49 protein-coding genes and 1 pseudogene (1 of these 50 only partly in view) are annotated in these 57,671 nt (G+C 69.6%); 22 read left to right on the forward strand and 28 right to left on the reverse strand.

From position 1 onward, the window contains the following. Window positions 1-77 precede the first annotated feature (77 nt). Window positions 78-1,511: a C4-dicarboxylate transporter DctA gene (dctA, locus tag ACRX5W_RS24485; protein WP_436790441.1), complete on the reverse strand. Its 1,434-nt coding sequence runs from the start codon at window positions 1,509-1,511 to the stop codon at window positions 78-80. A gap of 389 nt (window positions 1,512-1,900) precedes the next feature. Between dctA and ACRX5W_RS24490 the strand changes: the two genes are divergently transcribed. The 4 genes from ACRX5W_RS24490 to ACRX5W_RS24505 all read left to right on the forward strand — a co-directional run bounded on the left by ACRX5W_RS24490 (window position 1,901) and on the right by ACRX5W_RS24505 (window position 5,854). Next, complete coding sequence (locus tag ACRX5W_RS24490; RefSeq protein ID WP_436790442.1) at window positions 1,901-3,559, forward strand: sensor histidine kinase; 1,659 nt, start codon at window positions 1,901-1,903, stop codon at window positions 3,557-3,559. Next, window positions 3,556-4,287: a response regulator gene (locus tag ACRX5W_RS24495; protein ID WP_436790443.1), complete on the forward strand. Its 732-nt coding sequence runs from the start codon at window positions 3,556-3,558 to the stop codon at window positions 4,285-4,287. The genes ACRX5W_RS24490 and ACRX5W_RS24495 overlap by 4 nt, the downstream gene beginning before the upstream one ends. A 200-nt stretch (window positions 4,288-4,487) precedes the next feature. Then, on the forward strand, window positions 4,488-4,940 hold the full coding sequence (locus ACRX5W_RS24500; protein WP_436790444.1) for a spore-associated protein: 453 nt from the start codon (window positions 4,488-4,490) through the stop codon (window positions 4,938-4,940). A 185-nt stretch (window positions 4,941-5,125) separates the two neighbouring features. Beyond that, on the forward strand, window positions 5,126-5,854 hold the full coding sequence (locus ACRX5W_RS24505) for a hypothetical protein (protein ID WP_436790445.1): 729 nt from the start codon (window positions 5,126-5,128) through the stop codon (window positions 5,852-5,854). A 126-nt stretch (window positions 5,855-5,980) separates the two neighbouring features. Here ACRX5W_RS24505 and ACRX5W_RS24510 read toward each other — a convergent pair whose 3' ends face one another. Continuing rightward, on the reverse strand, window positions 5,981-7,615 hold the full coding sequence (locus ACRX5W_RS24510) for an AMP-binding protein (protein ID WP_436790446.1): 1,635 nt from the start codon (window positions 7,613-7,615) through the stop codon (window positions 5,981-5,983). Between the two features lie 301 nt (window positions 7,616-7,916). After that, window positions 7,917-8,678: a GntR family transcriptional regulator gene (locus ACRX5W_RS24515; RefSeq protein ID WP_436790447.1), complete on the reverse strand. Its 762-nt coding sequence runs from the start codon at window positions 8,676-8,678 to the stop codon at window positions 7,917-7,919. 386 nt (window positions 8,679-9,064) lie between these two features. Between ACRX5W_RS24515 and ACRX5W_RS24520 the strand changes: the two genes are divergently transcribed. Beyond that, entirely contained in the window at window positions 9,065-9,844 is a 780-nt protein-coding gene (locus ACRX5W_RS24520) for an enoyl-CoA hydratase-related protein (protein WP_436790448.1), read from the forward strand. A 57-nt stretch (window positions 9,845-9,901) separates the two neighbouring features. Here ACRX5W_RS24520 and ACRX5W_RS24525 read toward each other — a convergent pair whose 3' ends face one another. After that, the gene (locus ACRX5W_RS24525; RefSeq protein ID WP_436790449.1) at window positions 9,902-10,351 is read right to left on the reverse strand and encodes a nuclear transport factor 2 family protein; all 450 of its coding nucleotides are present in this window, start codon (window positions 10,349-10,351) and stop codon (window positions 9,902-9,904) included. A 132-nt stretch (window positions 10,352-10,483) separates the two neighbouring features. Here ACRX5W_RS24525 and ACRX5W_RS24530 point away from each other — a divergent pair, with 132 nt between their 5' ends. The 3 genes from ACRX5W_RS24530 to ACRX5W_RS24540 all read left to right on the forward strand — a co-directional run bounded on the left by ACRX5W_RS24530 (window position 10,484) and on the right by ACRX5W_RS24540 (window position 14,007). Beyond that, complete coding sequence (locus ACRX5W_RS24530) at window positions 10,484-11,833, forward strand: ABC transporter substrate-binding protein (RefSeq protein ID WP_436790450.1); 1,350 nt, start codon at window positions 10,484-10,486, stop codon at window positions 11,831-11,833. 50 nt (window positions 11,834-11,883) lie between these two features. Continuing rightward, the gene (locus ACRX5W_RS24535; RefSeq protein WP_436790451.1) at window positions 11,884-12,099 is read left to right on the forward strand and encodes a hypothetical protein; all 216 of its coding nucleotides are present in this window, start codon (window positions 11,884-11,886) and stop codon (window positions 12,097-12,099) included. Window positions 12,100-12,345: 246 nt separating this feature from the next. Next, window positions 12,346-14,007: a FadD3 family acyl-CoA ligase gene (locus ACRX5W_RS24540; protein ID WP_436790452.1), complete on the forward strand. Its 1,662-nt coding sequence runs from the start codon at window positions 12,346-12,348 to the stop codon at window positions 14,005-14,007. Window positions 14,008-14,280: 273 nt separating this feature from the next. On the opposite strand, the gene ACRX5W_RS24545 is transcribed toward ACRX5W_RS24540, so the two are convergent. Next, on the reverse strand, window positions 14,281-15,432 hold the full coding sequence (locus ACRX5W_RS24545; RefSeq protein ID WP_436790453.1) for an acyl-CoA dehydrogenase family protein: 1,152 nt from the start codon (window positions 15,430-15,432) through the stop codon (window positions 14,281-14,283). Then, entirely contained in the window at window positions 15,429-16,739 is a 1,311-nt protein-coding gene (locus ACRX5W_RS24550) for an FAS1-like dehydratase domain-containing protein (protein ID WP_436790454.1), read from the reverse strand. Before ACRX5W_RS24550 ends, ACRX5W_RS24545 begins: the two co-directional genes overlap by 4 nt. A 218-nt stretch (window positions 16,740-16,957) precedes the next feature. Between ACRX5W_RS24550 and ACRX5W_RS24555 the strand changes: the two genes are divergently transcribed. After that, window positions 16,958-18,235, forward strand: a complete 1,278-nt coding sequence (locus tag ACRX5W_RS24555) for an acyl-CoA dehydrogenase family protein (protein ID WP_436790455.1) — start codon at window positions 16,958-16,960, stop codon at window positions 18,233-18,235. Window positions 18,236-18,278: 43 nt separating this feature from the next. Here the strand turns inward: ACRX5W_RS24555 and ACRX5W_RS24560 are convergent, their stop codons facing one another. Continuing rightward, window positions 18,279-19,499, reverse strand: coding sequence for a CaiB/BaiF CoA transferase family protein (locus ACRX5W_RS24560; RefSeq protein ID WP_436790456.1), 1,221 nt, complete (start codon window positions 19,497-19,499; stop codon window positions 18,279-18,281). 442 nt (window positions 19,500-19,941) lie between these two features. Here ACRX5W_RS24560 and ACRX5W_RS24565 point away from each other — a divergent pair, with 442 nt between their 5' ends. From ACRX5W_RS24565 to ACRX5W_RS24585, 5 genes are all read left to right on the forward strand, one after another. After that, window positions 19,942-20,775 (forward strand): enoyl-CoA hydratase/isomerase family protein, encoded by an 834-nt coding sequence (locus ACRX5W_RS24565; RefSeq protein WP_436790457.1) that lies wholly within the window; start codon window positions 19,942-19,944, stop codon window positions 20,773-20,775. A 5-nt stretch (window positions 20,776-20,780) separates the two neighbouring features. Next, the gene (locus tag ACRX5W_RS24570) at window positions 20,781-21,578 is read left to right on the forward strand and encodes an enoyl-CoA hydratase/isomerase family protein (protein WP_436790458.1); all 798 of its coding nucleotides are present in this window, start codon (window positions 20,781-20,783) and stop codon (window positions 21,576-21,578) included. After that, window positions 21,551-22,351, forward strand: a complete 801-nt coding sequence (locus ACRX5W_RS24575) for an enoyl-CoA hydratase/isomerase family protein (protein WP_436790459.1) — start codon at window positions 21,551-21,553, stop codon at window positions 22,349-22,351. Before ACRX5W_RS24570 ends, ACRX5W_RS24575 begins: the two co-directional genes overlap by 28 nt. Window positions 22,352-22,460: 109 nt before the next feature. Next, window positions 22,461-23,975, forward strand: coding sequence for a class I adenylate-forming enzyme family protein (locus ACRX5W_RS24580; RefSeq protein WP_436790460.1), 1,515 nt, complete (start codon window positions 22,461-22,463; stop codon window positions 23,973-23,975). 97 nt (window positions 23,976-24,072) lie between these two features. Then, window positions 24,073-24,945, forward strand: a complete 873-nt coding sequence (locus tag ACRX5W_RS24585) for an aldo/keto reductase (protein ID WP_436790461.1) — start codon at window positions 24,073-24,075, stop codon at window positions 24,943-24,945. Between the two features lie 238 nt (window positions 24,946-25,183). On the opposite strand, the gene ACRX5W_RS24590 is transcribed toward ACRX5W_RS24585, so the two are convergent. Then, a complete protein-coding gene (locus tag ACRX5W_RS24590; protein ID WP_436790462.1) occupies window positions 25,184-27,628 on the reverse strand; it encodes a glycoside hydrolase family 2 TIM barrel-domain containing protein in 2,445 nt (814 codons plus the stop codon). 255 nt (window positions 27,629-27,883) lie between these two features. On the opposite strand from ACRX5W_RS24590, the gene ACRX5W_RS24595 reads away from it, so the two are divergent. From ACRX5W_RS24595 to ACRX5W_RS24605, 3 genes are all read left to right on the forward strand, one after another. Beyond that, window positions 27,884-28,459, forward strand: a complete 576-nt coding sequence (locus tag ACRX5W_RS24595) for a TetR/AcrR family transcriptional regulator (protein WP_436790463.1) — start codon at window positions 27,884-27,886, stop codon at window positions 28,457-28,459. Window positions 28,460-28,720: 261 nt separating this feature from the next. Beyond that, window positions 28,721-30,505 (forward strand): beta-glucuronidase, encoded by a 1,785-nt coding sequence (gene uidA / locus ACRX5W_RS24600; RefSeq protein ID WP_436790464.1) that lies wholly within the window; start codon window positions 28,721-28,723, stop codon window positions 30,503-30,505. A gap of 242 nt (window positions 30,506-30,747) precedes the next feature. Continuing rightward, window positions 30,748-31,653: a class I SAM-dependent methyltransferase gene (locus ACRX5W_RS24605; protein WP_436790465.1), complete on the forward strand. Its 906-nt coding sequence runs from the start codon at window positions 30,748-30,750 to the stop codon at window positions 31,651-31,653. 58 nt (window positions 31,654-31,711) lie between these two features. Here ACRX5W_RS24605 and ACRX5W_RS24610 read toward each other — a convergent pair whose 3' ends face one another. The 10 genes from ACRX5W_RS24610 to ACRX5W_RS24655 all read right to left on the reverse strand — a co-directional run bounded on the left by ACRX5W_RS24610 (window position 31,712) and on the right by ACRX5W_RS24655 (window position 41,087). Beyond that, window positions 31,712-32,812 carry an NAD(P)-dependent alcohol dehydrogenase gene (locus ACRX5W_RS24610; protein WP_436790466.1) on the reverse strand — a complete coding sequence of 367 codons (1,101 nt, stop codon included), beginning with the start codon at window positions 32,810-32,812 and terminating at the stop codon, window positions 31,712-31,714. After that, entirely contained in the window at window positions 32,809-34,221 is a 1,413-nt protein-coding gene (locus tag ACRX5W_RS24615) for an aldehyde dehydrogenase family protein (protein WP_436790467.1), read from the reverse strand. Before ACRX5W_RS24615 ends, ACRX5W_RS24610 begins: the two co-directional genes overlap by 4 nt. A gap of 7 nt (window positions 34,222-34,228) precedes the next feature. Continuing rightward, window positions 34,229-34,984 (reverse strand): (5-formylfuran-3-yl)methyl phosphate synthase, encoded by a 756-nt coding sequence (locus ACRX5W_RS24620; protein ID WP_436790468.1) that lies wholly within the window; start codon window positions 34,982-34,984, stop codon window positions 34,229-34,231. A gap of 340 nt (window positions 34,985-35,324) precedes the next feature. Further along, window positions 35,325-35,897 (reverse strand): carboxymuconolactone decarboxylase family protein, encoded by a 573-nt coding sequence (locus tag ACRX5W_RS24625; RefSeq protein ID WP_436790469.1) that lies wholly within the window; start codon window positions 35,895-35,897, stop codon window positions 35,325-35,327. A gap of 223 nt (window positions 35,898-36,120) precedes the next feature. After that, window positions 36,121-36,315 carry a ferredoxin gene (locus ACRX5W_RS24630; RefSeq protein WP_436790470.1) on the reverse strand — a complete coding sequence of 65 codons (195 nt, stop codon included), beginning with the start codon at window positions 36,313-36,315 and terminating at the stop codon, window positions 36,121-36,123. Then, window positions 36,312-37,583, reverse strand: a complete 1,272-nt coding sequence (locus ACRX5W_RS24635) for a cytochrome P450 (RefSeq protein ID WP_436790472.1) — start codon at window positions 37,581-37,583, stop codon at window positions 36,312-36,314. Before ACRX5W_RS24635 ends, ACRX5W_RS24630 begins: the two co-directional genes overlap by 4 nt. Window positions 37,584-37,676: 93 nt before the next feature. Continuing rightward, window positions 37,677-38,147 (reverse strand): hypothetical protein, encoded by a 471-nt coding sequence (locus tag ACRX5W_RS24640; protein WP_436790473.1) that lies wholly within the window; start codon window positions 38,145-38,147, stop codon window positions 37,677-37,679. A 263-nt stretch (window positions 38,148-38,410) separates the two neighbouring features. Next, on the reverse strand, window positions 38,411-39,046 hold the full coding sequence (locus ACRX5W_RS24645; RefSeq protein WP_436790474.1) for a TetR/AcrR family transcriptional regulator: 636 nt from the start codon (window positions 39,044-39,046) through the stop codon (window positions 38,411-38,413). Window positions 39,047-39,145: 99 nt separating this feature from the next. Beyond that, complete coding sequence (locus tag ACRX5W_RS24650) at window positions 39,146-39,667, reverse strand: hypothetical protein (protein ID WP_436790475.1); 522 nt, start codon at window positions 39,665-39,667, stop codon at window positions 39,146-39,148. A gap of 55 nt (window positions 39,668-39,722) precedes the next feature. Further along, a complete protein-coding gene (locus ACRX5W_RS24655) occupies window positions 39,723-41,087 on the reverse strand; it encodes an aromatic ring-hydroxylating oxygenase subunit alpha (RefSeq protein ID WP_436790476.1) in 1,365 nt (454 codons plus the stop codon). Window positions 41,088-41,925: 838 nt separating this feature from the next. Here ACRX5W_RS24655 and ACRX5W_RS24660 point away from each other — a divergent pair. After that, a complete protein-coding gene (locus ACRX5W_RS24660; RefSeq protein WP_436790477.1) occupies window positions 41,926-43,311 on the forward strand; it encodes an ABC transporter substrate-binding protein in 1,386 nt (461 codons plus the stop codon). A gap of 444 nt (window positions 43,312-43,755) precedes the next feature. On the opposite strand, the gene ACRX5W_RS24665 is transcribed toward ACRX5W_RS24660, so the two are convergent. Beyond that, window positions 43,756-44,331, reverse strand: a complete 576-nt coding sequence (locus ACRX5W_RS24665) for a CGNR zinc finger domain-containing protein (protein ID WP_436790478.1) — start codon at window positions 44,329-44,331, stop codon at window positions 43,756-43,758. An 85-nt stretch (window positions 44,332-44,416) separates the two neighbouring features. Between ACRX5W_RS24665 and ACRX5W_RS24670 the strand changes: the two genes are divergently transcribed. After that, on the forward strand, window positions 44,417-45,292 hold the full coding sequence (locus ACRX5W_RS24670; RefSeq protein ID WP_436790479.1) for an alpha/beta fold hydrolase: 876 nt from the start codon (window positions 44,417-44,419) through the stop codon (window positions 45,290-45,292). Window positions 45,293-45,548: 256 nt separating this feature from the next. On the opposite strand, the gene ACRX5W_RS24675 is transcribed toward ACRX5W_RS24670, so the two are convergent. The 3 genes from ACRX5W_RS24675 to ACRX5W_RS24685 form a co-directional block, all read right to left on the reverse strand. Beyond that, complete coding sequence (locus tag ACRX5W_RS24675) at window positions 45,549-46,358, reverse strand: SDR family NAD(P)-dependent oxidoreductase (protein WP_436790480.1); 810 nt, start codon at window positions 46,356-46,358, stop codon at window positions 45,549-45,551. 220 nt (window positions 46,359-46,578) lie between these two features. Further along, window positions 46,579-47,091, reverse strand: coding sequence for a nuclear transport factor 2 family protein (locus ACRX5W_RS24680; protein WP_436790481.1), 513 nt, complete (start codon window positions 47,089-47,091; stop codon window positions 46,579-46,581). Window positions 47,092-47,179: 88 nt separating this feature from the next. Continuing rightward, window positions 47,180-48,232 (reverse strand): zinc-binding dehydrogenase, encoded by a 1,053-nt coding sequence (locus ACRX5W_RS24685; RefSeq protein ID WP_436790482.1) that lies wholly within the window; start codon window positions 48,230-48,232, stop codon window positions 47,180-47,182. A gap of 247 nt (window positions 48,233-48,479) precedes the next feature. On the opposite strand from ACRX5W_RS24685, the gene ACRX5W_RS24690 reads away from it, so the two are divergent. Continuing rightward, window positions 48,480-49,064 (forward strand): helix-turn-helix domain-containing protein, encoded by a 585-nt coding sequence (locus ACRX5W_RS24690; RefSeq protein WP_436790483.1) that lies wholly within the window; start codon window positions 48,480-48,482, stop codon window positions 49,062-49,064. 118 nt (window positions 49,065-49,182) lie between these two features. On the opposite strand, the gene ACRX5W_RS24695 is transcribed toward ACRX5W_RS24690, so the two are convergent. Next, entirely contained in the window at window positions 49,183-50,184 is a 1,002-nt protein-coding gene (locus tag ACRX5W_RS24695) for a LacI family DNA-binding transcriptional regulator (protein ID WP_436790484.1), read from the reverse strand. A 532-nt stretch (window positions 50,185-50,716) separates the two neighbouring features. Beyond that, window positions 50,717-52,168, reverse strand: a complete 1,452-nt coding sequence (locus ACRX5W_RS24700) for an MFS transporter (RefSeq protein ID WP_436790485.1) — start codon at window positions 52,166-52,168, stop codon at window positions 50,717-50,719. A gap of 572 nt (window positions 52,169-52,740) precedes the next feature. On the opposite strand from ACRX5W_RS24700, the pseudogene ACRX5W_RS24705 reads away from it, so the two are divergent. Next, window positions 52,741-53,159 (forward strand): annotated as a pseudogene (locus tag ACRX5W_RS24705) (GNAT family N-acetyltransferase); the annotation flags it as partial. A 224-nt stretch (window positions 53,160-53,383) separates the two neighbouring features. Here the strand turns inward: ACRX5W_RS24705 and ACRX5W_RS24710 are convergent. The 3 genes from ACRX5W_RS24710 to ACRX5W_RS24720 all read right to left on the reverse strand — a co-directional run bounded on the left by ACRX5W_RS24710 (window position 53,384) and on the right by ACRX5W_RS24720 (window position 56,307). Beyond that, window positions 53,384-53,545, reverse strand: a complete 162-nt coding sequence (locus tag ACRX5W_RS24710) for a hypothetical protein (RefSeq protein ID WP_436790486.1) — start codon at window positions 53,543-53,545, stop codon at window positions 53,384-53,386. A 690-nt stretch (window positions 53,546-54,235) separates the two neighbouring features. After that, window positions 54,236-55,426 (reverse strand): serine hydrolase domain-containing protein, encoded by a 1,191-nt coding sequence (locus ACRX5W_RS24715; protein ID WP_436790487.1) that lies wholly within the window; start codon window positions 55,424-55,426, stop codon window positions 54,236-54,238. A 449-nt stretch (window positions 55,427-55,875) separates the two neighbouring features. After that, window positions 55,876-56,307 (reverse strand): STAS domain-containing protein, encoded by a 432-nt coding sequence (locus ACRX5W_RS24720; RefSeq protein WP_436790488.1) that lies wholly within the window; start codon window positions 56,305-56,307, stop codon window positions 55,876-55,878. Between the two features lie 122 nt (window positions 56,308-56,429). Here ACRX5W_RS24720 and ACRX5W_RS24725 point away from each other — a divergent pair, with 122 nt between their 5' ends. Further along, complete coding sequence (locus ACRX5W_RS24725) at window positions 56,430-56,756, forward strand: helix-turn-helix transcriptional regulator (protein WP_436790489.1); 327 nt, start codon at window positions 56,430-56,432, stop codon at window positions 56,754-56,756. Window positions 56,757-57,254: 498 nt separating this feature from the next. Here the strand turns inward: ACRX5W_RS24725 and ACRX5W_RS24730 are convergent, their stop codons facing one another. Continuing rightward, window positions 57,255-57,671, reverse strand: partial view of a MarR family winged helix-turn-helix transcriptional regulator gene (locus ACRX5W_RS24730; protein WP_436790490.1) — the 3' portion only. 33 nt of this gene lie beyond the right edge of the window; only the last 417 of its 450 coding nucleotides appear in the window; its start codon lies off the right edge, out of view — the gene reads right to left on this strand; it ends in the stop codon at window positions 57,255-57,257.

Genomic DNA, 57,671 nt, shown 5'->3' on the forward strand with positions numbered 1-57,671 from the left:
CCCCGCGCATCCACCAGGGACCGCGTACCGCCGGGCGACCGGCTCCGCGTTCGGATGGTGTTGAACCCGTCGGCGGGTTACGCGACCGTCCCCGCCGGGGTCGGGGCGGTGGGCGACTTGGTGAGGTCGGGACGGTCGGCGGGGACGTCGGGGGCGCCGACGTGGCTCGTGGGGACTTCGGCGATGGGGGTGACCGGGTGGCCCGCGAGGACCTTGCGGGCACGGTCGCGGTCGAGGACGCCTTCCCACGCGGCGACGACGAGGCTCGCCACGCTGTTGCCGCAGACGTTGGTCAGGGCCCGGCACTCACTCATGAACTTGTCGATGCCGAAGACCAGCATGATCCCGGCCACCGGCACATGACCGACCGTCGACAGTGTGGCGGCCAGCACGATGAAGCCCGAGCCGGTGACCCCCGCCGCGCCCTTCGACGTCAGCAACAGCACGCCCAGCAGGCCCAGTTGCTGGCCGAAGGACAGCGCCGTGTCCGTCGCCTGGGCCACGTAGAGACCTGCGAGGGTCAGGTAGATGCAGGTGCCGTCCAGGTTGAAGGAATAGCCGGTGGGCACGGTCAGGCCCGCGATCTGGCGGGGTACGCCCAGGTTCTCCATCTTGGTGACCACGCGGGGCAGGACCGTCTCGCTCGACGAGGTGCCGAGCACGATGAGCAGCTCGTCCTTCATGTAGCGCAGCAGTTGGAAGATGTTGAGCCGGATGACCGCCATCACGATGCCGAGGACGACGAGCACGAAGAACAGGCTGGTGCCGTAGAAGATCGCGATGAGCCTGCCGAGGCTGGTCAGGGTGTCCAGGCCGTACTTTCCGACGGTGAAGGCCATCGCTCCGAACGCGCCGACAGGAGCCGCGTACATCACGATCCGCAGGACCGAGAACAACACCTGCCCGGTCTTCTCGATGCCGGCGGCGACGCCCGCGGCCGGCCGCCCGACCAGCTTGATCGCAATGCCGAACAGGACCGCGAAGAACAGCACCTGGAGCACGTCGCCGTCGGCGAAGGCGCCGACGATGCTGCTCGGCACGAGGTCGGTCAGGAAGTGCCACCAGCTCTGCGACGTGCCTTCCTCGATGTAGCCCTGGGCGGTCTCGGTGACCTGGATGGCTCCGACGTCGGCGTGGACTCCGTCACCGGGGCGCAGCACGTTCATCACCACCAGGCCGAGGACCAGGGCCACGGTGGTGAGCACCTCGAAGTAGACCAGTGACTTCCAGCCGATGCGGCCCGCGCTGCGCAGGTTCTCGACGCCCGCGATGCCGGTGACGACGGTCACGAAGATGATCGGAGTGATGATCATCTTGATGGCGTTGACGAACGTGTCGCCGAGCGGCTTCAGCTCCTCGCCCGTCGACGGCCACGCGGCGCCGACCACGACGCCGGCGGCGATGCCGACGAGCACCCACACGTAGAGCTGGGTGTACCAGCGGCGACGGGTCGGCGCTGCGCCGGCGCCGGGAGTCGGGGCGGCAGTCCCTGCCGGGATGGCCTCGGCCATGGCGGACTCCTTCTCGGTCAGGTCCGATTCCGGAACCGTCCGGAAACTTCGGGGAAACACGGCTTGCTGACCGGTACTGTGGCGCGCCTCACAAGACGAAATCCCTATTACGCGCATTACGCGCACGACCGATTGCCCGAGGACGCCCGCCGCCGGCTGCGCAGGCCGCAGGATCGGGGGTTGCCACATCGGCCCTGGGTGAGGTCATACTTCCAGGGCAAAACGCCTGGGGGAGGCGACGGCCGACGCCGGTACGGCGGAGAACGTCGCCGGGCCCCCGCCCCGTTCCGCAGGCAATCCGATCCCTTCCTCGCCTGACGGCGGGGCTGTCACCGGAGGATTTCGATGACTTCCGGGAATCACCGAGTACGTCCGAGGCCGCAGTTTTCGTGAGCGACACCCGCACCACCCCTCCACCGGCCCGCCGCCGCCTCCGTCCGAGCATCGCCGGGCAGGTACTGCTGTGGCAGTTGGCGCTGGTGCTTCTGCTGATCACCGCCGGTTCACTGGTCACGGTGCACACGTTGGAGGAGTCGGCCGAAGACGCCGCCCGCGACCGCGCCCTCGCGGTGGCCCGCACGTTCGCCCGAGCCCCCGGCGTCGCCGAGGCGGTCGCGTCCGCGGACCCCTCGGCACGCCTCCAGCCGGTCGCCGAGTACGTCCGCCACGAGAACGCCGTCGACTTCGTCGTCGTCATGTCGACCGCGGGGATCCGCTTCACGCATCCCGATCCCACGCTGATCGGGCACCGCTTCATCGGCCACATCGACGAGGCGGTGCGCGGCGAGGCGTTCACCGAGTCCTACACCGGCTCGCTGGGCCCGTCCATGCGCGCCGTCGTGCCCGTGTTCGCAGCCCCCGACGCGGCCCCGGGGGGGCCCCCGGTCGCGCTCGTCGCCGTCGGGGTGACGGAGCGGCACATCGACGCCTTGGTGCAGGACGACATCCCGCTGGTCGCGTTGATCGCGGCCGGAGCCCTCGTGGTCGCGTGCGCCGCGGCCGGTGCGGTCCACCGCCGGCTGCGCCGCCAGACCCTCGGTCTCGGGCCCGACGAACTGCGGCGCGTGTACGAGCACCACGACGCGGTGCTGCACGCCGTACGCGAGGGTCTGGTCGTCCTCGACGGCGACGGACGCATGCTGCTCGCGAACGACGAGGCCACCAGGCTTCTCACGCTGCCCCCTGGCTCGGAAGGCCGCCACGTGCGCGAACTCGGGCTCGACGACACACTGGCCGCGACGCTCGCCGCCGGACGTACCGCCGACGACGAGATTCACATGGCCGGCGACCGCGTACTGACCGTCAATGTCAAGGCGACGGAACGCGACGGGCACGTGCTCGGCGCTGTCGCCACGCTGCGCGACCACACCGAACTCCGGGCGCTGGTCGGCGAACTCGACGAGGTACGCAGCTTCGCCGAAGCCCTGAGGGCCTCCGCACACGAGGCCGGAAATCGGCTCCACACCGTGGTCTCCCTGGTCGAACTCGGGCGCCCCGAGGAGGCAGTGCGCTTCGCGACCGGCGAACTCGCCGCGTCCCAGCTCCTGGCCGACCGACTCACCACCGAAGTACGCGAACCCGTCGTCGCCGCCTTGTTGTTCGGCAAACACGCGCAGGCGGCCGAACGCGGCATACGGCTCACGGTGACCGCCGACCACGCGCCCGACTTGGAGGCGTACTGCGAATCCGGTGACCTGGTGACCATCCTGGGCAACCTCGTGGACAACGCCATCGACGCCGCCGCGTCGGCGCCGCCGCCCCGCATCGTCGACGTCCGCATTGAGCCCGGCGCCGGATCGCCCGCGGAACTGGTCCTCGTGGTCGCCGACAGCGGCCCCGGCGTGAACGACGAGAGCGCCGCCCGGATCTTCGAGCGGGGGTGGAGCACCAAGGCCCCCCAGGGACTTCAGGGACGAGGCCTCGGCCTCGCCCTCGTACGACAGATCACCGAACGACACGGCGGCACGGTCACGGTGACGCAAAGCCCATACGGCGGTGCGGAGTTCACCGTGCGGCTGCCCCTCGACACCGCGGCGGAGCGGCCATGACGAAGACAGGCGGCAGCGACGGGGAGACCGCGATCCGCACGCTCGTCGTCGAGGACGACCCGGTCCTGGCCGAGGCCCACGCGGCCTTCGCCCAGCGCGTACCGGGATTCGAGATCGTCGGCGTCGCGGGCCTCGGCGCCGAGGCACTGCGGATGCTCGCCACCCGGGAGGTCGATCTCGTGCTGCTCGACCTCTACCTTCCCGACATGCACGGCCTCGACCTGTGCCGCACCATGCGCGGCCGAGGCCACCGGGCCGACGTCATCGTGGTCACCTCCGCCCGGGACCTGGCCCTCGTACGCTCGGCGGTGTCCCTCGGCGTCGTGCATTACCTCCTGAAACCCTTCTCCTTCGCCGCCTTCAGCGAACGCCTGCACGGCTACGCCGAGTACCGCCGGCGCATCGCCGAGAAACCGGGTGAGGCCGTGGCCGCGGGGCAGGACGATGTCGACCAGGCCCTCGCGGCGCTGCGCAATGCGCCGCAGACACCACCACTCCCCAAGGGCCTGGCGACCGCGACGTTGGAGGCGGTCGTGGCCCGACTCCGTACCGGCACCCGCGTGTCCGCCGCCGACATCGCCGACGCCGTGGGCGTGTCGCGTCCGACCGCACGCCGCTACCTGGACCATCTGTCGGCCCGACGCCTCGTCCAACGCGAACCAAAGTACGGCGGCGCCGGCCGCCCCGAATACGTCTACCGCTGGCTCGGCGACGGCCCTCCCGACTGACGCTCGCACTGACGCCCGCACTGACGCCCGGCCGCCCGCGGGCCGCGCCGCCGAGCGTGACCCGCCGCGTGTGGGTGAGGGTCCCCGCCCGTGGCTGTGAATACCGGTATGAACTGGGTGAAACCACGCCTTTGTGTTGTGTGGGTTTCCATGCATCCAAGCAACTCAGTCAGACCGCGCAACGGTCACCAGGAGGACCCATGAGCAGCGCCACACGCCTTGCCCTGCCCACCGCCGCGTTGACGGCCTTGGCGTTCGGGGCCGCGGCGGCTGCGGCCACGCCCGTCTCGGCCGCGCCCAACACCACACCGCAGAAGGTCTGCGGCGCCGACTACAAGACGGTGAACTCGGCGCCCGTCGGCTCGCTGGGCACCGTCTACCTGACGTACAACGCGGCCAACGGCAAGAACTGCGTGGCGACCATCCGCAACAATCCGGGGGCCGCCGTGGAGGCGTCCTCGTGGGTGTTCATCCCCGACACCGAGGAATACGCGGAGGACAACGGCGACTTCACGTCGTACGCGGGCCCGGTCTACGCCACCGGCAAGGGACACTGCGTCGACTGGGGCGGCCACATCCAGCAGGTCCACGTCCAGGTGACCGGCTCCAACTGCGGGCGCCTGCAAGAGCACCGGGTCACCTACACCAACTGACCCACCCCGACGGCACGGGCGCCCACCGACCGACCCCACGCCCCACACCCCAACCGGTGGGCGCCCGCCCCGACTTGAGGGACCGCGCGACACTGCCCTGGACCGGGCTGCACCGCCGCCCTACTTTATATAAAACATCATGAATCAAAGAATGCCCAGGGTCCGGTCCCCCACTGGAGGCACGCTTGAACACCAAGGTGTACATCCACGAGTTCATCGACATCACCAAGCAGAACCGCGCCCGGTACATGCACCACATGACGGCCAACTGGAGCCCGATCGCGCAGGAGCAGCGCGATCAGCTCTGTTACGGGGTGTGGGGCGTGGTGGGCAGTACCGGGCCGTGGCCCCAGGTGGTCAACATCTGGGAGGAGGACGGGTTCGACGGGCTCGCGTCGTCGTTCCGCCTGGAGTTGGGCAACGCGCTGCTCCAGGACCCGGCGTTGGAGAAGTGGTGGGCGGCGGCGGCGGACCTGCGCTCGGGCGGGTACGACCGGCTGCTCGTCCCGCACTCGTCCATACCGACGATCGAGGAGCTGTGCGCGTCTCCGTCGCGGGGCGGCGAGGTCTACGCCCACGAGGTGATCACCGTGCCGCGGAAAAGGGCCTGGGATCTGCTCGACCACGTGGCCGACAACGCGGACGCCGCGGCCAAGGCCACCGACTGGCGGCTGACCGGCGCCTGGTACACGGCCCTGGGCGCCGGCAGCGAGTGCATCCTGTTGTGGACAATCCCGACCTGGGAGGCGTGGGCCGCGGCCGAGAAAGACCTCGTCCGCGGCCGTGACCACCTGCTGGCCGACTCCGAACTGGTGGAGAACCGCGACCGGATCCTGCTGGTCGACGCCCCGCTCTCCCCCCACCGCACCGGCCGCCAACCGGCCCGCTCCGATCGCACGGACTGGACCGACTGACGCGCTCCGGACAGCCGCGCCGCCGGTCACGCGCGGCCCCGGCCCGCGCCGCCTGGCACCCCTGTCGGCCCGGCTCCGCGTGCGGGGAGCGGTCCGGGGCGCACGGCCCCGTGAGGACGGCTCTCGTCACCGACGCGCGAAGGTCACCCCGGCGGCGTCGCGATCCCACGTCGACTCGGTGACGCCCTCGTCCGTCAGCACGTGCTTGGTGCTGCGCCCGGTCTCGCTGAGCGGGAGCTTCGCGCGGAACTCGACGTAGCGCGGCACGGCGTAGTAGGGCAGGTGGTCGATGGCCCACCGGCACAGCGCCTCCTCGGTGAGCGCCGCGCCTTCCCGGAGGACGACGGTCGCTTTGACGTCGTCCTCGCCGACGTCGCCGGCGACCGCATGGACGCACACGTCCTTGATCTCCGGGTGCTCGTGGAAGACCTTCTCCAGCTCCCACGTCGAGATGTTCTCGCCGCGGCGGCGGATGTACTCCGCTTTGCGGCCGGCGAAATACAGGTAGCCGTCCTCGTCGACGCGGCCGATGTCGCCCGTGTGGAACCACAGGTTGCGCCAGGCGGCGACGGTCGCTTCGGGGCGCTGCCAGTACCCCTCGAACATGACGTGCGGCATCCGGGGGCGGCAGACGATCTCCCCGTTCTCACCGACCGGCACCTCACGGTCGTTGTCGTCGAACACCTTGACGATGAAGGCATCGGAGTTCACGATCCCCGCGGAGCCCGAACGCCCCGGCCGTCCCGGCGGCAGCCAGGAGATGAGCGACGCCTCGGTGGTGCCGTAGGCGTTGGAGAAGGTGCCGGTGCCGAACCGCCGGCGGTAGGTGTCCTCGATTTCGGGAGGCATCGGTGCTCCCGTCAACAGCCGCAGCGTGGTGTTGGCTTCGGGCGTGCCCGCGTTCTTGGCCTCGGGGTGGTCCTGTGCGCGAGCCACCAGGATGGCCGGCGAACCCAGCAGCGAGGCGATCGTTGCCCCTGTGCGGTTGATCTCCGGCCAGAAGCCGGACACGGAGAACCGCCGCGACAGCGCGGCCCGCCCGCCGCTGATCAGCGTCCCGGTGAGCATGCAGCTGATCGCGTTGAAGTGGAACAGCGGCAGCGGACTCCAGACCACGTCCTCGGGCGTACGGCCCCAGGAGGAGATGATCTGGCGCGCGATGGTCAGGTGGTAGTTGTGGCTGAGCGCGCAGCCTTTGGACGGGCCTGTCGTACCGCCCGTGTAGACGATCGTGCCGAGGTCCGCGGGTCGGACCAGGACGCTCGGGCGCGCGTCGTCGGCGGTGAGCAGATCCTGCCACGCACCGACGGCGACCCGGCTGCCCGTGGGCAGATCGGACGAACCCTCCCCCACGACGACCAGATGCCGTACGGACGGCAGTCCGTCCAGCACGTCTGCCACGCGCTCGGCCAAGTCGTCCTGGACGACGATCACGGAGGCGGCGGCGTCGGAGAGCTGGTGCCTCAGGAGCGGGCCCTTGAGCGCGGTGTTCACGGGTACGGCCACGGCACCGAGCTTGTGGACGGCGAACCAGGCGAGAACGGCCGCCGGGCTGTTCTCCAGGATCGTCGCCACGGTCATGCCGTGCCCCAATCCCAGGCCGGCAAGGGCGTTGGCCACGCGGTTCGCCTCGCGGTCCAACTCGGCGGCCGTGTACGTCGTGCCGCAGAGGTCGAGGAACGGACCGTCCGGATCGGATGCGAGCCGCCGGTCCACCAGGTCGAGCATCGTCATTTGGTCGACGTCCACCCAGTCCGCCACGCGCGTTCCTTCCGGCCTTCGCGAGACCCCGCACCGCCGCACACCCGACAGGAAGGTCATTTTGAATAATGTATCTAACATCAGCCTGGGCGGGTAGAGAGCCCGCCGGCCCGGCCTGTGGGTACCGGAAGCGATCACCATCAGGGGACGCGGGCAACCCCCGAGACCTTCGGGCAGGGCAGGCACCGGCCCCGTGCTTCGGCTTGCTGTCTTGCCGTCTCCGGTGGTTCGCGGAGAACGACCGCCGGGTAACTCCCGGTCCGTTCCGGCCCCGTGGAACCGCGACAGCCGAATCGCCGCCTCAGCCGGAGACGCTCTCCGCCTCGTCGGCTCCGGCGTCGAAAATGCCGCGGCTGCGGAACAATTTCACGACCTGCTCGCCTTGACGGCGCAGCATCGCCGCGTACGCGCGGTTCGCGTCGTCCGGGTCGCCGTTTCGGATCGCCTCGAGAATCGCGGCTGCGCCTTCCTTGGTGACCACGTCGCTGCCGGGCACCAGCTCAAAGAAGTTGCCGGGCACGAGGTCGGTCATCTGCCGCAGGATCGCGCGCAACCGTGGCGAATGCGCGGCGTCGATGATCGTGCGGTGGAACGCCATGGTGAACTCGTAGAGCTTCGACGGGCCCTTGGCCTTGGAGATCTTCTTCTCGATGGGCTCGACCCGGACGGCGAGCTGCGACCCCTCGCGTTCGACGGCGCGGCGTACACCGAAGCCGTAGAACAGGCCGTAAAGCTCGTAGTGGTCCCAGACCGACTGCTCGTCGAGGCTGTTCACGAACACCCCGCGATGCGGGACGATCGTCACCCACCCCTCGCGCTCCAGTGTGAGCAGAGCCTCTCTCACCGGCACCCGCGAGACGCCGAGCGCCTGCGCGATCGCGTCCTGCGGCACCCGCTGCCCTTGCTTCAGCACCGCGTCGAAGATCAGCCGGCGGACGTAAAGCCGCACCTGCTCCCCGCTGCTCGGCCGCTGGAGATGCTCGCCCGGGAGCACCGTGCTCGCCCGGTCGTACGAGGGAAGGGGAGATTCGAGGTGCTGCTTCGGGCGGGGAATCGCTCTCACTCCCTCAGGGGTCAAATGCCATGCGGCGCCGGGTGGGCAACTAAACCTAGCAGGCCACCGGCCTGCTGATTTCGCCTTCGCAGCCGCCGCGAACGGTGTTGGTCCGCCGTGCCCGCCGATGACGCCCCGGACGGACGGAAAATATTCAATCCTTAATATGATGTCACATACCGCCGAGCCGCAGGCCCGAAAGGGCACCGGCGGGGTGCGGCCGGCCCCGGCGGCCCGACGCCACGTCGGAGCTCGCCACGGGACACCCTCGCGCGGGCCCGTTCCGACCTCCTCCACGGCTCGACAGTCCCGGACACGGAGGGACGTCCTGCGAATCTCAATCAAGTATTCAAGATAAAATGCAACTTTGTTGATCTTCGAGGAGAAGGCGGCAAATGCGCGCACAGGCGGAAGGACCGACAAACGGCCTGGTCAAGCTGACGGTTGATGACGGCGTCGGGCACCTCGTGCTCGACGATCCGGCCCAGCGCAACGCCCTTTCGAAACGGCTGAGCGACGATCTGGCGCAGGCCGTCGACGCGGCACTGGAACAGGGAGCACGCGCCCTGGTGTTGAGCGCCCACCCGCCGGTGTTCTGCGCGGGGGGCTCACTGGACGGGCTGCTGAAGCGCAGCACCCCGCTGGCGGAGATGTACGCCGGCATGGCACGGCTGTGGGAGGCACCGGTGCCGACCATCGCCGCCGTCGGCGGCCCGGCCGTCGGCGCGGGTGTGAGCCTGCCGCTGGTCTGCGACGTCGTGGTGACGACGCCCGCGGCGCGCTTCGACCCGCGGTTCCTCGACCTGGCCATCCACCCCGGCGGCGGCCACCTGTGGCATCTCGTCCGCCGGGTGGGGGCCCAGGGGGCTGCGGCCATGGTCCTGTGCGGCGACACACTCGACGGCGAGGAGGCCGTACGACACGGCCTGGCCTGGCGGTGCGTGCCCGAGGCCGACCTGCTCCCCACCGCGTCGCGGCTGGCCGGGCGCGCGGCCGACCGTTCCGCTGCCCTCGTGCGCCGGACGAAGCAGAGCCTGCGCCAGAACGCCGCGTTGTCCGATGTCTCCGCTGCGGCGGCCGTCGAACTGGCCGCCCAGGAGTGGTCGGTGGGGCGCCCGGAGTTCACCGAGGCCGTGCAGCGCGTGCGCGCCGCCGTGACCGGACAGCGGGCCTGAGCGCCGGAGCCTGCGCGCCGGACAGCCGTTACCGTGTGCCCGCCCGTCCGCGACGGCTCAGCCCACGGTGACGAGCCGTTCGGAGAGTTGCCAGCCGCGCGGAGTCCTGCGGAACGTGTCCCGGTAGGCGCCCATCAGGCGCAGCGTCGGCGAGGTCGTGGTGTCGACGTAGAACTGCCAGTACGAGTCGGCTACGGCGGTGTCCCCGTGCACGGTGACCGCGATGGTGCCGACGACGTGACGGCTGGCGCTGCCCGGACCGGTCTCGCCGATCGCGCGGCGCGCGGCACCCGCGGCGACGATCTCCGCGCGGCTGCGCTTGACCGGCACCCCTGGCATCTCCCACCGTGCGTCTTCGGTGAACTGGCGCCCGTAGTCCTCCAGTTCCCCCGCGTCGGAGTAGTGCGCGATACGCGCCAGGACGTTGCGCACGGCCAACTCGTCGGCGACATCCGCGCCGGTCGACGTGCTGTTCGATACGGCATCCCGCTCGGCCGGTCGAGTCATTGCACACGGCTCCTTCTCATGGCACCCGGGTACGCGCCCTCACATGCCTGGCGTAGTTTAAATTTTATATATAACTTGTCGAAAGTGTTCCACCCGTTCCTGCCGCCAGGGGTCGGACCAAGGAGGCCATCGATGCCCGGTGAGGACAGCCCGCGTTACGCCGAACGCATGTTCGCGGCCCCGATCGACCACTCAATCGCCCAGCCGGACCGAGCCGTGTCCACGGTCCGCTCCGGCACGGACACCGCGCAGACCGGCGCGTACCTCAACGAACTCTGGTACCAGGGCAGCGGGGCCATCGGCGAACGTCCCGTCGAGTCGATCGTCATCCACCCGCCCACGCGGGGCGTGGTGACGCAGGGCGACCCGTTCGAACCGGTGAAGATCGGCGTGCTGATCGACATGGACCTCGGGCAGCTCACCGCCGACCTCATGGACCCGATCATCCTCGCGGTGGAGGACGCCCTGAACGAAGGCGTCTACGACCGGCCCGTGGAGATCGTCACGGTCGACGCCCGCGGGCTTCCCCGGGAGAATTACCGCAAGGTCCGCCTCGGCTACCAAAAGCTCGTCGACGCCGGTTGCGTGGTCGTGATCGGCCCGTTCATCTCCGACAACTCGGTGAACCTCCAGGACACCGTCAACGCCACCGGCGTCCCGTGCATCGGTTGGACCGGGACGACGCGCTTCGCCGGCGAGTACTGCTTCACCGTGGCCAACGGCGACATCCCCGTCGAAGGCTGGATGGGCGCCGACTGGTGCCACCGCGAGGGCTACAAGAAGGTCGGGTTCTTCTGGGAGCAGGGCTCCTCCGGCGACCTGTACGCCGACCATTTCCGCGCCGCGGCCCGCCACTACGAACTGGACGTCCTCAGGGAGACCCGGCTCGGGCCCAACCCGAAGAACTTCCGGGAGAACCTGGCCGCCATGCGCGACCAGGGCGCCGAGGCCATCGTGTACATGGGCTACGGCTACGCCACGTTCAACTTCGCCAAGGCCTTCAAGGCGCTCGACTGGGACCCGCCGCGGTTCATGGGCACCGCCTTCATGTTCTACTCCAACTCCAACGCGTGGGCAGAAGGGCTCGAAGGCTGGCACGGAGTCGACCAGCTCGGCGAGGACGGCACCAACCCGAACTACGAGGCCATGCTCGAACGGTTCGAGGCGCGCTTCGGACGGGTGACCCGCAACGTGGTCGTGGCGCTGTCGTACGACACCGCCCGCGCGGCGATCCACGGGATCGGAAACGCCCGTATCGCCACGCCGGAGCAGGTCAAGATCGGCCTGGAGCAGATCAAGTGGATGCCGTGCACCAACGGCGGTCCCGGCTGTTGCATCACGTTCGCCGAATACGACCACCGCGGCTACAAGGGCGACTTCCTCACCATCCGCGAACTCCGCGGCGGCGAACTCCACTTCCGCGGCTACTACCGCCCCCAGCACCTGTCGAACACGGACTCCCCCTTGCTCAAGAAGGACTGAGACCGCCGAACGGCCGTACCGGCACGGGATCGGACAGGAAAGGACACCCAGTGGGCAGGCCGGACGATCTCGTCACGACCCGCAAGGAGGTCGAGCAGCTCGGCCGCCGGATCGTCGCGCTCCAGGCCGACGTCCGCGACCGGGCGGGGCTGAAGGGCGCGGTCGACCAGGGACTCGCGGAGTTCGGGCGCCTCGGCGTGGTGTGCGCAACGCGGGCATCTGCCCGATGCACGCTCGTCGAAGGCTTCGTCGGCGGCTCCGCATGAACGCGATCCACCCGACGAACGTCGATGGCCCGCCTCCTGCACAACAATCTCGTCTGCAAGGCCTTCCGGCCCGACCTCGAAAACCCCACCCGCGCCGACGCCGAGCTCGCCTCCCCCGCGATGCCGGCCATGCCGATCCCCCTGCCTACAGCCGATCGGCGTCGCGCGTCCGGTCGCCTGCCTGGCCGGTGACAAGTCGCGTCACGTGACCGGCAACATCCGCCCTGCCCACCTGTGGAGGTAGCCGTGGCTTCCCTGTCGCCCGCCGCCGATCCCGACGGCTTCACCGATCCGCGCGCCGACCTGCGCTGGGGCACCATCAGCGGGCTGCTGACGGACGCGGCAGCCCGGCTCGGCGACAGCGAAGCCGTCGTCGACGGCGAACTCCGCTTGTCCTACGCCGACTTGGATGCCGAGGCCACCGCCGCGGCGAAGGCGTTCATCGCGGCGGGCGTCGTGAAAGGGGACCGGGTCGCGGTGTGGGGGCCGAACAGCGCGCGGTGGATGATCGCCGCGCTCGGCCTCCAGCGCGCGGGCGGCGTCCTGGTTCCGCTGAACACGCGGTTCAAGGGCGACGAGGCTGCGTACATCCTGCGCAAGAGCCTGAGCCGAGTGCTGTGCGTCGTCGGCGAGTTCCTCGGCCGCGACTACCCCGCGTCGTTGTCGGCCGCCACCGGGGGCCCGGGTGACGGCCGACCGTGTGCGGAACTGTCCGATCTGGAGCGGCTGGTCGCGATGTCCGAAGGGTCCGAACTGCGGCCGACCACGTGGGACGACTTCATCGCCTCGGGCGCCCGCGTCTCGGACCGGGAACTGGCCCGGCGGATCGCGGAGATCGGCCCGGGCGACCTGTCCGACATGCTCTTCACGTCCGGCACGACGGGCAACCCCAAGGGCGCGATGTGCACCCACGGCCAGACGCTGCGGGCCTACGCCGTGTGGTCCGCGGTCGTCGGGCTGCGCGAAGGCGACCGCTACCTGATCGTGAACCCGTTCTTCCACGGGTTCGGCTACAAGGCCGGATGGCTCGCGTGTCTCATCGTCGGCGCCACCGCGCTGCCCGAACGCACGCTGGACGTGCCGCACTTGCTTGACGTCGTCCGCGACGAGCGGGTCACCGTGCTGCCCGGTACCCCGACGCTCTACCAGACGATGCTGGAGCATCCGGACTTCACCCGCGAAGGTGTCGCCCACGTACGGCTCGCGGTCACCGGCGCGACGAACGTTCCGCCCAGTTTGCTGCACCGGGTGCGCGAGGAGATGGGCTTCGAGCACATCGTCGCCGGCTACGGACTCACCGAATCCTGCAACATCGTCTCGATGTGCCGCTACGACGACCCTCTGGAGATCATCACCTCCACGGTGGGCCGCCCACTGCCCGGCCTGGAGGTCCGCATCGTCGACCGCGACAACAAACCCACCGACAACGGCGCCGAGGGCGAGATCGTCGTGCGCGGATACGCCGTCATGCGGGGCTACTTCGGCGAGGAGCAGGAAACAGCCGTCACGATCGACGCGGACGGCTGGCTGCACACCGGCGACATCGGCCGGATCGACGAGAACGGGCGCATCCGAATCACCGACCGCATCAAGGACATGTTCATCGTCGGCGGCTTCAACGCCTACCCGGCGGAGATCGAGAAGATCCTGGAGAGCCACCCCGCCATCGCCCGCAGCGCCGTCGTCGGCGTCCCGGACACCCGCATGGGCGAGGTCGGCGCCGCATTCGTCGTCCCGCGCCGCGACGCCGAGATCACCGGCCCCGAACTGATCGCCTGGTCCCGCGAACACATGGCGAACTACAAGGTCCCCCGCCAGGTCCACATCGTCGACGACCTTCCCGTCAACGCCTCGGGCAAGGTCCTCAAGGGCGAGCTGCGCAGCCGGCTTGTGTCTCCGCGCATCTGACGCCACGGACGTGCGGCACCACGGCACACGTGATGTTGCCGGTCGGATTCGGTGTCCAGGACGAAGGCCCCGCTCACGCCCGACCCTTCCCTACATCGGGAACGTTTCCCGGGCGCCAAGCGTGCCGCGCCAGGTCCCCGATCACACGAATTGACGTAGACGCCACCGCGTTCGACCCGTGTTCGGCATTGGAGCCGCGCGTCAGCCCGCCACGCGCCCGGCCGCCCACTCTGTCTCGAACAAGACTGCGCGCCACCTCGTCGGCATGACGCGTCAGACCATGTCCCCGAGCAGTGCCGCCAGCCGTTCGGTGTGTTCTTCCGGACGGCCGAGCATCTCACGGCTCGACCACGCCCGTTTGAAGTACAGGTGAGCGTCGTGCTCCCAGGTGAAGCCGATACCGCCGTGGAGTTGGATCGCCTCCGCGGCGACCGTGACGCAGGCGTCGGCTCCGTAGACGCGGGAGACCGAGGCGGCCACCGCGAGTTCCGGCAGGTCGGGGATGCGGGCCTCCTCCGGGACGGGCTGCCGCAGCGCCTCGGCGGCGGCCTGGGTCGCGGCGAGCGCGGCCGACCGGCACGACTCGACCTTGATCAGCAGGTCTGCGGCGCGCTGCTTGATCGCCTGGAAGCTGCCGATGGGCCGGCCGAACTGCACCCGGGTCTTCACGTACTCGACGGTCTCCTCCAGGCAGCGCGCGGCCCCACCGGCCTGCTCGGCGGCGAGCAGCGCCCGCGCCACGTCGAGTGCGGTGCGCACGGCCTCGGCGGCGTCGCCGTGTCCGACGCGGGTCGCCGGTACCCGGTCGAACACCAGGCGAGCCTGCTTGCGGGTCTGGTCCAGGGTCACCAGCGCGGTCCTGGTCAACCCGGGCGCATCGCCCGGCACGGCGAACACGCCCATGCCGTCCGGTGTTTGCGCCGGGACCAGGACAAGATCGGCGGTGGCGCCGTCGACGACGAAACCGGCGGTGCCACTCAGGACAATGTCGCTGGTCCCGAGCGCGGTGACCGGCTTGCCGTAGTCGGCGCCGTCGACGAGGGACCGGCCGTCGGCGTCGGCGACCGCGACGGTCGCGGTGGTCGAACCGTCGCAAAGGCCGGGCAGGTACTTCCCGTTCGCCTCGTCGTCCCCGAGCGCGAGAAGCAGCGGCACCGCGAGGCCCGCCGTCGAGAACAGCGGCGCGCACAACAGCGAACGGCCTGCCTCCTCGAAGGCGACGCCCAGTTCGACGGTGGAGAACCCGGCGCCGCCGTAGGCCTCCGGTACGGCCAAGCCCACCAGGTCCAGTTCCCGGCACAGGCGGTGCCAGGTCGGCCGTTCCCACCCGTCGCCGGTCGCCATGAGGCGGCGGACCTCGTTCATCGGCGAAAGCGCGGCGAGGGCGGAGCGCACCGACTCTCGCAACATCGTCAGGTCGCTCATCGGTCGTCCCTGTTCTCGGAGTTGCCCGTCGGGCCCCTGCCGGGGGCGGCGCCGTCCCTGCGGAAGCCGTCGATGACCGCGTCGAACGCCTCCGGCAGGCTGGTCGCGCTCCCGGGCGGTGCGGGGAGCCGGACGGCGCCGTGCTCGCGGCTGGGCAGCAGAATCGTGGCGGTGGCCGGCGAGGTGATCTCGTCGCGCTGGCTGCGCGTGTGCAGTTCCAGGTCGACGGCGGGACGCCCGCCGTCGGCGAGGTAGCGCCGCACCACGGCACCTTCCGTCCACTGGACGTCGCCGACGTAGTTGAACTTCCGGAACTCCACGCGCAGCCGCCACAGCCACGCGTCGTCGCCCATCCAGTCGGTGCAGGCGTGGATGAGCCAGGTCTCGCGCATGCGGCCGTAGTCGAACGTGGTCGGGTTGCCGGACTTGCGTGCGAACTCCGGGTCCCAGTGCACGCGTTGCATCACGTCGGGGATGCCGAGTTCGTCGCGGTGGTAGAAGCGCGGGATCCGCAGGCGGTTGTGGTGCGCGAGGCGCAGCGGGGCGACGTCGTACATGCCCATGCCCATGCCGACGTGCCAGCAGACCATGTCGGTGACGGTCAGGGGTCCCTTGACCAGCGGGCCGATGGTGTCGCCGACCTGTACGTCCTCCCACCAGCGCGGTTCGGCGCCGCGTGGTCCCTCGGCCGCGTACTGGGCGTCGATCGCGGCGAGGGCCTCGTCGTCCCAGACCTGCGGCTCGATGGCTTCGTACTTCTTGCGGGCGCGGGCCTTCTCACGCTCGGTGCGGTACATCATGCGGTATTGCGCGCCGAGCGGGGTGCCGTCGTGGGTCTGGAAGGCCTGGGCGGTCCACTCCTGGACGCCCCGGCCGCCGAACTCGCCCGGCTTGTCGACCACGCCCACCAGCGCGGTGCGGCGGCTGACGCGGTGGTCGGGGGCGAGCGGGGCCCACCACTCGCGCTCGCTGGCGGCGTAGAAGGCGTGCACCCCGCGCAGCGGGTCGCCCTTCAGCTCGGCCTGCCGGGCGAGTTCGTCGTCGGTGAGGACGTCCTCTCCGATCAGGCTGTCCCCGCCGATGAGCGGCGGCGGGGCGATCGAGCCCTTCCACCGGGTGCCGCGCGCGTATTCGGGGTCGCACCACAGCGGATTGTCGTCGCCGTACGAACGCGCGACCTGGCGGAAGGCGTCCTCGTTCGGGCGGCGGTAATGCGGCGGCGCGGGGTACACCTGCGGTACGCCGATACGGGACCGCAGCCGCGCCAGCCCTTCGTCCGTGATCATGCCGTCGGTTGCCAACGCCACCGTCCGATTTTCCGGCGGCCACGCCGCCACCCGTCGACCGTGTGGGCCGAACTCGCATCCTATGGTAGATATTGAATACATGATTTAAAAACCGGGGCCACGCGGTGCCGCGCGCCGAAGTACCGCCGGATGCTCTGCGGACCGAAGGACGCCCGCACGGCGGCCGAGGCTCCCAGACCCGGCACCGCCGCCGCTGGGTCGACGACAGGAGCACGCGGATGAGCCAGGGCAGGCCGTTGGCCGACTGCACGGGCGCGGAGGAGGCGGCCGAGCGCGTGCGCGCGTGGGTCGCGGCGACCGTGCCGCCCGCGTGGCGGGAGGCGGCGGAGCGCGGCGGTCCGAGCGCGGTGCGAACCGTGCGCACGCAGGACGAATACCGCGCGTGGTACCCGCAGTTCGCCGCGAGCGGCCTGGTCGTACCCCAGTGGCCGGTCGAGTACGGCGGGCTGGGCTGGTCGCGCCCCCTGGCCGCCGCGGCGGAGCGCGAACTGCGCCCCTACCACCTGCCCCGCCTCAACCCCCTCGGCCTGAACCTCACCGCGGCGTCCCTGTTCGCGCACGGCACACACGAACAGCGCCTGCGCTTCCTGCCGAGGATCGCCTCCAACGAGGAGGTGTGGTGCCAGCTGTTCAGCGAGCCCGGGGCGGGCAGCGACCTCGCCTCACTCGCGACCCGCGCGGAACGCGACGGCGACGGCTGGCGGATCACCGGCCAGAAGGTGTGGACGACGTGGGCTCATCTCGCCGACTTCGGCGTCCTGCTCGCCCGCACCGACCCGGATGTTCCCAAGCGCGACGGGATCACGTACTTCCTGATCGACATGCACCAGCCCGGCGTCGAAGTGCGCCCGCTCAAACACATCGGCGGCGAGGTCGACTTCAACGAGGTCTTCCTCGACGGCGCGCGCGTGCCCGACACCCAGCGGATCGGCGCTGTCGGCGACGGCTGGAGGGTCGCGCGGGCGACGCTGTCCGGCGAGCGCCAGATGGTCGCCGGGTCCGGCTCGGGAGGCGTCGACCGCATCGGCGGCACCGGCACCACCCGGCTGATCCGCCTCGCCCGCGAGCGGTCCGCGGCCGGCCTGCCGCACGGCTGGGACGACGCCGACACCCGCCACCGGCTGGTCGGGCTGTGGTGCGAGGAGCAGATCCGGTCCTGGACCAACGCCCGCGTACGCGCCGGCCTGAAGGCCGGACTCCCCCCGGGCCCCGAATCGTCGGTGGGGAAGGTCCACGGCTCGGAGCTGAACCAGCGCATCCAGGCCACCGCCGCGCTCATGCTCGGCCTGGGCGCCACCGCCTGGGACGGCGACCCGGAGGACTACGCCGAGGCCATGCCCCCCGAGGTGCGCGGCATGCTGCGCAGCCGCGCCAACACCATCGAGGGCGGCACGAGCGAAGTGAACAAGAACGTCATCGCCGAACGCGTGCTCGGGCTGCCGAAAGAAGCCGACCCCTGGGAGGGCAGGCCGTGGCGCGAAGTCCCGCGCGGATGACCGGTCGGCATCACGTTCGGTCGGCATCGCGTTCGGTCGGCATCTACCCGGCGTCCGTGGAGGAGCGGGGCGGCCCGAGCGCGCCGGCTGCCCGGAGTTCGGCGATCCGGTCGGCGTCCAGGCCGAGTTCGTCGCGGAGAATCTCCTCGGTGTGCTCACCCGGCCATGGCACTCGCGTCTCGCCGCCCTCGGCGACCTTGGAGAGCTTGACCGGGTTGCCGGGCAGCAGAACGGGATCGGGAACCCCGTCGGTGCGTTCCATCGCCACGACCATGTTGCGGTTCTTGATGTGTTCGTCCGCGATGACGTCGCCCGCGTTGTGGACCGGCCCGGAGGCCACCCCGGCCGCGCTCAGGGCGGCACACGCCTCAAAACGGGTCCTGTCGGCCGCCCACGCCTCGATCCCGGGGCGGATCACATCTTCGATGCGGTTGAACCAGTCCTGCGGCCCTGCCAGCCGCGGGTCCTCGATCCACTCGGGTCGGCCGATCAGCTCGGCGAGGCGCCTGAACATGTGGGGGCGGCCGCACTGCACGATCACATAGCCGTCGCGGGCGGCGAACGCGTGGTTGATCAGGGGTGCCAGGCCCCCGTCTTTCAGCCCCATGGACCAATAGCTGATACCGGTGTCGTTGAGCGCGACCATCGCGTCGTACATGGAGATGTCCACGTATTGGCCTTCGCCGGTCAGATCGCGGTGCCGTAGCGCGGCCAGGACGCCGATGACCGCGAACAGCGCCGAGCCGGTTGCGCCGAGTGCACCGAGCGGCGACACGGCGGGCGCAACGCCCGGCGTGCGCTTGAACTCGTAGAGACCGGCCATGCCCTCGGCCACCGGGGCGTACGCGGGCCGGCCGGCGTACGGAGTCTCGGTCGTGTTGCCGAACCCCGAGACCGAGAGGTACACGGCTCGCGGGTTGATCTTCGCGACCTCCTCGTAGCCCAGCCCCAGGCGTCCGGCGACGCCGGCCTTGAAGTTCTCACAGACGATGTCGGCCTTCTCCGCCAATTCGCGCACGATCGCCAAACCCTCGGGGGTCCTCAGGTCGACGGTGATGCTGCGCTTCCCCAAGTTGTTGCGCAGGAAGGTGATGCCGACCTTGCGCCCCTCGGGGTCGGTCATCGCCGGTAGCGAGCCCCGGCCCGTCTCGCCGGGACCGGGAGGCTCGACCTTGATCACTTCTGCGCCCAGTCGGGCAAGCAGTTGCGTCGCGTACGGCAGCGCCTGCATCTGCTCGATGGCGAGAACCCGGATCCCGTCCAATGGCCTGCCATGGCGCTCCAACGCGTCACCCGCGCCCCCGCCGGACACTACGCGGCCCTCGCGCTGCCGGGCACGGTCCGCCGCGCGGCCGGGCGGAAGGCCCCTCCATACCCTCCATAGCCGCCGACCGCTGTGCGCAGGGGCTCGCAGATCACAACCTCTCTCATGACCGGCCTCCGTATCGCCATCGCGGTTGTCCATTCAAACCGATTAATATATACAATATTCATATCTCGTGGTTGTCAAAGCCTCAGGGGAATACGCGGCGACAGGGAGAGCCCGGCGATGGCGGCTCAAACCGAATACCGGCGGCGACCGCCGCTGCACAGCACCGCTGCGAGGGCACCAAGTCGAGCCGGAAGCTCGCTCGACGCCGTCGGCCTTGGCGGAGAAGCGCCGGCCGCGACACACAAGTCCGCGGACCGCGATGGAGGAGCCAGCCGTGACCGACACCTATCGCTCGGTGCCCGGATTGAACGTCGACCTCGACCACGGCAGTGGGCTCCTGCGCCTGACCTTCGACCGGGCCGAGAAACGCAACGCGCTCGACGACACGATGGTCTCGGGGCTCATCGACGCCTTGGACGCGGCCGGACGCGACGAGGCGGTACGCGCTGTCCTCCTGTCGGCGCGAGGGCCGCACTTCTGCACCGGCGCCGACATCGTGCAGCGCAACTCCGCCCACGGGACCGACGGAACCGACGCCAAGCCACGCGTGGGCAGCATCCAGCGCCGTTTGCCGTCGCAGGCCCACCGCCTCATTCCGCTCATGCTGACGGTGCAGGTCCCGGTGGTGTGCGCGGTACGCGGGTGGGCTGCCGGCATCGGGTTGTCCATGGCTCTCGCGGCCGATGTGACGATCGCCTCCGAGACGGCCCGCTTCTGGGCGCCGTTCTCGGCACGGGGCTTCACCCCCGACAGCGGCATCACCTGGCTGCTGCCGCGCCGGATCGGTGAAGTCCGGGCCCGGAGGATGCTGTTGCTCGACGAGAAGGTGGACGCCGTCCGCGCCGAGGAATGGGGGCTGGTGCACAGCGCCGTGCCGGATGCCGGCCTCGATGCCGAGGCCGCAGACGTCGCCGAGCAACTCGCGACGGGCCCGACCGTCGCGTTGGGGCTGACGAAGTGGCTCATGCACAGTGCGGGCTCCTCGACTCTGGAGCAGCAACTGCGCGACGAGGCTTTCGCCCTGGAACTCTCCTCGCGCAGCCGCGACTTCCGCGAGGGCATGGCCTCATTCGCGGCGAAGCGCCCGGCCGACTTCCGGGGACGGTGACCGCGATGGCCGACCACGCCGACGCCGAGGGCCCCCTCGGTGCCCCGGCCTCCGGTTCGGGGGCTCGCACCGACAACACGACGCCGCGGTCGTACACGCGCCTCGTCGTCGAGCGGGACGGGCCCGTGGGCTGGCTGGTGTTCGACAGGCCGGCGCGAGGCAACGCGATGGACGCCGCGATGCTCGCCGAACTCGAATACGCCTGGCGTGAGTTGGATGCCGACCCCGCGGTGCGGGTGATCGTGAACACCGGCAACGGCAAGGCGTTCCAGACCGGCCTGGATGTCGCCCAACTCGCCCGCGACCCCGCGGCGTTGCGCGAGCAGTCCCGCCGCACCAAGCGCTCCGAGCTGCGGCTGACGGCCCATCACAATCGAGTCGCCAAGCCGGTGATCGCCGCGGTCAACGGGGTCTGCGCGGGCGGCGGACTGCATTTCGTGGCCGACGCCGACATCGTCATCGCGTCCGCCCATGCGGTCTTCCTGGACCCGCACGTCACCGTCGGCCAGGTCTCCGCGTCCGAAGCGATCACCCTGGGCGCGCGCATGGCGTTCGAACCTGTCATGCGCATGGTCCTCACCGGCCGCCACGAGCGGCTCACGGCTGAACGCGCCTACCGGCTGGGCATGGTCAGCCAACTTGTCACGCCACCGGACACGCTCCGCGACGCGGCCCACGAACTGGCGTCGACCATCGCACGCAACCCACCCGAGCTTCTCGCCGCGACCAAGCGGGCCTTGTGGAACGCGCTGGAACACCCTGGAAGGACTTCCCCGTGGCATACCCCGAACTCGAACACCTGAAGTTGGAGCGGCGCGGCCCGGTGGGCTGGCTCGTCAACAACCGTCCGGACCGACTGAACGCGATGAGCAGCGCGATGCGCGACGAGTTCGCGGTCGCGTGGAAGGTGCTCGACGCCGACCCCGAGGTGCGCGTCATCGTGCACACCGGTGAGGGACGTGCCTTTCAGACGGGCGTCGATGTCGCCGAGATCGCGTCCGACGGCGTCGGCATGCAGCGCTACCGCCGGTCGATGGAGGAGTGGGACGTGCACTTCACCGCGTGGCACCAAGGCGTGGCCAAGCCTGTCATCACCGCGGTCAACGGGCTGTGCGCGGGTGGTGCCTTCCACTGGGTCGCCGACGCCGACATCGTCATCGCCGCCTCGGACGCGCAGTTCTTCGACCCGCACGTCTCCGTCGGCCAGGTCGTCTCGATCGAGGCCATCGGGCTGTTGCGCAAGATGCCGTTCGAGGCCGTGATGCGCATGGCGCTGACCGGCCGACACGAACGCATGTCCGCGCAGCGTGCCCTCGAGCTGGGCATGATCAGCGAAGTCATCGACCCGCCCGAGCACCTGCGCGACGCCGCCCAGGAACTCGCCGAGAAAATCGCACGCAACTCCCCCGCCGCGATGGCCGCCACCAAGCGTGCGCTGTGGGCCGCCCTGGAAATGGGCCTGACCGACGCCTGCAAGGCCGGAGCCAAGGAACTGGTGTCCATGTGGGGTCACCCCGATCAGGAGGAAGGCCCGCGCGCCTTCGCCGAGAAGCGGGAGCCTAGGTGGACCGTGTGAAGCGACACGAGACCGCAACAACCGCCCCGGCTCGTGCCACAGCCCCCCGGACGTGCCAGGGGTGGCTCCGGTACCCGGTGCCGCCGCGCCAAAAGGCAGGTGACCCGGCATGAGAACCCTGGGTGAGCTGCTGGAGAGCAGCGAAGACGACGACACCCCGGCGGTGTATGCGGGCGACACCGTGGTGTCTCGCGCGGAACTGCGTGCATTGGCCGACGCGTTGGGGACGCTGCTCGGGAAAACCGGTGTGCGGCCCGGTCAGGCGGTAGCCGCGATGCTGCCCAACAGCGCCGCGACCGTCGCCGCGTTGTTCGGCGTCTGGTCGGCGGACGCCGCGCACATGCCGTTGAATCCCCGGTTGACCGACGCCGAGGTCGCACGGCTGGTGCAGGCCACCCGCCCCGCCGTGGTCGTCACCGACGAGGCGGGCGCGGACCGGTTCCCCGACCTTCCGACCGTGGTCGCCACCGCGGACGGATGGCGCGCGCCGACCGGGAGGGTGACCGAGACCCACGCATACGAGTCCGGTGTCGCACTCATCCAGTCGACATCCGGTACCACCGGCCGCCCCAAGTCCGTCCTCCTGCGGCACGACACTGTGCTGGATCTGCTGGAGCCGGTCCTGCGCAACCTGCTTGGCTCACGGAAGACCGGCGCCGATGGCGCTCCGCGCAAAGCCCCCATGCCGAACCTGATCCCCACGTCGCTGTCTTTGTGGGCGGGCATCTACAACGTGCTCTTCGCGTTCCTCGTCGGGGCGCCGGTCGTGCTGATCGACAGGTTCGAGCCCGAGGGTTTCGCGAGGACCGTCAAGCGGTTCGGCATCCGCTCCACCGTGCTGCCGCCGGCCGCGATGGTGATGCTCTGCGACGATCCCCGCATCACCTCCCTGGAACCCCTGCGCATCGTCCGGAGCATCAGCGCGCCGCTGTCACCGCTTCAGGCGCGGCGCTTCCGCGACAGGTTCGGTATAACCGTCCTCAACTGCTACGGCCAAACCGAGATCGGCGGGGAGATCGTCGGCTGGAACGCCGCCGACGCCCGCGCCTTCGGCGAGTCGAAGCTCGGCGCGGTCGGACGTGCAAACCCCGGCGTACAGATCCGCATCGCGGACGACACCGGGAACGCCACCCAGGGCGAGGTCCAGGTGCGTACACCGTCGCTGTCGTCCGGATACGCGGACGGAACACAACTGGACGACCGCATGACCGACGACGGATGGTTCCGCACCGGGGACATCGGCCACCTGGACGCGGACGGCTTCCTGTGGATCGACGGCCGGGTCTCCGACATGATCAACCGCGGTGGCCTCAAGGTGTTCCCCGCCGAGGTCGAGGAAGTGCTGCGGCTCAGCCCCGCCGTCGCCGAATGCGCGGTCGTGGGAGTCCCGGACATCCGGCTCGGCGAAGTGCCGTACGCCTTCGTCGTCTTCCGCCCCGGCACGGACGCCGGCGACACCGAACTGGACGCACTGTGCCGGGAACATCTGGCGCCGTACAAGGTCCCCGTCCGGTTCACCAGGCTCGACGCACTGCCCCGCAACGACATCGGCAAGGTTCTGTCCCCCCGACTCGTCGAACGCAAGTTCTACCGAGCACCCGCCGACGGCGGAACGCAGCCGTAAGGGCGGCGCCGCGTTGCCCGTGGCCGGGGAATTCCGCACGTCCGGGAGGCGTTCGGTGTCCGCGTACACACCACCCGGACCCCATGGGAGAGAACACATGTCCGAACCTGTCGATCAGCCGGTGGCCGCTTCCGGCACCTTCACGCTGGGCGGGGACCTGACCGTCCGACGTCTCGGCTACGGCACCATGCAGTTGACCGGACCAGGGGTATGGGGTGATCCGGAGGACCCGGCCGAGGCCGTCCGCGTGTTGCGCCGCGCCGTCGAGCTGGGCGTCAACTTCATCGACACGGCGGACGCGTACGGACCCTTCACCGCGGATCTGCTTTTGAAGAAGGCCCTGCATCCGTACGCCGACGATCTGGTGATCGCCACCAAGGCCGGGTTCACCCGTCAGGGTCCCGGTGCCTGGACCGCGGTGGGGCGGCCGGAGTATCTGCGCCAACAGGTGGAACTGAGTCTGCGGCACCTGGGCTTGGAGCGCATCGATCTGCTGCAACTGCACCGCATCGACCCGAAGGTGCCGCTTGCGGAGCAGATCGGCGAGCTGGCCGCGCTCCAGCAGGAGGGCAAGATCCGCCACATCGGCCTCAGCGAGGTCTCCGTGGCCGAGATCGAGGAGGCCGGGCAGACGGCGCGGATCGTCTCGGTCCAGAACCGCTTCAACCTGGCCGACCGCGTTTCCGAGGACGTCCTGGACTACGCGGAGGCCAAGGGCCTGGCGTTCATCCCGTGGTTCCCGCTCGCCACGGGCGGCCTCGCCGGACCGGACAGCCCGCTGAGCCGGATCGCGGCCTCCCACGGCGCCTCGCCCGCGCAGCTCGCCCTGGCCTGGCTGCTGCGGCGGTCCCCGGCCATGTTGCCTATCCCCGGAACTTCGTCGGTGGCGCACCTCGAAGAGAACGTCCTCGGAGCAACCGTCGAACTGAGCGACAAGGAGTTCGAAGCGCTCAGCAGCGTCACCGCATGAGAAGTCCCGTGGGGTGATTCATCGCCGGGATACTCGCGGCGGTAGCCACGACGGGTCTCGTCGACGAACGACCGGTACAGCACGCGTCGCGCGTATGCGTCGCGGGTGTCCTCCCGGGCGCCGGATGGGATTGGGCGGGCGAGCAGGTACTCGACGAACACCACGACCAGGTCGAAGTCGTCCGCCCGGTCGGGGTACAGCCGTGCTGCGCTCGCCGGCCCGGCCGATACCCGGGTTTCTATGCCACCTTGATCAAAACCTCGACCGGATCGCAGGCCGGGGCGGAAGCCCGCAGGCGGATCTCTCCGGGGCCGGTGGGGCGGAGTACGGCGAGGGCGCGGCCTTCGTGGGTGTGGTGTTCGGTGGCGTCGAAACGCTCTTCGGTGGCGGGGGCGGCGCTGCCGAAGCCGGCCAGGACGCCGTTGCCGGAGACTTCCAGGCTGACCGGCCGGTCGGAGGCGGTGTGGACGGTGCCGTGGGTGTCGGTCAGGGTGAGGGTGACGAAGGCGAGGTCGCCGCCCGCGGTGGTGATGGCCCGTCGGTCGGCCTCTGCACGCAGTTGTACGGAGCCGGCGGCCGTGCGCAGGACGTGGCGGCCGGTCTCGGCGCCGTCGCGGTAGGCGACGGCCACGAGTTCGCCGGGTGCGTACGCGATGTCGAACTCGGCCCGGAAGCGCTGTTCCCCGCCCGCCGGTTTGCGGCCGAAGGAGCGGCCGTTGACGAGGAGTTCGACCTCGTCGGCGTCGCTGTAGACCTCGACGGTGACGGGCTTGTCCTCGGAACCGGGCCAGGTCCAACTGGAGATCGAGTCGCTCCACGCCCAGGGGGTTCCGGCCCATGTCTCGCCGTGGTGCTCGGGCCGCTGCACGGCGATGTAGGGCTCGGTGCGCAGGCCGAAGACGATCTCCCGGTAGTGGGACGCGGGGCGTCGGTGGCCGGTGATGTCGATGTCGCCGCAGCCGGCCAGCAGGTGCGGGTAGGGCGCGAGGAGGTCGGAGGGCTCCTCGGAAGTGAGGTGGCGGGGGCGGCCGATGCCGACCTCGCCCAGGTAGTCCCAGCCCGTCCAGGTGAAGTCCCCGATCACGTGGCTGTGTTGCTCGACGAGCCGCCAGTTGGTGTCGATGTGGGTGGGGAAGGTCTCGGTGCCGACGATGATCCGGTTGGGGAACAGGTCCTTGTCCAGGGCATAGCGGCTGTCGGAGTAGTTCATGCCCGCGACGTCCAGCACGCCGTACGACTCGGCGGTTCGCTCGGTCACCAGTTCGGAGGTGCTGAGCATGTTCATCACATCCCCCATGTTGGCCATGAAGGTGTTGATGCCGGTGTTGTCGCCGTCCGCGTCAGCCGTCTGCGGGGCCATCTGCTTGAGATCCGCCATCACGGCGACCATGTTGTTGATGCCGTTGGTGACGTAGCGGGTGCCGTCCAGGGAACGGATCTTCTCGGCGAGCCGCCGGCCCCAGGCGGCGCCGGCGGCCGAGCCGGTTTCGGGGATCTCGTTGCCGATGGAGTACATGATCACGCTGGGGTGGTTGACGTCCTTGGCGACCATCGCCTCGATGTCGCGCTCCCACCACTCGGGGAAGCTGAGGCTGTAGTCGAAGTCGCTCTTGGCCGAGGTCCACATGTCGAAGGCCTCGTCCATCACGAGCATGCCCAGGCGGTCGCAGGCGTCCAGCATGGCCCGGCCCATCGGGTGGTGGGCCATGCGGATCGCGTTGAACCCGGCGTCTTTGAGGATGGCCACCCGACGCTCCTCCGCACGGGCGTGGGTCGCCGCGCCGAGGATCCCGTTGTCGTGGTGGACGCACGCGCCGCGCAACTTGACGGTTTCGCCGTTGACGCGCAGCCCGGAGCGGGGGTCGAGTTGCAGTGAGCGGATGCCGAAGACGACGGTCTCGGCGTCCGCTTCGCCGTCCTCGTCGCGGATCCTGACCTCGCAGGAGTACAGGGAGGGCGACTTCGGGCTCCACGGCGACGGGTCGAAGACGTAGAGGCGCCGCCGCGCGGTGGCGGGCTCGCCGGGCAGCACCGTGACCTTCGCGGTGTCGGTGGCGACGACCGTCCCGGCGGCGTCGCGTATTTCGGCCACCAGCTCGACCGTGCGGAGCGCGACCGAATCGTTTTCGATCGTGGCCGCGACTTCCACCACCGCCCGGTGAGGGTCGAGGTCGGGGGTGGTGACACGGACGCCGGGGGCGATCCGCACCAGGCCGCCGACGAGCATCCAGGTGTCGCGATAGATCCCCGCGCCGGTGTACCAGCGCGAGTCCCGGTGGACGCGGGCCTCGACGCGGACCTCGTTGTCCTGCCCGGGGCGCAGGAACCGGCCCGCGTCGACGAGGAAGCCGGAGTAGCCGTAAGGGCGTTGCCCGGCGTAATCGCCGTTGATGTACACGGTCGCGTCCCGGTACACGCCCTCGAACTCCAGGAAGACCCGCCTGCCCCGGTGGTCCTCCGGGACGAAGAACGACTTGCGGTACTCGAAGACACCGTCGGGGAAGTACGCGCGGGCGTGCGCGTCCATCGTCGCCTCGCCCTCCGGGGCCGCCCGCCGCTGCCCGATCATCGCGTCGTGCGGCAGCGTGACGGGGCGGAACGGGACGGCGGAGCCCGCCAGTTCGACGAAGGGATTCGCCTTCGGCCGGACCTGCCAGCCGTCGTTGAAGGACGTGCGGATCACGGATTCTCTTCCTCTTCGTGTCACCGACCGTCGGGCCGGTCGTGCACCGGGACAGATGCCAAGGGAGCGCACGAACGAGACGAGAGGCGGGCTTCCCCTCGTGGTGGTCTACGAGCCCTCGGACGCAATCAGGTCGAATGCGCCGAACCCGGGGGCGCGGTGAGCGGGCGACGAAACCTTACCTACCAAAACGTAGATAGGGTAGTCCGGCAGCTAGGATCGGCGTGAATTCCAGCCCCGAGGAGTCGTACACGCATGTCCCCCGCCTCAGGCCGCCGTCGGCTGCCGCCGGCCGAACGCCGCGAGGAAATCCTGAAGGCGGCCACCGCCCTCATCGCATCCTCCGGCTTCAAGGGCGTGCCGCTGGACGCGTTCGCCGCGGCCTGCGGCATGACCAAGGCCGGACTGCTCCACCATTTCCCGTCCAAGGACGCCCTGCTCGTCGCGGTCCTCGAACGACGGGACGAACTCGACCTCACCAACATCGCCGGCGCCCTGGAACCGGCGAAGGATCCGGCCTCGGCGCGCGAATTGATGACCACAGTCGTCCGCCGCAACCTCACGCAGCGTCCGATCCTGAAGTTGTACGCCGTCCTGGCGGCCGAAGCGCTCAGCCCCGACCACCCCGCGCACGCCTACTTCCAGGCACGCCTGAGCGAGGGCCGCGCCATGTTCGAGCACTGGATCCTGGCCTGGCATCCCCGCCCCGACCTGGCCGCGGTGGAACTCCTCGCTTTCCTCGACGGCCTCCAGCACTACTGGCTGCGCGACCCTGGCATCGACTTTCTCGCCCAATGGGAGACCTTCGCCGACCGGTTCTTCACCGTTTGAACGACGAAGTCGCAACAGCGCCCGAGGACTTCGGCGGCAAGTCGGATGTTCGGAAACCCAGATCCGCACCCCGCACCCGGAAACCCGGCACCCCGCCCCGCCCCGGCACCCGGCACCCGGCACCGAAGATCAAACGGGATCTCGTTCCGTGTCCTCGGCGGCGGATCGGCGACCGAGACTGGGACAACACCTGGCAACCGATTGCCACGGAAAGCTGGGCGGCGGCGTAATGGCCGCCGGACCCAGGCAAAGGAGCCACGCATGCTGCGCCCCCAGGACAATGCCACCCGCGAGCGAAAGTGCCTGAACGGCCTGTGGGCGTTCCGGCTCGATCCCGAGGGTGCGGGCCGGGCTGCGGGTTGGTGGCGCGGCGCGCTGGCGGGGGCACGGGAGATGCCGGTGCCGGCGAGCTACAACGACATCGTGCCGGACCCGGCGGTGCGCGATCACGTCGGGGACGCGTGGTACCAGACGACGGTGCGGGTGCCGCGCGGCTGGGCCGGTGAGCGGATCGTACTGCGGTTCGACTCCGCCACCCACCGGGCGGTGGTGTGGGTCGACGACGCCCTGGTGGCCGAACACGAGGGCGGCTACACGCCGTTCGAAGCCGATGTCACCGACCACGTGCGGCCGGGCGGGGCGGCGCGCATCACCGTGGTGGTGAACAACGAGCTGACGTGGGCCTCCGTCCCGCCCGGCCACATCACCGAGACGCCTGCGGGGCGGACGCAGAACTACTTCCACGACTTCTTCAACTACGCCGGCCTGCACCGCTCGGTTTGGCTGCACACCATGCCGACCACCCACATCACCGGCATCTCTGTCGACACTGGACTGGACGGTGACACCGGGACCGTGCGGTACGCGATCGACCAGGCCGGCACCGCGTCCGTCCAGGTGGTGTTGCGCGACGCGCAGGGCACCGAGGTGGCCTCGGCCGACGGCGCCACCGGCCTGCTGACCGTCCCCGGCGTCCATCCGTGGGCGCCCGGCGACGGCTACCTCTACGAGCTGGAGGCGCGGTTGCTGGACGAGAGCGCCGGCCTCGTCGACAGCTACCTCCAGCCGGTGGGCGTGCGCACCGTGGAGGTGCGCGGCACGCGGTTCCTGATCAACGGCGAGCCGTTCCACTTCCGCGGGTTCGGCAAGCACGAGGACGCGATCGTGCGCGGCAAAGGCCACGACGACGCCCTCATGGTGCACGACTTCGAGCTGATGGAGTGGACCGGGGCGAACTCCTTCCGCACCTCGCACTACCCGTACGCCGAGGAAGTGCTCGACTACGCCGACCGGCACGGGATCGTCGTGATCGACGAGACCGCGGCGGTCGGCATGAACCTCAAGGTCCTGGTGACCTACGGCCTGACCGGCATCCCCTCGACCTACACCGAGGACACCATCGGTTCGGCGACCCGGCGCACCCACCTGCAAGCCGTACGCGAGTTGGTCCTGCGCGACCGCAACCACCCCAGCGTCGTGCTGTGGTGCATCGCCAACGAGCCCGAAAGCGGCAGCCAGGCGGCCCGCGACTACTTCGCGCCGCTGTTCGCCGAGGCACGCAAACTCGACCCCACCCGGCCCGTCGGGTTCGTCAACATGATCCAGGACGGCCCCGACACCTGTGCCCTGACCGGCCTCGCGGACGTGGTCATGCTCAACCGCTACTACGGCTGGTACAAGGACACCGGCGACCTCGCGCAGGCCGAACCCGGGCTGGAGGCCGAGCTGCGCGCCTGGGCCGACAGGCACGGCAAACCGATCATCGTCACCGAGTACGGCGCCGACGCGGTCGCCGGTCTCCACACCGTCGTCGACACCCCGTGGTCCGAGGACTACCAGGCCCGCCTGCTGGAGATGTACCACCGCGTCTTCGACCGCATCGACGCCGTTGTCGGCGAACACGTCTGGAACTTCGCCGACTTCGCCACCCGCCCGGCGATCGTCCGGGTCGACGGCAACAAGAAGGGCGTCTTCACCCGCGACCGCCGCCCCAAAACCGCCGCCTTCACCCTCCGCCGCCGCTGGCACCGGGACAAGAGCCGGTAAAACCCGGCCTGTCGACCGGCGGCGGGCACCGTCCTCGGGACGCGGTGCCGCCGGCGTCGGCCGACGACCAGCCCGTCAGCGCGGCTGCTCCGGCATTCGTCGGTCTGCTGATCCGGCAACAGCCCGCCGTCGACGCCGCTCGGGCGGTCCTTCACCTGTTCGGGTGGATCTCCCGGGCTTTCGCAGCCTCCGGCACGCGCCGACTGAATAGTGGGTTACCCCGGACAACGTACGGAGGGCACATGGTCGGCACGGCGCGGCGGGGTACCGATGTGGACGGTGTGGCAGGGGGCGTCGGTGTCACCGCCCTGCTGGTGGCCGCGGCGCGGGCGATCGAGACGCATCGTCGGGACAGCTTGGCGCGTGACACCTATGCGGAGCATTTCGTCAGGGCCGCGCCGGCGTCTGCGGGGTGGCCGGTCCGCCTGGATCAGGTCCCCGAGGGTGACGCGTGCCCGCTGTGGGGTCGGTTCGCGCGGTACTTCGGTCTGCGCACAAGGGTGCTCGACGACTTTCTTCTCTCGTCGGTGGGCGCCGGTGCCCGCCAAGTGGTGTTGCTCGGTGCGGGGTTGGACGCGCGGGCGTTCCGACTCGACTGGCCCGACGGCTGCGTGGTCTTCGAGATCGACAGGGACAGCGTGCTGGCGTTCAAGCACGGCGTGCTCGCCGGGCTGTCGGCCACCCCCAAGGCGACACGTGTGCCGGTTCCCGTCGATCTGCGCGAGGACTGGGTCGGGGCACTCATCGACTCCGGCTTCGACACGAGCGCGCCGAGCGTTTGGCTGGCCGAGGGGTTGCTGTTCTACCTGACCGGCGCCGCCGAGACGTACCTCATCGGGATGGTGGACCAACTGGCCCCGGGCGGGAGCGCGTTGGCCTTCGAGGTCAAGCTGGAGAGGGACCTGGCGGAGTATCGCGACAGCCCGCTGTACACCGCGACGAGGGACCTGATCGGCATCGACCTGCTCGACCTGTTCGACAAGGAGCCGCGTCCCGACTCGGCGGGTCATCTGGCCCGCCGGGGCTGGACGACATCGGTCCGCACGCCATTCGACTTCACCCGCGAGCACGGGCGCGGACCGCTCCCCGAGCCGAATGACGCCTTGGAAGGCAACCGGTGGGTGTTCGCGGCCAAGCCGCCGTCGTGACGCCCGGCAACCAGCAGCCGTGACACCGCGGTCGGCCGGCGCACGACAAGGTCGCGCGTCAGCACCTCGTCTCGGGGATCAGGACGGGCTTGACCACGCGTCCCGCCTCGCAGTCGCGTTCCGCCTCGTTGATGTCGGCGAGCGGGTACGTGCGGATCAGTCGGTCGAAGGGGAAGCGGCCGGCCCGCCACAGTGCGGTCAGGCGCGGGATCAGCAGCCCTGGTACCGCGTCTCCCTCGCAGATGTGGAAGACGCCGCGGCCCTGGTCCAGGGTGCCCACGTCGAGCGGCAGCGCGGTGTGCAGCCGTGCCACGAGGCCGAGCCGACCGGTCGGGCGCAGGGCTCGGAGCGCCAGGTTGATCAGCCGGGGCGACGCCGTGGTGTCCAGGGCGTACTGCGCGCCTCCGTCGGTCAGCCGCCGAACGCGGTCCGCCGGGTCGGAGCAATCGGCACGCACGGGGTGCGCCCCGAACTGCTCGGCGAGGAGCAGCCGTTCGCTGTGCCGGTCGACGGCCACCGTCAGTGCCCCGGCCGCGGACGCCGCCATCACCGCCGCCAGACCCACCGCCCCCGCGCCGAAGACCGCGACGGTGTCCCCGGGGCCGGCGCCGAAGGAGTTCATGACCGCTCCGGCGCCGGTCAGGAATCCGCAACCGAGCGGTCCGAGCAGTTCGATGGGCAGCGATGCGTCGACCCGTACGGCGTTGCGGGCCGAGACCATCGCGTACTCGGCGAACGAGGACTGGCCGAACCAGCGCGGGGCCAGGACCCGTCCGGCGGCGTCGGTGAACCGTGCCGCGTTGTCCGTCCGTCCGCCGAAGAGGTTGAGCGCGGCGAAGGACTCGCAGTAAGCGGGGGCCGCGCCCAGGCAGTTCCGGCAGTGCCCGCACGAGTCGAAGCTCAGCACGACACGGTCGCCGGCCCGCAGGCCGGTGTCCGGCCCGCCCGTCTCCACCACGACGCCGGCGCCCTCGTGCCCGAGGACCGCCGGCAGCGGTGAACGGCCCGCCGAATGCCGGACCGCGAGGTCGGTGCGGCACATCCCGCAGCCCGCGATACGGACCAGGATCTCGCCGTCGGCCGGCCCGGCGTCCAGGACGACCTGTTCGACGGCGAACGGGCTTTCGTACGAACGCAGCACCGCCGCATCGAACTTCACGATCGCGCCTCCCGAGCGCGGTGCACGACGAACGGCCTGAGATTGCCGTACAGCCCCCACAGGCCGCCCGCGACACCCACCCCGCTCTCCTTGACGCCCGCGAAGGGCTGGGCTAGGGACAGTTCGGCATGGTGGTTGACCCACGCCGTTCCGCACTCCAACCGGTCGGCCACCGCCTCCGCCCGGTCCGGGTCGGTCCCCCACACCGACCCGCCCAGCCCGAATCCGGTGCCGTTCGCCGCGTCGACGGCGTCGTCGACGCTGTCGTACGGCAGCACGGGCAGCACGGGGCCGAACTGCTCCTCGGTCACCACCGGAATGTCGGGCGGGACGTCGGCCAGGATCGTCGGGGCGAAGAAGTATCCCGCCCGGTCAAGCCGGTGGCCGCCGGCGGCGGCGCGGGCTCCCGCTGCCAGGGCCTGCGCCGTATAGCGCTCGACCCTGGCCAGTTGGCCGGCGTTGTTGACCGGTCCGATCTGCGAGTCCGGGTCGAGCCCGGCACCGACGACGGCGGTCTTGGCGCGGAGCGCGAGGGCGTCGACCACCTGCGCGTAGAGCCGGTTCGGGGCGTAGACGCGCTTGACCGCCATGCAGACCTGTCCGCAGTTGCGGAACGCCGCCCAGAACAGCCGGTCCGCGATGCCCTCGACGTCCACGTCGTCCAGCAGGATGGCCGCGTCGTTGCCGCCCAGTTCCAGGGTGACCCGGGCGAGCGAGCCCGCCGCGCCTGTGGCCACGGCCCTCCCGGTGGCGACCGACCCGGTGAAGCTCACGTGGCGGATCCCCGGATGGGAGGCGAGTCGGGCCCCGAGGGGTTCGCGACCGGTGACGACCGTCAGGACTCCGTCGGGAAGAGCCGCGGAAACGACGGACGCCAGCAGCCGGGTGGCCAGGGGCGTGAACGGAGACGGCTTGAGCACCATCGTGTTGCCCGCGGCGAGCGCGGGGGCGAACTTCGCCGACGCGAGCTGGAGAGGGAAGTTCCACGGCACGATCGCGGCTACGGGGCCGAGCGGTCGCCAGCGTATGTCGCTGTGCACCGGCCGGCCGTCGGTGATCACCTGCGTCTCGGGGCGCAGCCTGGCGAAATAGCGCAGGCGTGCGGCCGTACGCGCGACCTCCGCGTTCGACTCGGCCAAGGGCTTGCCCTGTTCCCGCGTGAGCAGGGGGGCCAGCTCGGCCCCGGCCGCCTCCACGGCGTCCGCCGCCGCGAGCAGCGCGGTGGCGCGCGCGACCGGGTCGGTACGCCAGCCGCGCCACGCGTCGTGGGCCCGGTCGACGATCGCGTCCAGCTCGTCCGCGCGCTGGTCGGGGGCCGCGTCGAACGCCTCGCCGGTGGCGGGATCGCGTACGGCGAAGCGTTCGCCGCGAACCCCCGGCGCGCGACGGACGCTTCGCCTCGTCGGCATGTCGGGGTCAGCTCGCGGCTGCGACGGTGGCGGCGTGCTCGCGAGCGTGCCGGTCCATTTCGGCCCGGAAGGCGGCCACCAGCTCCGGACGAATCCTTCCGGCGTTGCGGTCCCCTCCGTCACAGACCGCCCCGCGCACCCCCACGATGTCCGTGCCGATGCGGGTCAGCGCGCCGAGATCCGCGGCCTTGACGCTGCCGGCCAGCGCGGCGAGCAGTCCCGCGTCGTGGGCCCGCCGGACGAACTCCTCGCACGCGTCGGGGGAAACGTGGTCGAACAGCCGCGTCCCGTCCTTGATCGCGGTGTCGAGCATGGCCGCGTCGGCGCCGGCCCGCGCGGCGATGTCGGGCAGCGCGAGCGGGTTGACGCAGCCGATCCGGTGCGCGTCGGCATACCCCGACGCGACGACGAGCGCGTCAGCCCTGTAGTCCTTCACCGCTCGGACGACTCCGCTCATGACGTCGACGGCCTGGGCGGGCGTCGCACATCCGTAGAGGCCGACCTTGATGTACGTGGCTCCTGAGACAACGGCGCCGAGCGCGGCCTGCGCGACCGTGCCGGGCTTGTACGGGACATCTCCGACGGTTGCCGAGACCGGCGTACCGACCGGGACCACCTCGCGGATCTCCCTGATGACCCACGGGAAGTTCGCACCGAGCGATCCCTCGTCGGGCTTCTTGACGTCCACGATGTCAAGGTGCTCGGCCGCTTTCGCGCATTCGAGGGCCTCTTCGACGCTGTCCGGGGAGATGAGAAGCAACAACGAGGACTCCTTCCCCGCATTCCGTCCGCCGAGGGCAGGAGTGCGGAGTCGCCTGGATTGCTTGCAGTGCGCTCATCATTCGTTGCAGAACGTGGCTCCCGGTAGAGCGCACGGAGCTCGAACGGGTTGTTTGGCACGAAGTTTTCACTCCCTCCGAACGCGCTGCGCGCGCCGGTGGGAATCAGCCACGCTGCGACCGCCGAACCGTGGGGCGCGGTGCAGTCGACGCGCGGAGCCTCGACCGCGGGGGCCGTCATGACAGTACGGAAGCCGGCCACTCGGCCATGACCGTGGTCACGGAGTCCACGCCGCCGACCTGCTCGGATCGGCGGAGCGGTGGTCAGTCCTGCCGCAGGTCGTCGTCGAGTTCCACGGCGAAGGAGCGAAGGAAGAAGGCGACCGATTCGTAGGCTCCGACGGTGAAGACGAGGTCGACGAGTTGGCGTGTGTCGAGGTCTTCCGCCAGCGCGGACCAAGTGTCGTCGGTGACCGCTCCCCCGTCGATGAGTTCGTCGACTGCACGCAGGAGCGTTGACTCCAGCGGGGTCCAGCGGGGTGCTTCGGGGCCGTACGCGACGCGACTGATCTCGTCGTCGGTCAGCCCGGCGTCGTGCGCGACGAAAATGTGCTGGGCCCATTCGTAGCCGCATTTGCGCAGTACGGCGACTCGCAGGACAACCATCTCCCGATGTCGGGGAGACAAGGTGGTCGCCATGAGGATGTGGCCGTTGAACGTGAAGAACGCGCGTGCGAGCGCCGGGTGGTGCGCGAACGTGCCCAGCATGTTCAGTGCCTTGGGCCGCCCGTCGCGGGCGGGGGTGGCGTGCCGGGGTTCCGGCGGGACCATGGCGGCCAGGGCCTCGCGCATCGCCTGCGGCCATTCCCTGGTCCGGAGCGGTTCCGTTCGCGCCATGTCGCGGGGTCCTCTCGTGTTGGTGGGGATGCGCGTGGGCAAGCTCCCGGCGACCTGCCCGCGCACGTGTGGCTCTCGGTGGCGCAGGACGGCGACCAGCGCGAACTGCCCGGCGGCGCCGGGGCGACGTGCACGGGTTCGTCCCCGACGGATCCGGCCAGCCGGTACCGGAGGCCCCAGGCGTCGGCGCCCCAGGCCGCCGCCGGACAAGGCGGTCGGGCGCCTATGCGGTGGTCAGGGTGATCGCCTTCTCCGGGCAGCGGCTCGCGGCCTGTTCGGCTTGGCGGAGGTGGTCGTCGGGGATCTCCTCCTCCGTCGCCTCGGCGAATCCGCCGGGGGTGAGGGCGAAGACGTCGGGGCAGCTGTCGACGCACGCTCCGTGTCCGGCGCACAGTTCCGGGTCGACCGATGCCCTCACGAGCTACTCGCGGCCGGTGTGTACCGGATGTGGAGGCGGGTGAGTCCGCGCAGGATGAATGTCGGAAGGTAGCGGTAGCGGCGGTCGCCGGCGGGGCCGTGCCTGTCCTCGTCGATCCGGATGTCCGAGGTCCGGTCGAAGAGCCGGTTGAGGCTGACCAGCGTCTCGGCGCGGGCCAAAGGCGCTCCCGGGCAGCTGTGGACTCCGCGGCCGAAGGCGACATGCGCCCGCGCGTTCGTGCGTGCGATGTCGAACGTGTCGGGTTCGGGGAACTTGCGCGGGTCGCGGTTGAGGGCCGCGTTGAGCAGCATCACGGTCGTGCCCGCCGGGATGTCCACGCCCCCGACGGTGACCGGGACTTTGGACAGCCGGAAGTCGCCGCGCACCGGGCTCTCGTAGCGCAGCGTCTCCTCGATGAAGTTCGGCAGCAGGCCGCGGTCGGCGCGCAGCCTGGCCTGGAGTCCGGGGTCCTCGGCGAGCATCAGCACCGCGCTGCTGAGCAGGCGTACGGTCGTCTCCTGCCCGGCGGCGAAGAGGTTCGCCGCGACGCGCACCGCGTCGATGACCTCGGGGGTGCCGCCGTCGGGGAAGGTCGCCGAGGCGACGCCGGTCAGCACGTCGTCGCGGGGGTTCTCGCGGCGGTCGGCGATGTACTCGGTGAACTTGCCGTACAGGTATTCCAGCGGCGTGTGCCCCAGCGCGTCGCCACCGCTGCTGCCGATTGTGCCCGTCGCGGTCAGCAGCGCCTCGCGGAACTCCGCGTGGTCGTCCTCCGGGACGCCCAGCAGGTCGGCGATCACGAGCATCGCGAACGGGGAGGCGTAGTCGCCGTTGAACTCGCAGCGTCCGTCGACCAGTGCCTCGTCGTACTGCCGGTCGGCGAGGCGCCACATGAACTCCTCGTTCTCCCGCAGCCGCTTCGGGGTGATCATCCGTGACAGGAGCGCCCGGTGAGCGGTGTGGAGGGGCGGATCCATCGTGGGAAGCTGGTCGCTCATCGGCAGCTTGTCGCGGTGCTCGGCGATCAGGTCGGAGACGTCGTCCCCTTCCAGGGGCACCGGGAATCCGGGGAAGGGCCCGGTCACCGAGACGCACGCCGAAAACCGCTCGGTGTCGTTGTAAATCGCGACGGCTTCCTCATAGCCGGTGACCATCACCACGTCGTGGTGCTTCTCCCGGCGGACCGGACACTCGCCTCGCAAGGCCGCGAGATATTCGTAAGGATCGTGCAGAAGCTCGTTGTCCGTGAAAAAGTCCACGGAATCCATGTCGGTCATTCCTCGTCCCCTCCACCCGGGCGCTCCGCCCAGGGGCTTCCGCGCCGAACATCCCGCTTACAGGTGTGCGGGACGCGCGGCCGCTCACTCCGAAATCTGCACGCCCTCGTAACTCTTCAACATGTCGCCCTGGGGCAGTGCCATTTGCAGATAGACGTCGATGTGCCGGATTTTGTCGGCGTCGTCGAACTCATAGACGGACACCGAGTTGACGACGCTGGTGTACTCCCCCACCCGGCTGCGCTCCTCAAGCTCCAGGAACACCAACCCGGCAACCTCGGTCACGCGCTTGAACGAGCACTCCCACTCGGCCGAGGCCGCCCAGCCGGTCAGGAACTCGACGTAGCCCTGCCAGTTCATGACCTCTTTGAAGTTGCCGACCCGCTCGAACTCGTCGACCGCGACAAGCTCGGCCAGCGGTGCCCAGCTCTCCGCCGAGAACCCGGGCTGCTTCGCCGTGTCCACCACGCGCTTTGTGACAAGGCCGTATTCCAGGACCTTCCGCGAAAGGCCGGTGTGATCCCCGATGACCTCTTCGATTTCCCGCAGAGCCATGTTTCCGCCTTCCTGCATTAATCAATTGATTGATTAATATCATTCTTGAGTCGCGGCGCTGCTGTCAAGAAGCATCCGAAGCGGCAACGTGGCCGCGGCCGGGTCGACGGCAGCCGGGGATCATGAGCGGACGATGGTGGTGCAGTGCCCGGCGTACGGGTGGGCCGGCGCCTCGAAGTCACGGTTGCCGGCGGTGACTTCGCGTACGAACCATTGTGGCGCCGAAGCCGGGGGAATTGTCCGTACGCCGGGCAGGGGCCTTGTCAGGCCAGTCTTTTGTAGTCGAACAGGGTGCCGCGGATGAGCATTTTCAGCGCGCCCACGGTGGCGTGGTAGTCGTCGAGCGGTGCCGTGGCCGCATGCTCGTACAGGCCTCGCATGACGACATAGATGGCGTTCGAGGCGTTTTCGCTGTCGGTTTCCGTTCCGAGAACGCCCTCATCGGCGGCCTGTTCGATGATGTCGACGATCACCGCCCGCAAGGCATTGAAGATCGTGTCACTGTCCTCGGCCAGGTGCAGGTGTTCCGGACTCTCGACTCGGATCGCACGGTCGAAGGCGACCGCGAAGGGATAATCGCGCATCAACTGGTCGCCCTCGTCGAAGACGGCCATGAGCTTGTTCAGGACGCCTTCGGCCCGGTCCGCAGCCGCGGCCAACCGGGGGACCGCGAACTCGGCGAGATCCAGGAACGTCGCCTTGACGAGTTCCGCCTTGTTGGGGAAGTAGTGGTAGAGGCTGCCACTGGTCATCCCGGCGCCACGGGCGATCTCGCGGATCGTCGCGCGCGAATATCCCACCTCGGCCACGCAGCGCATCGCGGCGGCCATGATGCGCTGCCGCGTCTCCTCACCCTTGGCACCGACCGGCCGGCCCAATGGCGACGCAGCAGTCGGCACAGTATCCCCTTCGGCGAGAGCGTTGCCGAACAGTTTCTCACGTCCCGGGGAGAAGGGGAGTCCGGCCCCGCAGCGCACCGGACGATGCGGCGCCTTCGGTCAGAATCCGCCTTCCTTGAGCGTCCGGGTCAGCGCGTCGTGGTAGACCGTCTGATCAGGGAACGGCCCGCGCACACCGATCGCACGTTCGAGGAAGGGGCCGTATTCCTCACCGTTGACGTGCGTCTCCCACCGCTTGATCAGCCCCTGCTCGTCGGTCTCGACGAAGCCGTACGATTGGAACGTCATCTTGGTGCCGTCGTCCTTCGCGGTGCCCTCGAACCGTGTCTTCATGACGAAGCCGTTCTCGGCCGGCCAGCACTTGAACTCCGCCAGCCCCCAGTCGGGGAACCGGACCGTGTAGGCCTTGGCCTCCGTGGTGGCGTAGTCGGCCACGGATATCGACACGTTGGACAGGTCCAGGACCTCGTTGCAGGTGAAGTACGGCGACGAGTACTCGGCGTGGTCCGCGAACTGCCACTCCGCGTACGTCGCGCCTTCCTGTACCGCCTGCTTCCGGTAGGCGTCACGGTAGGCCTCCGCCATCCGGCGGTGCAGGGCGATCCGGTCCTCGATGTTCATTCGGTTTCCTTTCTCGAATCCGTCCGACTCCGGTGTCGGTCATGCACATTCACATTCAGGGCTGTGTGCGCCCCTCCGCCAGGTACCGGTCGACGACGGCGTGGAAGTGGGCCACGACGACCTCTTCCTTCACCAGCGACATGTGGTCGAGCGTGCTGTTGCGCAGGCCGTCCTGTTGGCGCTGCATCTGCTCGTAGTCCTGCTGGAGCGCGAGGAAGTACTCGTAGCTGCCGGGCTCTTCGACCTCGACGAGTTCGGCGCGGAATTCGTCGCGGTGTTCTGGCGGCAGCCACATGTGGCTTCGCACGTGCCAGACGCAGCGGTTCGGGTCGCCGTCGGGGTGGGGGGCGGCCATGATGACGTGGCACTCGCCCGCGCGGATCGTCATGAAGAAGTTCGGGAACAGCGCCCAGCCCTGGTTGTCGCTCATCTGAGCGTCCGTCAGACCGCTGACGTCCAGGCCCATTCCGGTCAGGGTGTCGCGGGTGGCCTGTTGCAGGATGGTCCGCGCCGTGACGCCCTCGGGGAACACCAGCTTCCCGTCACTGTCGGCGTACGTCGCCACCAACTCGTCGAAACGCGGCAGGACCCCGGTGAGCGAAGGGAAGGTCTCGGGCAGCTCCTTGATGCCCGCGACCTGCTGCTCCGGCGTGTACTGGGCGGCGTTGGGCACGTCGAACGGAGCCACGGCGACGCAGTGGTCGCCGAAGAACCTGTAGCGGCTCTTCGTGGGGTCCAGGTCGATCATGCGCAGCAGTTGCGGGTGGACGCCCGAGACGTGGTAGCCCTCGTGGAAGGCGTCCATGACGACCTTCCAGTTGCACTCCAGCGCCTCGCGGACGTTCATGACCGTGGTCATCTCGTCGAGGCGGTACGGCGCGAGGAGCTCGGCGACGTCCGGACCGAGGAACTCGGCGAGCGGAGCGGCGTCCGGGTCCGGGTTGAGGAACACGAATCCGGCGAAGCACTCCACGCGCACCGGCAGCAGCCCGTGGTTCTCCTTGTCGAACGGCGCCTGGATGTTCTCGCGCAGCACGCCGCGCAGCTTCCCGTCCAGGTCGTAGGACCACAGGTGGTACTGGCACAGAAAACGCTTGGCGTTTCCGCTGCCCTGGCACAACAGGTTGCCGCGGTGCCGGCAGGCGTTGACGAAGCCGCGGATCACATCGTCCTTGCCCCGGACGACGATGTAGGACTGGTCGAATATCCGATGCACCGTCCAGTCGCCCGCGTGGGGCAGGTCGTCGGTACGGCCGACCACCTGCCACGTACGCATCCAGATCGCTTCCCGCTCGCGCTGCTGAAACTCCTCGGACCGGTACCGGTCGGTCGGAACGCGCGTACGGAACCGGTCCCCGATGTCCGAGAGACCCAACGCTGTCTCGGCCCAGTCACCGGGCCTTGCCGTCGTCTCCGTCATCCGATTTCCCCTCGATTCGGCTGCCCCGCTCCCCTTACGGGAGGAGATCCGCCCTTCGCCGCTCCCCGGTGCCGGCCTGTCCCTCGCGCTGCGCGACCCGACAGTCCCACGGATCCGGCGTTAATTAATCAAACGATTGATTACAATCATGGGAGGGCCGCTCTCGCGCTGTCAAGACTTCGGGACGACCGGCCTCGGCCACCCGGCGCCGACACCATGGAGCCGCCGCTCACCCGGGCCAGGGGGCGCCGAGTCGGCGCACTTCGGCAGTCGTGCGGCACAGGACCACGGACCCTGCACGGCGAACACCCTTGCGGCAGAACCGTTTACACCCGTGGAACACCGCCCGGACGCCGCGCCCGCGGCAACGCAAGATCATCCACGCCCCCCACGCGGACGGCGACAGCCGACTCCTTGACAGCACCGCCGCGCGCCTGCATGATTCACAATCAATCAATTGATTAATTAGCCCCCGGGGCGACGCAACACGGACCCGCGATCGACGGAAAGTGGGATTCATTCAGCTCGCCTTGGCTTCCGGTGGGCACGCGGTGATTCTCCGGGTGCAGCCGGATTCGCGATACCCAGGCTTTCGGAACGGTTCAGCGCACCGTCCGTCCCGGTCGCCGGCAGGAATACACGCCCGCAAGGCGATTCACGCGGACGGAAAGCTGAGCGGGACGCTCGACGCAGTGTTCACAGCATCGGGAAATCGTCGAAAGGCCTTTCGCGCTCGACGAGTCGGCGGCACATCGCCGGCCCCCGCCGACGCCCCGGTCGGGCAGGCCCGTCCCCATCGCAGGCCCTACGGCTTGACGCCTCATCCAAGGAGACAGTCGTGAGACCGCACAAACCCCTGATCGCCGTGGCGCTGGCCGCCCTGCTCGCGGCCGGATGTTCCGACCGAGGCGGCTCGGCCAACGGCGAGGACAACACCGCGCCGACACAGCAAAACGCGCCCGTGTCAACGGACTTCGGCGACCTCAAAGGCGTCTGCGGACCCGGTTCCCCGACCACCGCGCCGGCCCAGGGCGTCACCGCGAAGGAGATCAAGGTCGGCGTCTTCTCCGATGTCGGCATGACCAAGAACCAGGACTTCCTGGACGCGGCCAAGGTGTTCACGTCCTGGTGCAACGACGCCGGCGGCATCAACGGCCGCAAGCTCGTCGCCGACATCCGCGACACCAGATTCATGGAAGTACTTCCGCGGATGGCCGAGTCCTGCCGCGAAGACTTCGCCCTCGTCGGCGGCGGCGCCGGGCTCGACGGCATGGGCGTCAAAGACCGGCTGACGTGCATGCTGCCGGACTTCCCCGCCCAGACCGCCCAACTGGAGAACGAAGGCTCCGACCTGCAGGCATCCCCGCAACCCGGAGGGGCGTCCTACTCCCACTACGCCGGCTACTACAACTGGCTTCTCAAGGAGGCCTACCCCGGCTCCGCCGACGCCATCGGCATCATCAACGGCGACAGCCCCGTCACCAAGGTGATCGGCGCCCAGGCCGTCGAAGCTCTCACCGCGGCCGGCGGAAAAGTCGTCTACAACGAGCTCTATCCCGCCACAGGTATCGCAGACTGGACACCGTACGCGCAGACGATCAAGAGCAAGAACGTCAAGGGCCTTGTCTGGTACGGCACTTACCCTCAGCTGGCGAAGCTGGAGCAGTCACTGACCTCCCTCGGCCACAAGCTCGACTGGATCGACACCAACAACAACGCCTACGGCCCCGGATTCCTCGAAGTCGCCGGCAAGCAGGTCCTCGGCACCCAGAACAACCTCGCCGACCTCAGCGGCGTCCACCCGCTGGAGAACGCCGCCGCCAACCCCGCGACCAAGCAACTGGTGGACCTGTTCGCCAAGTACGCCCCCGGGGCCAACGTGACCCTGCCCACCGTGAAGGCGTTCTCGGCATGGCTGCTGTTCGCCGAATCCGCGGCCACCTGCGGCGACAACCTCACCCGCAGGTGCGCCTACGAGGCCGCGATGAAGAACACCGCGTGGACCGGCGGCGGCCTCCAGGCGCCGGTCGACGTCAGCACGCCGGACAAACCGATCGCCTGCTTCAACATCGTCCGAGCCACCACCGACGGCTGGCAGCCCGCCGACTTCAAACCCGACAACGGCGCCTACCGCTGCAATGCGCCCGCCTACAAGTTCACCGGCCAATACCCCAAGCCGCTGACCCTGGCGGACATCGGCAAGACCTTCGCCGACTTCAAGTAGCAAGCAAAGTCGGCCACTTGTGCAGGCGATGCCAGTCATGGCAAGGAAGTGGCCCGCTTCGCGCTCGCGGCATCGGTGCAGGCGGCGGGAACCGGCGAGCGCGGCCATGATGCGCTCGGTGGCCCAGCGGTGGCGCCCCAGCCGTGGCAGGGTCTCGGCCCCTTGCGGGCGGTGTGATGGATGGTGCCGCGCGTGCGCAACCATCGCCGCAAGCGAGGGTGCCGAGGCCCTTGTCTCCGTGGAGTCTGCCTGGCACGCAGCCATGCACCGGAGAAACGCGCCGCCGGTGTCATCAGCGGCGCTCCCCGGCCGGTTCCACCTGGCGGCACCGCGGCGCGAAGGCCCTGACTCGTCGCCTGGAACTGGTCTGCGGCGTCCGGGCGTTGGCTCCATGCTGGTCGATCCGTTCCGGCCACTTGTGCGCACGCCGCGCCGAAGATGCCTTCAGGCGCTTCCGGTTGCCTTGTGGCGCTGGTAGTGGCGCGCGACGCGGACGCGGTTGCCGCAGCGGGCGGCGGAGCACCAGCGGCGGCGCGGGTGCGAGGGCAGGAAAAGCATGACGCAGTCGTCGGCCGCGCACTGACGGACTTCGGCGACCGAGGGGCCGGCCAGGAACTCGGCGCCGGCCTCGGCCAGCCATGCCGCCAGTCGTGCCCCGGGTGTTCCGGTACGGTGCCGGGTCGCGGTGACCGCCCCTCCGTTCCGGACAAGTTCCAAAATCGCGGGCGCGGCCCGCTGGGCCTGGTTGAGGGCCTCCACATCGTCCGCTGCCGGTTGGTCGCCACGGAGGAGGCGCCCCAGGGCACGTGAGATGTGTGCGCGGACGTCGTGGACGGCGGCCAGATCGCCGGGACCCAGGTCGCCGGCGGCCGGCTCGCGTGCCTCGTCGAACCGTTCGGCCTCCAGTCGCAGCCAGGCGCGGAGGTCGGCGGGGGTGGCCAGCAGGTCGCCCGCCGTCGGGTGGGTGTTGACCAGGTCGAGGGCCAACGGCTCGCCGGTCAGCGGGATGAGGTCGCTCATGTCCCTAATGTTACTTGAAACGGTTGACACATTAGAGGCTTGATCGGTATGTCTAATGCATCTGCACCGCTGAAAGGCGTTAGACATGCTGCTTCCCGCGATCACCCGGGCCACCCACCGCCACCTCGACGTCGACGGCGTCCGGGTCTTCTACCGCGAGACCCGGCCCGCGCGGCCCGACGCGCCGGTGCTGCTGCTCCTGCACGGATTCCCTTCCGGCTCCCATCAGTTCCGCCGCCTGATGGACGTCCTCGGCTCGCGTTACCGGCTCATCGCGCCGGACTACCCCGGCTTCGGGCACACGGAGGTCCCGGACGCCTTCACCTACTCCTTCGACCGGCTCGCCGACGTCACCGAAGGTTTTGTGCGCGGGCTCGGCCTGACCCGGTTCGTGATGTATGTGTTCGACTTCGGCGCTCCGATCGGCTTCCGCCTCGCCGAACGGCACCCCGAGTGGATCGCGGGCCTGATGGTGCAGAACGGCAACGCCTACGACGAGGGCTTGTCGGACGGCGCCCGGGACTTCATCGCGCTACGCCCCGAAACGCCCGGCGCGGAGGAGACGATCCGGGAGCTGCTGACCCTCGCCGGTACACGCATGCAGTACGAGACCGGCGTTTCCGACACGGCGACGCTGTCCCCGGACGCCTGGACGCTCGACCAGCACTTCCTGGACCTGCCCGGCCGCAAGGAGGCACAGGTCGCATTGGCCTTCGACTACCACTCCAATGTCGAGCGCTACGACCGGTGGCAGACGTGGCTCCGCACGAACACCCCGCCCACACTCATCACTTGGGGTGTCAACGACCCCTTCTTCCCCGCGGCCGGTGCGCGCGCCTACCTGCGAGACCTCCCTCACGCCGAACTGCACCTGTTCGACACCGGCCACTTCGCCCTGGAGACCCACCTGCCCCAGATCGCCCCGCTGATCGCCGACTTCCTCGACCACACCGGGCAATAGCGGGGCGAAACCCAACAGAGGTGGCCACAGCGTCCGGGTGCGGGGCTCTTCAACGCGGCGGCCGGTCACCCGCCGCCCGAGACCTGGCGGCGGGTGACCAGGTCGGAGACCGGTTCGTCCGGGAGGACGCAACCGCGGCAACCACCAAAATCGCGCTGCGCCGACACCACCGCCATCGGGGCCGAGATGATTGCGCCGGCCCGAACCGGATGAATGAAACGCGGTTCGGGCCTCCCAGGGCCGGGCGTGCGGTTCGTCAGTTTTCGGCGTGTCCGTTCGGGGCCCAGCCGCGGCTCATGGCGAGGACGGCGTCGCGGCGGCTCAGTGCGGCGAGCGGCGAAGGTCCGGTCGGGTTGTCGCTTCCGTGGATCCATGTGGGGCCGTCGGCCAGATGGGCGAGCGCGGTCTCCGCGACGTCGTCGGGGTCGGCGAGTTCGCCGGGCGAGACGTCGCCTTTGGCCTCCAGGGTCCGGCGCAGGGAGGGGGTGTCGGTTCTCCCGAGGACCAGGCTGAGGACGTCCACGCCGCGGTCGCGCCACTCCACCCACAGGCTTTCGGCGAGGATGAGGTCGAACGCCTTGGTGGCCCCGTAGGTGGCGAGGGTGGCTCCCCCGGCCCAGGCCGCGCCCGAGGTGACCAGCACGACTCCCCCGCGCCCGCGCTCGACCATCGGGGCACCGAACCGGTAGGCGGCTTCCAGTACGGCACCGCAGTTCCGCCGGACCAGACTCAGGTGTGCGTCGAGATCCTTGTCGAGGAAGGGGAGGCCGACGTCGTCCGCGCCGGCGTTGTACACGAAGAGCCCGATTTCGAGGTCGGCCGTCGCGTCGACGAGCTTGGTGACGGCGTCCGGGGCGCTCAGGTCGAGAGCGACCGTACGGACCTCGACGCCGTACTCGGCGCGGATTCCGTCCGCGGACGCCTCCAGCACGGGGACGCGGCGTGCCACGAGCACGACGTTGATCCCCGCGGCGGCCATCTTGTTCGCGAACGCGGCCCCGACCCCGTCGGACCCGCCGGCGACGACGCCCCACGGCCCGTACTTGCCCGACAGTGCTGCAACCATCTCGTGCTCCTCCGTGTGTGTGCAACCGGCCCGTCGCATGCTTGCTCGCCCCTTGCTCGCCCCTTGCTCGCCCGGATCATCCGGCGAAGGCCCGGAGGCCGTGTTGCGGACCTTCTTCTCGATCGGGTCCGAGGACAGGACCGCGCCGATGATCCCGAGGTCGGCTCCCGCGCTTCAAGCGACCTCGCGCACCATGGTCACGTCCCCCGGCCGGGCTCGTTCACGGCGTCGGGCGGTCGTCGGCGGGCGGCGCAAGCATCGCCCGGTGCTCGGCGGTGCCGTCGAGGTTGGCGTTGATCCGCTCGGCGATCCGCCAGCCGTGCGAAGTCCGCTTCCAGCGCCAAGTGTTGGCCGAGACCCGGGCCACCCGGAAACGGTCGGCGTCGGCGTCCCAGCGGATGTTGAGCGCGTAGCTGCGTCCGGTGGCCTCGTCACCGTCGACGACGATGTGCGGGACGGTCAGGACATGACCGCACCCGTTGAGGATCAGGCTCTGGTGGCCCGGGCCGTGGACCATGCCGGCGATGTCGTCCCGCCCCCGCATCTCCAGATGCGGTACGGCGTCGAACGCACCGTCCTCGGTCCACAACGCCGCGGCGGCGTCACCCGAACCGCTGTCGACAGCGGGCCCGTACTGCGCGACGAGCTGCATGATCTCGACCTGGTCCTCAAGGGCACGGACCTTCGCGGCCAACGTCTCGACGGTGGCACGGAGTTCGTCGATCTCGCTCATGTTGCGGCCTTTCCACGGGTGTTCGGCGGAGTCGGCGCCTCGGTGCGTTGCGGCGTCCGATCGGGGGAAAGCACGGTCCACGCCCCGGTCAGGGCACGACGACGATGCGCACCGGCCCGTCGGCGCTGCGTGAGGAGTCGAGCGCGGCGGCGACGTCGTCGAGCCCGACGGTTCGGCCGAGCATCGGCGAGACGTCGAGGCTGCCGGAGCAGACCGCGTCGAACGCCTCGTCCCAGTGCTCCATCGCCGGGCCGCCGCCGAATTGGATGTTGATCCCCTTGCGTTTGGCGGTCAGCGTGTGCAGGTGGTCGCCCTCAGGCGGTCCGCCCATCGAGAAAATGCGGGTGCCGCGCTCGCAGCCCTTGATGATCGCGTCCAGGACACCGGGGACACCGACGCACTCGAACACCACGCAGCCCGGCAGGCCGAGCGGGGCCGGCATGTCTTTCATGGCCTCGGACTCGCGTGCGATGTCCCGCCACGCTTGGTACGGCGAGACCTCGGCGGGGTCGATCACGACATCCGCGCCCATGGCCAGGGCGGTCTCGCGGCGCGAGGCCACGAAGTCGACCGCGAAGATCGGCCCCACCCCCAGGCGCTTGAGGTTCGCGATGGCCGACAAGCCGATGGCGCCGCAGCCGATGACGAGCGGCACTTCCTTCGTCGTGATCCGGGCGCGGGCCGCAGCCGACCAGCCGACCGAGATCGCGTCCGCGACACACACCACCTCACTGGGCAGGTCCGAGGCGACGACCCGGGCGATGGACTCGGTGATCAGGAAGTACTCGCCGAACCCGCCGGGCGAGTCGGGATTCTGGCCGATGATCCGGCGTCCGCCGGGCACGGTCAGGATCGGCAGAGAACTCACACGCGTGCCAAGCGGAATCCGCCGTTCGGTGTCGGGGCCGTAGCCGATGACCTCGGCGCAGTACTCGTGGCCCATGACGATGTCGACGTCCTGGTCGTACGTCGACATCCCGCTGTCGTCGTCCTCACCCGCGTCCGGATGGTCCATGAAGTGCAGGTCCGACGCGCAGATCCCGCACGCGAGAGATCGGACGAGGAGTTGCCCCGGCCCGGGGACCGGATCGTCGACGGTCCGGGCCTGAACGGTTCCGCCCCTCAGCACAGCAGCACGCATCGTCTCTCCGCCTTCGAATCGGTGGGCGCCACCCAGCCGTTCACACCACCGCCGCCGGGCCTTCCCGGAGCGCGACCAACCGCCCCACGGCACGCATCTCATCACGCGCCTTCGCGACAAGGACTGTAGTGACAAGCACCCATTTACAGAAGACCTCCTCCTGAAAATTTATAGAAGACGTTCTCCTGTAACTGGACCGGAGACCGGGGAAGCCCCCGGCACCTCGACCGGTCACTACGATCACCCCATGGCAGATCAGAGCCGCCGCCCCGGCCGCCCACGCGACACGAGCATCAGCGAACGCGCCCTCGCGGCAACGCGCGACCTGCTGGTCGAACGAGGCTTCGACGCGACGACGATCCAGGCCGTCGCCGAACGCTCCGGCGTCCACGCCTCCGCGATCTACCGCCGCTGGCCGTCCCGCATCGAGCTGATCGAGGAAGCCACGTTCCCCGGGCTCAGCGCTCCGAGCGTCCAACCGACCGGGGACCTCCGCCGCGACCTGCGCCGCTTCCTCCGCGCCTACCTGGCCGCGTTCAGCGCCCCCGCGTCACGCGCCGCCGCCGCCGGACTCATCGCGCACCACCGGACATCCAGCCGCCCCCACCCGCCGGCGCTGTACATGCGCGTGTCGGCACGGCCGCAATTCCAAGACATCCTGCGCGCGGCACCACCCGGCAGCGTCGACCCCGCCGTGGACCCGGACGACGTCTTCGACATGCTCCTCGGCGCCGTGCTGGCCCGTACGCTCCTGCCCGCCGCCCCCGCACAACAGCGCCCGATCGAACGCACCGTCGACATGATCCTCCGACTCCTGCGCCCACCCGAATAACGAGGCCGCCGGGGAGCGGCGTCGCGTCCCGCTGAGGCGTGTGGCCAAGATCGCCTCAGGGCGCCCCGCCCACTCGAAGTTCCGCACACGCGGGCGGCCTGCGTCTCGGCTTCGACGCTCAGCCGCCCGCGGTCAGCGGAGGCACGCGAAGTCGGCCGCGCCTCGCCGGTGCCGTCGAGTCGCGCACAACCAGCTTGACCGGCAAGGTGATCGGCCGTCCGGTACGAAGCCGGGGTACGGTGCCCGAGGCCAGCAGGACGTCCACCGCTGTGCGGCCCTGCGCGCGCAGCGGCGCGACGATGGTGGTCAGCGTCGGGGTGACGATCTTGCTGGTGAAGATGTTGTCGAAGCCGATGACGCTGACGTCCTCCGGCACCTTTACGCCGTGCGCCTGGAGCCCCAGAATCAGCCCGATCGCGAGTTGGTCGTTGTACGCCACCACGGCTGTCGGCAGGTCGCGGACCAGGCGTTCGGCGGCCAGGCGACCCCCCGCGACGGTGGGCACGAACGGTCCGAGGCCGTGGACGCGTTGGTCCAGTTTCACCGCCGCATTCCGCAGGCACAGCCATCGCATGCCGTCCGCCCACGACGCTTCCGGACCCGAGACATAGGTGAACGACCGGTGGCCGTGGTGCGCCAAGTGCTGGGCGGCCAGCCGGGTTCCCTGCGGAATGTCCAGGACGATGCCCGGCACACCGGCCACATCGCGGTTGAGAACCACCAGGGGGCGTTGCTTGGCGATCGTGCGGATAGCCGAGTCGGACAGCCGGCTGCCTGCGAGGACGATTCCCTCGACGACGGACAGCGATCGTTGCAGGCTGTCGTGCTCCATGCGGTTGGATTCCTGGGCGTCCAACAGCACCAGCACATACCCGGCCTCGGCGGCAGCCGACTCGGCACCGCGGATGATCTCCGTGTAGAAGGGATTCGTGACGTCCGAGACCAGGAGGGCGAGCATCGAACTCCCGCTCGCCTGAAGCCCCGACGCCAACGGATTGACCCGGTAACCGATTTCAGCGGCCACCTGGCGGATGCGTTCCGCAGTCTCCGCCTTCACCCGGCCCGGCCTGGCGAAGGCCCGCGACACGGTCGACGGCGACACACCCACAGCTTGCGCCACATCGTAAATCGTCGGTGGCCTCGGGGTTCCGCCGTGACCGCAGACATCAGCCAACGTCGACGAGTCCTCTTCTGAATCTGCCACTGATGCTTACCGTCCGTCGCCCTTCTCCGCGGACTCGCCGGTCGAACAGGTCCGTTCGCCCTCACTGCGGGCACGGAGGACAAGCAACGCGGTAACTCCCCCACGAAGTCCGGGGTGGGCTTCGTGGTGCTTCAGCTGTGGCAGGCGGCTTCACCGCCCACTTTCATTAAACAATTGTTTACACAAGCGCCTCGGCCAGTCAAGGACGAGTCCCCGGGCAGAGGCGTCCGTCGACGCATCGGATCGACGCGCACGTCGGCACACCCCGCCTCGGTGCGGCGCAAGCCGACGAGATGTTCGTACGTCCGACCTGCGACGGCGCCGACGGCGTGGTGGATGTGTGAACCGGTGGCCTCTTGAGTTTGAGTTGCCTTGCCGCCGATCGGGCACGAGCGCCCGGTCGGCAGCAAGGCAGTTGACTGGCTTGTCAGTTGCTCGAAGAAGCGGTTCAACCGCCTAGCGCTGCCTTGCTCTCGGCGGCGCTCTCGGGAGCGGCCGGAGCAGGGTCACCCGTGCGCAGCGTGACTGCGGCGAGCAGGGCGCCTGCGGCCGCGATGGCGGCGGCGCCGAGGAACGCGGCGGAGAAACCGTCGGTGAGTGCGCCCGGGTCGCCGATCTCTTGGGCGCCGTGGGCGGCGGCGACCGCAGTCATCGCGGCGAGTCCGAGGGCCGAGCCGATCTGGTAGCTGGTGTTGACGATGCCGGAGGCGAGGCCGCCTTCCTCGGGGCGGGCGCTGGAGATCGCGGTGCCGAGGGACGGGATGAACGCGAGCGCCATACCGGTCGCGGCGAGCAGCGAGGCGGGCAGGACGTCGACCCAGAACGTGCCGTCGGCGCGGACGAACGACAGCCACAGCATGCCGCCGGCGAGGGCGGCGAGCCCGGCGACGGTCAGCGGCTTGGGCCCGAACCTGGCGATCAGGCGCGGTGCGACGGTGATCATCATGACCATGATCGCGACGGTCATCGGGAGCAGCGCCGATCCGCCGGCGAAGGCGCCGAGGCCGAGGACCTGCTGCAGGTACAGGTTGAGGAAGAACCACATCGGCACCCACGCCGCGGCCATTAGGAGTTGCGCGAGGTTGGCGGCGCCGAGGTTGGGAGTGCGCAGGATCCGCGGCGGCATGAGCGGCTCGGACTTCTTCGACTGGACGACCAGGAATAGCGCGACCAACCCGATACCGCCGGTGAGGACGACAAGCGTCTCGGCGGAGCCCCAGCCGGTTTCGGGGGCGCGGACGACGGCGTACACGGCGGCGGCGAGACCGCCGGTGACCAGGGTGGCGCCGAGCCAGTCGATCGACCCTCGGCGCGCGGGGGCGGACGGCATCAGCGGCGGGATGGCGATCAGTGCGAGGGCGACGACAGGGAGGTTGATGTAGAACACCCAAGGCCAGCTCGCGTATTGGGTGATGAGCCCGCCGAGGAAGACACCGGCGGTGGCGCCCGCGGGAGCGGCGGCGCCGTACAACGCGAACGCCTTGGTCAGCTCCTTCGGGTTGTTGCCGAAGAGCATCATCAGCAGTGTCAGAGCAGACGGTGCGATCAGCGCGGCGCCCGCGCCCTGGACGGCGCGGCCGACCAGTTCGATCCACACCTCGCCCGCGAGCCCTGCGGCGAGCGAACCGACGCCGAGTATCGCCCACCCGGCGGAGAACATCCGCTTCGCACCGAACAGATCGGACAGGCGTCCGCCGAGCAGGAGCAGGCCGCCGAAGGCGATCACGTACGCGTTGAAGACCCACGACAGGTCTTCTTGGGAGAACCCCAGGTCAGACTGCATGTCGGGCAGGGCCACGCCGATGATCGACGTGTCCATGATGACCATGAACTGGGCCAACGCGATCAGCGCCAGCGCTGTCCAGCGTCGCGGATCGGGTGTTGTCTCGGCCGCGGACATCACGACCACCTCCATAGGGGGTAGGGGTATGCAAGCGCCATGGAATATACCCCCTGGGGGTATATTTTGTACAGTCCGAGGCTCCCGCGGGTCGCCATGACCGCCTTCGGCGACGAGGTCATTTGAGCCCGACTCCCCCGACCCACTTGACGGCATACCCCCTGGGGGTATCTTCTGAAGCACAGCCGGCCCGGTCGTCACGGATCCGCCGGCCTCGAACCCACACGGGTGCCGGTCGGCACCACGCTTGCCCACGGAACCGCGAAATTCCGGAGGACCTGATGAACACGGCAATACACGTCGGCGCGTCCGGCATCGGCGACGCCGTCGGGGCGGTCGGCGCCGACAAGCCCTCGCGAGCGCACGAAGGCCATGGCGGGAACTCCGCCGAGACAACCGCGGCCTCGCCAAACTCCGCAGCCTCGTCCACAGTCGGTGGTCTGCACGCGTCCGAGCGCGGCTACACCCTCATCCCGCCGCCCGAGCCGCTGCCCGTCGGCGTGCCCACGGACTTCCGGTTCCGGATCCTCGGTCCCGAGAGGACGCCCTGGACGCGGTACGAACGAACGCACGCCTACTTCGCCGAGTTGCAGGAGCGTTTCGAAACCGGTTTCGACCCCGCGCGCAGTCTGCTGCCCGACGCGGGCGAACTCCGGTCGCCGCACGGGCTGTTCCTGGTCGCCCGCTCCACACCGAACCCGTCGGCTGCGTCGGCCTGAAGCTGCCGTCCGGGGCCCCGGCCGAGATCAAGCGCATGCGGGTCGCGCCCCACGCCCGAGGCCTCGGACTCGGCCGCAGGTTCCTGGCCGAGTTGGAGGCACGCGCTGCCTTGCACGGCCTCGACGTTCTGCGTCTGGACACCAACAAGGCCCTTGGTGCCGCGATCAGCCTGTATCGCTCCAGCGGCTTCCGGGAGGTCACCGCCTTCAACGACGAGCCGTACGCCCACCACTGGTTCGAGAAGCGGATCACCACCACACCGCCGGGGTGAGGAGCCACCCGAATTCCCGGCACTGCCCCGGGCTTTGACCTTCCACCGTTGCTATGAGCCTCAAGCGTTCTTGTGCCGCCCGCTTGGAGAGCCCGCATGATCAAGGCAACAGATGAGAGTGACTGAGCCTCATTGATAAATCCCGCAGCAGTTGTGAGCCCCCGTGGGCCGAACTCCGGTACGACGCAAGCGCCCGGGCCACGGGTCCCGGCGAACACCGGCCGTCAGACGGGCGAGCCGCCGGGCCGTCGGGTCCTGCTCAGCCCGTACCCGCGGCCCTCCTTGGCGGCGGCACGCCAGTAGGCGGCGTTCGCCCGCTCTCGGGAGCGCTGGTAGCCCGGGGAATCGCGGTAGTCGGCCGAATAGGCGGGGTCTCCGTGCGACATGCTCTCGCTTGGAGCGGGCGCGGCCGTGTTTCGCGCCGCCCGTATGGCAGCGGCCTGTTGATGCATCCTGAAAGGCCCCCCGGTCAGCTGCATCAGCTCGTCCGTGGTCAGGTCCGCATACAGTTCGCGGGACTGCTGCGGTGCGTTCAAGCCCGCGGCCGCGGGCCTCCTCTCAGGCTCGTGCGCAATGTCTCGTTCAGTCATCTGCCGGCTCTCCTCGACGCGACGCGGGCGACTCTTCCAAGCGCACTGATCCGCGCACGAGTGTATAAAGCCGCGTTGACACCCCGGGACCCTTGCGATCACGCCGCTGGGCGTCACTCGACGGATCGAACTGGCGCAGCTCAGGCTCGGATGACTTAACCGCGCGTCCCGCGACCGGCCTGACGCCGGTCACGTGACCGATGTGCGATGCTCCGACCCGGCCTTAGCTTCTCTCGCAAAGAAAGGGGAAGCTGATGTTGCTGGAGAAGAAGACCGCGGTGATCTACGGTGGCGGCGGCGCGATCGGCGGCGCGAATGAGGCAGTGGGTCGCGTCGCCGCGTTCGTCGCATCGGACCACGGCCGCAGCATCACCTCCACCCAGGTCAACATCTCCGTCGGCCGTGCTACGGCTGACAATCAGCGCGTGTGCGGTTCGCCCGCCCACTCAGCGGACCGGGAACCCGGCGCCCGCCGCGCCTCGTCGGTCAGCCGCGGCCACAGAACTCCGTCTCCACGACGCGTTCTTCGAGGGCTTCGTCGCCCCAGTCGGCGTTGCGGTTCAAGGACAGCACGTGGCTCCCGTCGGCGGTACCGACCGTCCGGGACAGCGAGCCCGGCAGCATGCCTCCGTGCCCCCAGACCGTGACACCGCACGAAAGGCGCCACGATCTGATGCCGAGCCCGTAGGTCTCCTTGTCGCTGAGGACGTGCCCGGCGAACATCTTTTGCTGCTGCGCCGGCGGGAGGAGCCGACCGGCAAGGAGTTCACCGAAGAAGTGGTTGACGTCGCGGAGGGTCGAGATCATCTCGCCGGAGGCACCGGCCACCATGGGGTTGAACTCGGTGACATCGTGGACAGGGGCGCCGGGGTCCCAGTTCTGAAGGATGGAGTAGTGCCGTCCGTGCGGTCGTGGCAGGTACGGCGAGGCGCCCGGCAGGTTGGTCCCCCACAACCCGAGCGGTTCGATGAGACGGATGCGGATCTGCTCGGCGTACGTGCTGCGCGTAACGCGCTCGATCACCATTCCAGCCAGGGCGTAGTTGGTGTCGGAGTACTCCCACTCGTTCTGAACGGGTGCGTGGGACATGCCGATCGCGACCAGTTCGTCGCGGCTGACGCCGGTGAAACGGTTTTCGAGGAACGCCTCGCCGGTGAACCTGGCGAGGAAGCCCTCGTCTTTGTTGTAGTTGAAGATCCGACTGGTGTGGTTGAGGAGTTGGGCGACCGTGATGCGGCGGCCGTCGTTGCCGTTGCCCTGGACGACGCCGGGCAGCCACTTCTCGACCGGGTCGTCGAGTGAGAGCCGGCCTTCGGCCTCCAACTGCAAAAGCACCGTGGCGGTGAATGTCTTGGTAATGCTCGCGATGCGGTAGCGGTCGACCGGCAGGCGGGGGCGGCGGGTGTCGGTGTCGGCGACCCCCGCGCTGCCGTTCCAGTGGCCGCCAAGGTCGTCGACCCTGGCCACGACGCCGGGGGTCCCGTCGCGGACGATGGCCTCCAGTACGGCCCTGGTCGCGGCGTGGTCACGGCCCTTCGCCGACGCACGGTCGAAATTGCGGCCGTCGTCCGACGCTGTGTCGGCGGCGGCCGGTGCGGCGAGGCCGCCGGCGAGCACACCGGCGCAGGCGACGGCGACCCCCGCCCGTCGTACGCGGCTCGGCCGACGCCTGGACACGGACCGGATCTCGAAGCGCGCTTGCATACATATCCCCGTTCGGCTTGTCGTCTGGACGGACGGTGTCCCGCCCAGACCGACGCTAGGAGGCAGTCGCGGCCGAATCCTCGTGCCGGTGAACGGTTGTGGCGCGGACCGCCTCCACAGCGCGGGGTAAGGGATCCCGTAAGGGATCCAGTAGGGGCCGAAGTTGCCGGGACACCCCGGGCCCGATGCCTTGCCCGGAATGCCCAAGCGACCGCTGCGGGCGGGTGATCGCGGACAACCGGCCGACGCCGGGATCGTGAAACGCCCCGGCCGGCCGCCGGCCTTTCGGCCACCGGCAGGTTCCAACGGAGCACCGGCGCCGACTACGCGTATGCAGGATGGCCGCCACCGTCGGGCCGGCCACCTTCCACGGCAGAACCGGCGCCTTCGGGAACGCTCGCGGCCACCAGCGCGGCGGCGAGTCAGCCCGTGGCTGCGGACCGCAGCGCCGGTTGCCTTGGAGTGGGGGGCGCCGGGGCGATGGCGAAGAGGTCTTTGGTGTCGGTGAGTTCGAGCAGGCGTAGGACGCATTCGCCTGGGACGAGAACGAGTTCGACTCCTTGGCTCCGACAGGCGCTGTGGGCGCGGAGGAGGCCGTTGAGGCCGGTGCTGTCGCAGAAGGTCACCGCGGTGGTGTCGATCCACAGCTTGCGCGGCGCCGGATGGGGCCGGGCAGCGGCTTCGCCGACGGCGGCGTCGACGGCCTCGCGGAGCTGGTTCGCCGCGTCGTAGTCGATCTCTCCCCCGACGCGGCACACGACTCCGGCCTCGTCGGCACCGTAGTCGATGCGCAACTGGCCGACCGACGCTGGAGGTTGCTGCGGGGCGGTGGCACGGAGCGGGTGGTGGAGCATGGGTGTCGGGACTCCCTTGATGCAGACATGTCCGCCTTCGGCTGCCCAGATCATAGCTACGGAATACCGGAATTGGAATTCATCAATCAGCATGCCGGAACGGGGCGTCGTATCATACGAACGTGAACGAGAGCATCCATCCCCAACCGCGGTGGACGTTCCTGACGAACCATTCCCGCGTCCTCGCCACCGTGGCCCGCGACCCATCCATCCGGGTCCGCGACATCGCCGCCGCGTGCCTGCTCACCGAACGCGCCGTCGGCGCCATCCTGTCCGACCTCGAAGAAGCCGGCTACCTCACACGCACCCGCGAAGGCCGCCGCAACGTCTACAAAGTCACCCCCGGCACGGCACTGCGCCACCCCACCGACGGTGGCCGCCCCATCGCCGACGTCCTCGACCTGCCCTCTGCGGCCGGGCCGGGCCACAATTCCCACACTTCGACCTGACCTTCCCGCAACCGCGCAGACGCGCGTACGAAACCGCAACCCCTTCGAAACCCAGAAACGCATCATCCGCCGGCCCCGCCCGCGCCGAGCCGGTGCCGCGCCACGGTCGAAGCCCGCCTCGCACTCCGGGCTACTCACCACCGACGCCGTCGGCGTCGCGGTCGAGGTGCGGCGAGCCGGGTGGACGGCGACGGAACCGGCCGCGTGGCGGGCTGCGGTACCGCGGGTCTCGGTGGCGCGGGCACGGGGGCGTGCAATGCCGTGCGGTCGCGCGCAAGCGAAGGGAGCCAAGCCCGCTGGATCACCGGCCAGATCGTGCAAGTAGCGGGCGGGCACGCGCTGTAGAGACAGGGCGAGCACGCGGACGCCCGAGGCTGCCGATGCAGCCCGGTGGCGGCGATATCCATGCTTGATCAAGCATCCTCTCCTCCCATGAGAGGAGGCCTTCTTGGAGCATGTTCGTGCAAGGAAGTGTTCGCCCGCCGAGCGGGCCTCGTATCAGCTCAGGGCTGCACGCAAGGCCTGGACCGTGGGGCCCAGTTCGGGATCGCCGGTGAAGGTGTTGAGGGCTGACGACAGCACCTCTGCGTACGTGGCGCGCGCGGCCTGGTAGCGGTCTCGTCCTTCGTCGGTGATGACGGCGTAGACGCCGCGCTTGTCGGACGGGCACAGGTCCTTGAAGGCGAAGCCGGCCGTTTCCAGCCTGGCGACCAGGCGGGTCACCGAAGACTGCCCCAGGCCGACCCTGTCGGCCAGGTCCTGCATCCGCAACTCGCCCTTCTCCGCGTGCTGTAGGTGCTCCAGGGACCGGAACTCCGAGAGGCCGATCCCGTGCCGGCGCTGCAGAGCGAGGGCCAGTTCGCGTTCGACGTGCGCGTGCAGCGAGAGGACACGGTTCCAGACGGCCTGGTCGGA

The organism is Yinghuangia sp. YIM S10712 (assembly GCF_051388935.1).
Classification (GTDB): Bacteria; Actinomycetota; Actinomycetes; order Streptomycetales; family Streptomycetaceae; genus Yinghuangia.

Excerpts from the sequence above, each read along its gene's own strand:
- dctA (WP_436790441.1), bottom strand. The coding sequence starts at position 1,511 with ATGGCCGAGGCCATCCCGGCAGGGACTGCCGCCCCGACTCCCGGCGCC.
- ACRX5W_RS24495 (WP_436790443.1), top strand. The coding sequence starts at position 3,556 with ATGACGAAGACAGGCGGCAGCGACGGGGAGACCGCGATCCGCACGCTC.
- ACRX5W_RS24500 (WP_436790444.1), top strand. The coding sequence starts at position 4,488 with ATGAGCAGCGCCACACGCCTTGCCCTGCCCACCGCCGCGTTGACGGCC.
- ACRX5W_RS24520 (WP_436790448.1), top strand. The coding sequence starts at position 9,065 with ATGCGCGCACAGGCGGAAGGACCGACAAACGGCCTGGTCAAGCTGACG.
- ACRX5W_RS24525 (WP_436790449.1), bottom strand. The coding sequence starts at position 10,351 with ATGACTCGACCGGCCGAGCGGGATGCCGTATCGAACAGCACGTCGACC.
- ACRX5W_RS24530 (WP_436790450.1), top strand. The coding sequence starts at position 10,484 with ATGCCCGGTGAGGACAGCCCGCGTTACGCCGAACGCATGTTCGCGGCC.
- ACRX5W_RS24545 (WP_436790453.1), bottom strand. The coding sequence starts at position 15,432 with ATGAGCGACCTGACGATGTTGCGAGAGTCGGTGCGCTCCGCCCTCGCC.
- ACRX5W_RS24555 (WP_436790455.1), top strand. The coding sequence starts at position 16,958 with ATGAGCCAGGGCAGGCCGTTGGCCGACTGCACGGGCGCGGAGGAGGCG.
- ACRX5W_RS24570 (WP_436790458.1), top strand. The coding sequence starts at position 20,781 with ATGGCCGACCACGCCGACGCCGAGGGCCCCCTCGGTGCCCCGGCCTCC.
- ACRX5W_RS24580 (WP_436790460.1), top strand. The coding sequence starts at position 22,461 with ATGAGAACCCTGGGTGAGCTGCTGGAGAGCAGCGAAGACGACGACACC.
- ACRX5W_RS24585 (WP_436790461.1), top strand. The coding sequence starts at position 24,073 with ATGTCCGAACCTGTCGATCAGCCGGTGGCCGCTTCCGGCACCTTCACG.
- ACRX5W_RS24595 (WP_436790463.1), top strand. The coding sequence starts at position 27,884 with ATGTCCCCCGCCTCAGGCCGCCGTCGGCTGCCGCCGGCCGAACGCCGC.
- uidA (WP_436790464.1), top strand. The coding sequence starts at position 28,721 with ATGCTGCGCCCCCAGGACAATGCCACCCGCGAGCGAAAGTGCCTGAAC.
- ACRX5W_RS24605 (WP_436790465.1), top strand. The coding sequence starts at position 30,748 with ATGGTCGGCACGGCGCGGCGGGGTACCGATGTGGACGGTGTGGCAGGG.
- ACRX5W_RS24615 (WP_436790467.1), bottom strand. The coding sequence starts at position 34,221 with ATGCCGACGAGGCGAAGCGTCCGTCGCGCGCCGGGGGTTCGCGGCGAA.
- ACRX5W_RS24625 (WP_436790469.1), bottom strand. The coding sequence starts at position 35,897 with ATGGCGCGAACGGAACCGCTCCGGACCAGGGAATGGCCGCAGGCGATG.
- ACRX5W_RS24635 (WP_436790472.1), bottom strand. The coding sequence starts at position 37,583 with ATGGATTCCGTGGACTTTTTCACGGACAACGAGCTTCTGCACGATCCT.
- ACRX5W_RS24640 (WP_436790473.1), bottom strand. The coding sequence starts at position 38,147 with ATGGCTCTGCGGGAAATCGAAGAGGTCATCGGGGATCACACCGGCCTT.
- ACRX5W_RS24650 (WP_436790475.1), bottom strand. The coding sequence starts at position 39,667 with ATGAACATCGAGGACCGGATCGCCCTGCACCGCCGGATGGCGGAGGCC.
- ACRX5W_RS24655 (WP_436790476.1), bottom strand. The coding sequence starts at position 41,087 with ATGACGGAGACGACGGCAAGGCCCGGTGACTGGGCCGAGACAGCGTTG.
- ACRX5W_RS24665 (WP_436790478.1), bottom strand. The coding sequence starts at position 44,331 with ATGAGCGACCTCATCCCGCTGACCGGCGAGCCGTTGGCCCTCGACCTG.
- ACRX5W_RS24670 (WP_436790479.1), top strand. The coding sequence starts at position 44,417 with ATGCTGCTTCCCGCGATCACCCGGGCCACCCACCGCCACCTCGACGTC.
- ACRX5W_RS24675 (WP_436790480.1), bottom strand. The coding sequence starts at position 46,358 with ATGGTTGCAGCACTGTCGGGCAAGTACGGGCCGTGGGGCGTCGTCGCC.
- ACRX5W_RS24680 (WP_436790481.1), bottom strand. The coding sequence starts at position 47,091 with ATGAGCGAGATCGACGAACTCCGTGCCACCGTCGAGACGTTGGCCGCG.
- ACRX5W_RS24685 (WP_436790482.1), bottom strand. The coding sequence starts at position 48,232 with ATGCGTGCTGCTGTGCTGAGGGGCGGAACCGTTCAGGCCCGGACCGTC.
- ACRX5W_RS24690 (WP_436790483.1), top strand. The coding sequence starts at position 48,480 with ATGGCAGATCAGAGCCGCCGCCCCGGCCGCCCACGCGACACGAGCATC.
- ACRX5W_RS24700 (WP_436790485.1), bottom strand. The coding sequence starts at position 52,168 with ATGTCCGCGGCCGAGACAACACCCGATCCGCGACGCTGGACAGCGCTG.
- ACRX5W_RS24710 (WP_436790486.1), bottom strand. The coding sequence starts at position 53,545 with ATGTCGCACGGAGACCCCGCCTATTCGGCCGACTACCGCGATTCCCCG.
- ACRX5W_RS24720 (WP_436790488.1), bottom strand. The coding sequence starts at position 56,307 with ATGCTCCACCACCCGCTCCGTGCCACCGCCCCGCAGCAACCTCCAGCG.